Genomic DNA, 57,671 nt, shown 5'->3' on the forward strand with positions numbered 1-57,671 from the left:
CGGCATGCTCGGTCTAAACCCTGGCCTGGACTTGGACGAACCGACGCTGCATAAAATCGCCGACATGACCGGCGGCCAGTACTTCCGCGCTCGCGATAGCGACGAACTGACCCTGATCGAAGCCAGCCTCGACAAACTCGAACCCGTGGCCCAGCAACCCACCATCGCCCGCCCTGCCCTTGAGCTGTACGCCTGGCCGCTGGCGGCGGCGTTCTTGTTGAGCCTGGTGCTGGTGGTCAACGCGCTGTGGCCGCACTTGTTGCAAAGCCGTTTGCAGCGCGCATTGCCGGCCCGACCGAAATGGCGCCCGCGCATGAGGAAACGCTCATGATCGCGCTATGGCCCCATTGGCTGCGGCCGTTCTGGCTGCTGTTGCTGCCGCTGCTGCTGTGGTTGCTCTGGCAACTCTGGCACCGCCAACGCCGCGCCGGGCGGTGGCAAATGCTGCTACCGCCGGCTTTCCACGCGGTGCTGCTGAGTGGCGGTAATCGGCGGGTCAGTCGTTTGCCATGGATTGCCCTTGGCGTCGCCTGGTTGCTGTGCTTGCTGGCGTTGTTGGGCCCGAGCTGGCAGCACGTGGAACAAAGCACGCAAAAGCGCGCCGACCCACTGGTGGTGCTGCTCGACATGACGCCTTCGATGCTGGCCGGCGATGTGCAGCCCAATCGCCTGGAACACGCCAAACACAAAGTGCTCGACCTGCTGGAAGCACGTCACGACGCGCAAACCGGCATCGTGCTCTACGCCGGCAGCGCCCACACTCTGGTGCCGCTCTCGGACGACCTGGCGACCACGCGCAATCTGTTGGAGTCGCTGAAACCGGCAATCATGCCCGAGGCCGGACGCCGCGCCGACCTGGCCGTGGCCAAAGCCATGACGCTGCTGGCGCAAGGCGCCCAGGGCAACGGTCGTTTGCTGCTAATCACCTCGGCCCTGGATGATCAGGAACGCCAAGGCATTCGCCAAGCGCTGGGCAAACAAGGCAGCCGCTTGCAGATTCTGGGCATCGGCTCGGCCCAGGGCGCACCGATTGCACAGGAAGGCGGCGGCTTTTTGAAGGACGCCCAAGGCAGCATTTTGCTGCCGCGCCTGGACAGCGCCGGCCTGCGCCGTTTCGCCAACGAACTAGGCGGCAACTACCTGCGCTCGCGTCTGGACGAAACCGACCTGCGCGACCTCGGCCTGCTCGCCGACACAGAAAGCCTGCGCGACAGCGAACCCACGCAATTAGAAACCTGGGCCGACCAAGGTTATTGGCTGCTGTTGCCGCTGCTGTTGCTGGCCGCCTGCGCTGGGCGCCGCGGTTGGCTGTTCTGCTTGCCGTTGCTGCTGATGATGGGGCCGCGTCCCAGCTACGCTTTCGAGTTCGCCGACCTCTGGCTGCGCGCCGACCAACAAGGCGAGCGGCTGTTGCAACAGCACAAAGCGGCGGAAGCGGCCGACACCTTTGCCGATCCCAAATGGCAGGGACAGGCGTTGTACCAGGCAGGCGACTATGCCGGCGCCGCCAACCGTTTCGCCACCGGCGGCAGCGCCGCCGATCACTACAATCGTGGCAATGCCCTGGCCCGCAGCGGTGAGCTGGAAGCGGCGCTGGATGCCTATGACCAAGCCCTGGAGGTGCAACCCGAGTTGCCCCAGGCGCTAAAAAACAAAGCCTTGATCGAAGAACTGTTGCGCCAACAGAAGCAGCAGGAAAAAGAGCAGAAGCAGAAAGAACAACAGCAAAAGCAAAAACAAAAAGGCAAGAACCAGCAGCAAAAGCCGTCTGAGCAAAACCAGGGCGGGCCCGATTCCAACAGCAACACCGACAAGAACCAGCCGCCGCCGTCTACCCCGAACAAAACGGACGAAAAAGACGCCACGCAAAAGCCGCCACCCGATGGCCAGCAAAGCGCCCAGCAAGACCCCAACGCCAGCAAAGCCGGCCAGCAGGCCGGTGGCGACAAAGACGGTAAAGACGGCAAAAACGGAAACGCCGATAAGGCAGAGCAGCAACCAGGCGGCAAACCCCAGGCCGACGAGGGCCAACAGCAACACCTTGGTGCCGAGCAGCGCCAAGCCATGGAGCAATGGCTGCGGCAGATTCCCGACGACCCCGGCGAGCTGCTGCGACGCAAATTCTGGTACGAACAGCAACAGCGCCAAGAGCCTAGGAATTAGTTGATGACCCGTCTGTTTTGCGCCTTTTTGCTGTGCCTGCTGGCCATGCAGGCCAGCGCCGCGAACTTCACCGCCTCGGTGGACCGCACTCGCCTGAGCGAAGGTGAAACCCTGGAGCTGTCGCTCGAATCCGACGACGCCACGTTGTTCGGCAAGCCCGACCTGGCGCCGCTCGATGAAGCGTTCGACGTGCTCGGTACCCGGCAGATCAACCGCCTGACCACCATCGACGGTTCCGCCCGCGCCACCACGCGCTGGATCATCACCCTGCAACCGAAAACTGTCGGCAACGTGGTGATTCCGTCGCTCAGCCTGGGCGAGAACAAAAGCGAGCCGATCACCCTGCAAGTGATCAAAACCGAAGCCAACAGCGACGCCGAGTCTGTGGCGCCGGTGTTTATCGACGCCAGCCTCGACCAAGACACCGTGTACGTGCAGGCCCAGACCATCCTCACGTTGCGCATTTACCACTCGGTGTCGCTGTACGACGACAGCGCGCTCACGCCGCTGCAAATCCCCGACGCGCGCATCGAGTCGCTGGGTGACCCGCGCACCTATGAGAAAGAAATCAACGGCGTGCGCCACGGCGTCATCGAGCTGCGTTACGCCATCTACCCGCAGCACAGTGGCGAGCTCGATATCCCATCGCTGGTATTCAGCGCCACGGTGGCGGACCGCACTCAGAACAACAGCACTTACCAGCCATTCGGGCCGCGCCCGGGGCGGTTGATGCGGGTGAAGTCGCCGGTGATTCCCTTGCAGGTAAAAGCCAAGCCAGCTGAATACCCCGTCGACGCGCCGTGGCTGCCCGCGCGCGCCGTGGTACTGAGCGAAGCCTGGACGCCGGAGCCAGACAAAGCCCAGGTCGGCGACTCGCTGACCCGCAGCCTCACCTTAAAAGTCGACGGCCTTTCCAGCGCCCAGCTGCCGCCGTTGCCGGCCACGTCGGTGACCGGTTTGCGCCGTTACCCGGACCAGCCGCAACTGAGCAACAGCACCAATGAACGCGGCCTGATCGGCAGCCGCGAAGAACGCGAAGCCCTGGTGCCGAACCGCAGCGGGCGCATCGAGCTGCCAGCGGTGGATCTGGTGTGGTGGAACACCAAGGAAGATCGCTTGGAGCATACCAGCGTGCCGGCGCGTGCCCTGATGGTCGCCAACAACCCGACCATGGACGTGGAAGCACCGGTGAACACCGACGCCGTGTTGCCGCTGATGGAAGGCCCGGCCGTGTGGCCGTGGCAACTGGCGACGCTGATTCTGAGCCTCACCACCCTGCTCGGCTTTGGCCTGTGGTGGCGTGCGCGCCGCCAGCCAGCGGTGTCGCGCACCGCACAAACCGGCCCGAGCCCGCGCAGCTTGCTCGACGACCTCAAACGCGCGTGCCTGGCCAACGACTCCCAAGCCACTCGCCAGGCGCTCGACGCATGGGCCCGGCAACAGCCAGAAACCCTCGCCGACATGGCCGCGCGGTTTGTGCCATTGAGTGAAAGTCTGGATGGATTGAACGGCGCGTTGTACAGCGAGAGCGGCCAATATTGGCAAGGTGAACAGCTGTGGAAAGCCATCCGCGCCCTCCCCGCCGCCGAAGCTCCGGCTGCGGCGCAGGAAACGAGTCCGTTGCCGCCGTTGTATCCGCGGTGATTGGGGGTTGCAGGGATCGCGGCTGAAGCCGCTCCTACAGGTGTACCGATTTGGTTTGGATGGCTCGATCCGCTATGGGAGCGCGGTAGGCCTGGGAAAGAGCGGTTCGGAGTAAACCAGTCAATCACCGCGCCTGGATCCCGAATCGTCGGACCGCCGCGTGCGCGGGGATGACGGTGGTTTGGTTGGATCTGTCGTCTATCACGTGACCCGATAAAGACACCCGTCATTCCCGCGCAGGCGGCGGTCCGACGATTCGGAATCCAGAATTTCGAGGCGAACACCCATTTACGTCCCAAATGGGCCGGCCTTGCGTACAAAACTCCCCCACACCTTCAAATCCTAAACTGCTTAACCAACGTCCCCAACCGATCCCCCAATTCCGCCAAACTGCGCGCCGTCTGTGCACTCTGCTGGGTTTCATCGGCGACCTGATCCACCGCGCCGGCAATCTGGTGCACGCTGCGGTTGATCTCTTCGGCAACGGCCGTCTGCTCTTCCGCCGCGCTGGCGATTTGCGCGTTCATGGCGTTGATGGTGGCGATCAGTTCGGCAATGGCATCCAACGAGGCGCCGGCCTGGTTGGCTTGCTGGCTGGTGACGTCGCCCGCTTCGCTGGAGCGGCGCATGGCGGTTACGGCGTCTTCGGTGCCTTTTTGCAGGCGGTCGATCATGCCTTGAATTTCCTGGGTGCTCTGCTGCGTGCGGCTGGCCAGAGCGCGCACTTCATCGGCGACCACGGCGAACCCGCGTCCGGCTTCACCGGCACGGGCGGCTTCAATCGCAGCGTTGAGCGCCAGCAAGTTGGTCTGCTCGGCAATCGAGCGGATCACGCCGAGCACGCTGACAATCGATTGCACGTCTTGCTGCAAGCTGTCGAGCGAGGTGCCGCTGCTGCGGATATCGCCCACCAGCGCATGAATGCGGCTGATGCTGCCGTCGACAACTTTCTTCGCGGCCTGCCCTTCCTGGTCGGTTTGTTGCGCAGCCGATGCCGCGCCTTGCGCGCTCTGCGCCACTTGATGCGCCGCCGCCGACATCTCGTTAATGGCCGTGGCCACTTGATCGGTTTCGTGACGCTGGTTGGCCATGGCTTTATCGGCCCGCTGGGTTTGCGCGGACACCTCGCTCACCAGCGTGGTCAATTGCCCGGTCATTTCCACGATCTGCCGCACCAGGCCGTGAATCTTCGCAACAAAGGCGTTGAACGAGCCGGCCAGTTCGCCGAGTTCGTCTTTGCTGTTCGCCGGCAGGCGTTTGGTCAAGCCGCCATCGCCGGCGGCAATGTCGTCGAGGTTGTTTTTGATTTGCTGCAACGGGCGCAAGAAGGCATTGCCCAAGGCCAAACCGGCGATGCCGAAAATCACCAGCAGCACCAGGGCAATGACCACGATGCTGGTGACGATGGTGCTGATGCGCGCCGAAATCGAGGCCTGCACTTTAGCGACATCCGCTTCCACGCCGTCCAGGTTAATGGCGGTACCGAGGGCCATGTCCCACTTGGGCAAGTAGATGTTGTAGGCCAACTTGGGCACTAACACTTTGTCGTTGGTGGGCAGCGGCGAAGCGTAACGCAGGTAATTCGTGCCGTTCTTGCCGACGTTGTACAGCTCGCGGTTTACGTAAACGCCGTTGGGGTCTTTGCGGTCAGCCAGCACTTTGCCGACGTCCAGCGGGTTGTCGCCTCGGAACAGCCGCACAATGTTGGCGTCATGGCCGAAGAAGTAGCCATCTTTGCCGTATTTGATTTTCGAGAGGATTTTGATCGCCTCCGCCCGGCTGTCCATGTCGCCCTGGGCAGCGCCGTCGTAAAGGTTTTGCACCGAGCCAAGGGCAATTTGCATGTAGCTCTGCAGTTCTTGTTGGCGCTCGGCAATCAGGCGTTCACGGGTTTCTTTGACTTCGCCATCGGCCAGGCTTAGCAACACTTGCGTGGCCGCACCGCTGAGCACCAATGCAAACAGCAGCACCGGCACCAGGGCCAACAGCATCACTTTTGTCTTTAAACGCATGATTACTCCTTTAACTGCGCACCGTCAGGAAACGGCAATAACGAGTTATCGGCGATTCTGATTACGGCTGTAGGTGGTTTCTTAAATTCATTTCAGACTAAGTCGGCACTTTCCTCCGACTTTTTTCCATCAATCCCCTCAAACATTTCGTGCAGTGCCGATAAAAAGCGTCGGACGCGTCACAAATATCCGTTCAATATTTCAATCGGCCATGTGCATAATTCCCGCCGCCCGGCCATAACGGCTATTCGTGCGCTGTCTGTAATCACCGTTTGTCCTAAGCCTTACACGAGAATTACCCCATGCTCAGTCGCCTCTCCATCCAGTGGAAGATCACCTCTCTCGCCGGTCTATGTCTGTTGGTGATCGTTACTCTTTTGGTCGGCACGTCGCTGTATCAGTCGAAAAACACGGCGAACGTGGTCAAGGCGTCGAGCACGGCCATGCTCGAAGAGGCGGCGCAAAAGCGCATGGCGGCGCGGGGGGAAACGCAGTCGCTGCGGATTCAGCGTTATTTCATGGACGCCTATCAGTACGGCAATGGCTTTACCCGTCAGGTGAAAATGCTCTTGGCCCAGGCCAAGGCGCACAGCATTGAAGCCGGCGCCGTGCGTACCGATCTGTCTGAGCAGATGCACACCGCGTTGCAAGGCAACAGCAATTTGTTGGGCCTGTACGTGGTGTTTCTGCCCAACGCGCTGGACGGCCAGGACGCTCAGTTTGTCGACCAGGAAGCTCAAGGCAGCAACGATATCGGCCGCTTCGCGCAGTACTGGTCGCAGTCTAAAAGTGGTGAGTTGTCGCCCGAGGCGATGAAGGAAGAATTGCTCAACGACACCAGCGTAATGAGCAATGGCACGCCCTATAACTCCTGGCTGACCTGCCCGCTGCAAGGCAAAAAAGCCTGCGTGCTCGACCCGTATATCGACGAGGTCGACAAGGTTAAAACCCTGATGACCAGCATCGCCTTTCCGGTAGAAGTCGACGGCAAGGTGATTGGCGTCGTCGGGCTCGACATCAGCCTGGCGAGCCTGCAAGACATCAGCGTGAAGGCCAATAACGAGCTGTACAACGGCGAGGGCCACGTCAGCATCATCAGCCCGCTGGGACTGTTCGCCGGCCACAGCCGCGACGCTGCCATGTTGGGCAAACCCTTGAATGCCGCGTTCGGCGAGCACGGCAATGAACTCAGCCGCCTGACTGCCAGCGCCCAATCGCAGGTGCTGCACGAAGGCGACATGCTGCAAGTGCTCGAACCGCTGCAACCGATTCCCGAATCCAAACCGTGGAGCGTGTTGATCGAAGTGCCGCAGCAGGTGCTGACTGTGCCGGCGAAAAAGCTTGAGGCCGAGCTGGATCAGCGCGGCAAAACCGACAGCAGCGTGTCTCTGGGCATTGGTCTGCTGGCGGTAATTCTCGGCTTGCTGCTGATGTGGCTGACGGCGCGCGGCGTGACTCGGCCGATCCTCAATGTGGCCGCCATGCTGCAAAACATCGCCACCGGCGAAGGCGATCTGACCCGCCGCCTCGACTACGCCAAGCGCGACGAATTGGGCGAACTGGCCGGCTGGTTCAATCGCTTCCTCGACAAGTTGCAGCCCATTATCGCTGACGTGAAAAGCTCGGTGCAGGACGCGCGCGGCACGGCGGATCAATCCTCGTCCATTGCCCGTCAGACCAGTGCCGGCATGCAACAGCAGTTCCGTGAGGTGGACCAAGTGGCCACCGCCTTCCAGGAAATGAGCGCCACCGCGCAAGACGTCGCCCACAACGCCGCCCAGGCTGCCGAGGCCGCACGCAGCGCCGACGACGCCACCCGCGAAGGGCTGGGCGTGATCGACCAGACCACCAGTGCAATCGAGTTGCTGGCCAATGAAATGAACGTGGCCATGGAAGAAGTCGAAGGCCTGGCCAGCAGCAGCCAGCAAATTGGCTCCGTGCTGGAGGTGATTCGCTCGATTGCCGAACAGACCAACCTGCTCGCCCTCAACGCCGCCATTGAGGCGGCGCGCGCGGTGAATCCGGTCGAGGTTTTGCCGTGGTGGCGGATGAAGTGCGCAGCCTGGCCAAGCGCACGCAAGACTCGGTTGAAGAAATTCGCAAAGTCATCGAAGGCCTGCAAAACGGCACCCGCGAAGTGGTCAGCAGCATGGGCAGCAGCCATCGCCAGGCGCAGACCAGCGTGCAGCAAGTGGAACGCGCTGTTAGCGCCTTGCAGCGCATCAGTCAGGCGGTGGGCGTGATTACCGACATGAACCTGCAAATCGCCAGCGCCGCCGAAGAACAAAGCTCGGTGGCCGAAGAGATCAACCGCAACGTGGCTTCGATTCGCGACGTGACCGAATCGATTTCGGCGCAGGCGGATGAGTCGGCGCAGGTGAGTCAGGCGTTGAATCGCTTGGCCAACCATCAGCAGGCGTTGATGGATCAGTTCCGCGTGTAAGGGCTTTTTGTAGGAGCCAGCTCGCTGGCGAACCCTGGAAACTTAGATCTGAAATCACCTGTTCCAGGGTTCGCCAGCAAGCTGGCTCCTACAGGGCTGCGCTTTATGGCGCGATCCAATCCCCGCGAGGGCGCCTTGGCCCTTGCCGCTCTGACTGCGCCCCGCTAGCCTGCGCTCTCTCTTTCGCCAAGGATTTGCAGATGCTTAATTACGCCATCGTCGCCGGCTCCAGCCGCAACAACAGCCAGTCCGCCAAGGTGGCGCATTTCGTTCAGCAGCGTTTGATCGAGCTGAACCTGACCAGCGCCGAAAACAGTTCGGTGATCGACCTGGGCACCGGTGCCCTGCCCCTCTGGCCTGCCGAAGATACCGGCCCCTGGGCGCAATACGCCGAGCAGCTGACAGCGGCCGACGCGGTGATTGTGGTGGTGCCGGAGTGGAACGGCATGGCCTGCCCGGCGATCAAGAATTTCTTTATCTACACCAGCAAGGCCGAACTGGCGCACAAGCCGGGGCTGTTGGTGGGCGTTTCGGCGGCCGTGGGCGGGCCTTATGTCATCAGCGAAATGCGCGCGTCGAGCTACAAGAACTGCCGCGTGAATTACCTGCCGGAACACATTTTGGTTCGCCATTGCGGCGGCGTGCTGAATGGGCCAGAAGCGGCTGGCGAAGATGATCAACGCCTGCGGGCCCGCATTGATTATGCGTTGGATATTTTGGCTAAGTATGGCGAGGCGCTGAAGCCGGTGCGGGCGGCGATTGATATGAGCAATCCGGGGTTTGCGAACGGGATGTGATGGGCCTGGAAGCGCATCGCGGCTGACCGGAGCGCGGAACCGGGCGTGGCTTCAGGTTCGTGCCCGCCGCAACATTCTGGATCCCCGCGTGCGCGAGGATGACGCGCATTCAAAACCTCCGTCATCCTCGCGCGGGGACGGCGGGCATCTTGGGCAAACCTCCGTCATCCGCGCGCAGGGACGGCGGGGATTTTGGGAAAAAACCTCCGTCATCCTCGCGCACGCGGGGATCCAGAGTTTTGGATGAGACGAGTATTTGTGCACGCCACAAAATTCTGGATCCCGAATCGTCGGACCGCCGCCTTCGCGAGGATGACGGGGGTCTTGGGCAAAACCTCCGTCACCCTCGCGCGGGGACGGCGGGCATCTTGGGAAAAACCTCCGTCATCCTCGCGCACGCGGGGATCCGACGGTTCGGGATCCAGAGTTTTGGATGAGACGAGTATTTGCGCTTGCCACAACATTCTGGACCGCCGCATTCGCGGGGATGACGGGAGGCTTGGGCGAAACCTTCGTCATCCTGGCGCGGGGACGGCGGGTGCTTGCGCACTATCATCGAAAAGCATCGCGGCTAAAGCCGCTCCCACAGACAGCGAACAACCTGCTCCGGTAAGCCGCGGTTCCTGAAAAGGCATCACGCCCCTGGCAGAAAAACACCCACCCGCAGCCCACCCAGCGGGCTGTCCAGCATCTCGATGCGCCCACCCCACGCTTCGACAATATCGCGCACGATGCCCAATCCCAGCCCGTGCCCTTGCACCTGTTCATCCAGCCGGGTGCCCCGTTCCAGTACTTCCACGCGGCGCACGTGTTCAATGCCCGGTCCGTCATCGTCGACCCACAGGTGGTACCCGCCCGCCTCTTCTTGAACGGTCAGGCTTACGGCCGAGTCGGCCCATTTGCAGGCGTTGTCGAGTAGGTTGCCGAGCACTTCGAGCAGGTCTTCACGGTCCAGCGGCAAACGTAAACCCGGTGCGGCGTTCCAGGTCAGTTCGAGACCTCGGTTGTGAATCATGCCAAGGGTGCTGAACAGCCCCGGCAGCTCTTCGTCGCACACGAACTGCGCGCCGGGCAACGCTTCGCCGGCCAATCGCGCCCGGCCCAGTTCGCGGCTCAGGCGTTGTTCGATCTGTTGCAGCTGTTCGCGCAGGGTGGCCTGAATGGCGGGATAGGCTTTTAATTCGTCGCGCTCGGCCAGGCTGATCAGCACGGCCAGCGGGGTTTTCAAGGCGTGACCGAGATTGCCCAGGGCATTGCGCGAGCGCAGCAGGTGGTCTTCGGTGTGGGCTAGCAGGTGGTTGATTTGTGTCACCAGCGGTTCCAGTTCCAGCGGCACTTCGCTGTCCAGCGCAGTGCGTTGGCCCTGTTGCAGTTGCTGCAATTGCTGACGCACGCGTTCCAGTGGACGCAAGGCGTTGCGCACGGTCAGGCGTTGCAGCAGCAGAATAATCAGCAGCGCGCCGGCGCCGACCGCCAGGCCAACGTATTGCACGCGACGAAAGCTGGCGAGTACGGGGCTGTAGTCTTGCGCCACGGTGATGGACATCTGCTGCCCGTAGCGACGGTAGTCGGCGCGGTAGGTCAGCAACAGTTGCTCATTCGGGCCATCGGCCAGATCGGTTTGCAGACCGGGCTGCGTGGCCGGGGTCAGCTCAAAATCCCACAGCGAGCGGGAGCGCCACGGGGCCGGCGTTCCGTCGGCGAAGTCGATGCGGAAATAGCGCCCGGAAAACGGTTGCTGGTAGGTAGCCTGCACGCGCTGGTCGCTGAGCTGCAAACCGCTCGGCCCGCGCACAGTGGCGATCAGCAAACTCTCGGCCTGCTGGCGTAAGCCGTCTTCCAGATAACGCCGTAGGCCAAGGTCCAGCAACCAAATGCTGGTTTGCGCCAGCACCAGGCCAACCACCAGCAACACACTGACCAGGCCGACGCTCAGCCGGCGCTGAATCGACTTCACGCGCCCAACCCGGCGAAGCGATAGCCCTGGCCGCGTCGGGTTTCGATCACTTCACGGCCCAGCTTGCGGCGCAGGTGGTTGACGTGCACTTCCAGCACGTTGGAGTCGCGCTCGGTTTCGCCGTCGTACAGGTGTTCGGCCAGGTGGGTTTTGGACAGCAGTTGCTGCGGGTGCAGCATGAAGTAACGCAGCAGGCGGAATTCAGCGGCGGTCAGTTGAATATCGCCGCCGTTGAGGTTTACGCATTGGCGCGTTTCGTCCAGCTGCAAGCCGGCGGCTTCCAGGTGCGGCTGATTCGCCAACCCTTTAGAGCGGCGCAGCAAGGCCTGAATGCGCAGTTGCAGTTCTTCGGGGTGGAAAGGTTTGGTCAGGTAGTCATCGGCGCCGGCTTGAGACCGTCAATACGTTCGGCCCAGGAGCCGCGTGCGGTCAGAATCAGTACCGGCGTTGCCAGCCCACCGGCGCGCCATTCGCGCAGTACGTCGAGGCCCGGTTTGCCGGGTAGGCCGAGGTCGAGAATGATCAAATCGTACGGTTCGGTGGCGCCCTGGTGCGCGGCGTCGCGCCCGTCGGCCAGCCAATCCACGGCATAGCCTTGGGCACCCAGACTGACGAGCAATTCGTCCGCCAACGGCACGTGGTCTTCCACCAACAACAAACGCATCAGTCGTCTTCCTTGTCCTTGAGGATGCGCCCGTCGCGCACGTCGATTTCCAACTCGCGAACCACGCCGTCGGTGGTCAGTAGCTCAATTTCGTAGACCAACACGTCATCCTCTTCCTCTAGTTCAGCCTCTAACAACTTCGCCCCGGGGTGACGCTCCAGGGCGGGTTTTAGCAGCTGTTCCAAAGGCGGGATGCGGCCTTCCTGCCGCAGGCGCAGCACCTCGTCTTGGTCCAGGTCACGGGCGTGCACGGCGACGCTCAGGGTGAGCACGGCCAGGACCAGGGCGACGATGCCGCAGTAACGCATCAGCCATTTGCTAACGGGTTTGCTCATTACTTGTCTTGATGGTCTTTCAGGATCTGGCCGTTGGTAGCGTCAAGCTCCAGATCCCACTCCAGGCCCTGAGCGTCACGCAGTTCAACCTGGTAGATGTAGCGGCCGTGTTCTTCTTCCAACTCGGTGCCTTTCACAGTTGCGCCGGGGTGTTTGGCCAGGGCCGCTTCGTTAAGTTTCTCGAACGACTGAACGGTGCCGGCATCACGCAGTTTCATGGCTTCGTCCGGACCCAGGTCACGGGCTTGGGCCATACCGGCGGTGGCAGTCAGGGCAGCAACAGCAAACAGGGCAGTGAACTTATTCATGGGGTCAGTCCTTTTCTTCAGTTAGTCATGTGTTTCGACGGGATCACCTTATCGCCCGCCGCTTAACTGAAGCTTAAATTCCTTAAGGTTGAGAAAATCCAGCTGCTCAGGGCTTGGAGGCAATGGCTTTGGCTAGCGCGGCTTGCAGCTCGGGGTCGTCCGGCTTGGTCATGCTGGAAAAGCTCGCCACCACGTTGCCCTGGCGGTCGACCACGTATTTGTAGAAGTTCCAGCGCGGCGCACTGCTCTGCGCGGCCAGCTCTTTGAACAGGGGAATGGCTTGGTCGCCGCGCACGTGCTGCGGCTCGACCATGGCGAAGGTCACGCCGTAATTGACGTAGCAAACCTTGGCGGTTTCAGCGAGGTCGGCGTCTTCCTGATTGAAGTCGTCGGAGGGCACGCCGAGCACTTCCAGGCCCTGCTCTTTGTGGCTTTTGTACAGCGCCTCAAGGCCTTTGAATTGCGGCGCAAAACCGCAATGGCTGGCGGTGTTGACCACCAGCAGCGGCTTGCCGGCGAACTGGTCGCAGAGGTTGAGTTGTTCTTTGTTTTTGTCGCGCAGCTTGGGCAGTTCGCCTTGCAGCAATGGCGGGCAACTGGCCGCCAGCACCGGCAGCGAGAACAGCGACAAAACGAGGGCAGAGTAGAACGATGCGACGCAGGCTCATGGTGGTGGCGCTCAGGGTCGATGGCAGTGCAGCCACGCTACCCGTCAAGCGCCGGGCCGTCAAAGGCAACTGCCCATGCCCAGTTGCAGCAACGCCAGACCGCCACGTTGCCAGCCCCACCACACCAGGGCGAGCAACCCGGCCGCTGCGGCGACGCTTAACGCTACCGTGAACGAACGGCTCATGCCGCCGCCATACGCAGGCGTTCAACCGGCTGTTCGCGCACCGGCCAATTGAGCGCGGCGGCGACCAGGCTGAGGGCGATGGAAATTTGCCAAACCAGGTCGTAGCTGCCCGTGCGGTCGTACAGATAGCCGCCCATCCAGCCGCCAAGAAACGCGCCCAGTTGATGGAACAAGAAGACGATGCCGCCGAGCATCGACAGGTTGCGCACGCCAAACAACGTGGCCACGGTGCCGTTGGTAAGCGGCACGGTCGAGAGCCAGAAAATGCCCATCAGCACGCCAAAGGTGTACGCGGTAAACGTCGACACCGGCACGCTGATAAACCACACCAGCACCACCGCACGCGCCAGGTATAACCCCACCAGCAGGCGCGGCTTGGACATGCGCCCGCCCAGCCAGCCGGCGAAGTAGGTGCCGAAAATATTGAACAAGGCCCACCAGTGCCAACACCGTGGTGCCGACGGCGGCGGGCAAATGCTGATCCACCAGATACGCCGGCAAATGCACGCCGATAAACACCACCTGAAACCCGCAGACAAAAAAGCCCAACGCCAGCAGCCAGAAGCCTTTGTGCGCTGCGGCTTCACGCAACGCCGCGCCGAGGGTTTGGTCGTGGCCCGACACCGGCAGCGGTTTGTCTTTAAGCATGGCCACCAGCGGCACGATCAGCGCGGCCAGGGCACCGAGGGCGACCAGGGCCAGCGACCAGCCCAGCCAACTGAGCAAGCCAACGTGCCGGGCAACATGGCGAACTGACCGAACGAGCCGGCGGCCGCCGCGATGCCCATGGCCATGCTGCGTTTCTCCGCCGGCACCGCGCGGCCGACTACGCCGAGCACCACCGAGAACGTGGTGCCCGACAAGCCCAACCCGATCAGCAAACCGGCGCTCAGCGACAGCGACCACACCGAGTCCGCCGAGGCCATCAGCACCAAACCCAGGGCATAAAGAATGCCGCCAACCACCATCACCCGCGCCGCGCCGTAGCGGGTCAGCCAAGGCGCCGGCAAACGGCTGCGACAAACCCCACAGCAGGTTTTGCAGGGCGATGGCGAAGGCAAACACCTCGCGGACCCAGCCAAACTCGGCGCTCATCGGCGCCAGAAACAGGCCGAAGCCATGGCGAATGCCCATCGACAGCGCCAGGATCAGCGCCGCCCCCAAAAGCACCCATGTCGTTGCACGCCTCGCTGTCATCGCCCTGCTCCGCTGCACTGCATCAATCGATGGTTTCCAGGTCGTCCAGCAACAGCCAGAGCGCCTCACGTTTTTCTGCACCGAGGCGCAGCGCCACTTGCGCTTGCGCGTCTTTTCCAAGCCTGCGCGGCCTGTTCAAAGCGGCTGGTGCCTTGCGCTGACAATTGCACCTTGCGGCTACGCAAATCACTGCCCTCGCCCATCTGCACCAAGCCTTCGCCCTCCAATACCTTGAGATTGCGACCCAAGGTGCTGCGGTCCAGGCCCATGGCTTCCGCCAATTCGGAGATGCTCGGTTGCTCGAGCCGCTGGAGGTGGCTGAGCAGCGAATATTGCGCCACGTTTAAGCCGAGCGGCTGCAGGGCGTCGTCATAGAGACGGCTGACACTGCGGGCGGCTCGGCGGAGTTTGGTGCAGAGGCAATGGGTGGTTAGCATGGATGCGTGTATATACCCGTGTTTGCGTGGGCGTCAAATGGAAAAAGCGATTTTTGGGGTGGTTGTTTCGAGTGGGCATGGGGGAAACGTGGACGGGGTTTACGATAGGTGCCTGACGAAAGACTCTGGATTCCCGCCTTCGCGGGAATGACGGATGTTTTTGTCGCGAACATCGTCATTCCCGCGAAGGCGGCGGTCCGACGATTCGGAATCCAGAGTGCTGGATGTGTCGGGGTTATCCGTACCGGAACTCCGAGTCGGAGGACGGCCGCCGGCGCGAGGATGACGGTGGTTGTAATCAAGACACCCCGTCATCCTCGCGAACGCGGCGGTCCGACGATTCGGGATCCAAAATCTCGGATGTGTCGACGTTATCTGTACGACGCAAAAGCCTGGATCCCGCGCATGCGCGAGGATGACGGTGGTTTTTGCAAAGACATCCGTCATTCCCGCGCAGGCGGCGGTCCGACGATTCGGAATCCAGAATCTCGGATGTGTCGACGTTATGTGCACGACGCAATAGCCTGGATCCCCGCGTGCGCGAGGATGACGGTGTTTTTGTATAGACGGTCGTATTTTCCGCGAAAGCGGCATTTCGACGATGCGCGCACTCAGGCTAGCGCCCTAAACCGCCAACACCACCAACACCACCAACACCAAACACCTCCACCAACTCCACCATCGCCCCCGCCGTATCCCCTGTCGTGCCGCCCAACCGCGCCACCATCCGCCCCGCAACCAGGCGAACAGCAGCAGCCCGCTCACCAACGCCAACAACCCGGCCCAGCCAAACATAAGCATGGCCAGCGCATGTGCGCCCAGCAACCACGGCAACGCCGAGCGCGGCAGGTGCTCCGCCAGCGCCTGCCCCAAGCCACCACTTCGCACATACGGCGTGGTCATAAACAGCAGCGGCAACAAACCGCGCGCCAGCCACGGGGCCAGCAGCAACGCGCTCCACTGGAAATGTTCTAGCAAGGCCACCAGCGCCGCAAATTTCAGCAGCAACACCACCACCAGCGTGACCACGGCAATCGGCCCGCTGCGCGGGTCTTTCATGATGGTCAGGGTGCGTTCGCGGTCGCCGAAGCCGCCGAGCCAGCCGTCGGCGCTATCGGCGAGGCCGTCCAGGTGCAAGGCGCCGCTCAGCGCCACCCAGGCGGCCAGCAGCAGCGCGGCGCGAAGCAGGGTTGGCGTGTCGGCCAACAGCGCGTTCAGGCCGAACAGCAGCAGGCCAATGAGCAGACCGACCACGGGGTACCACAGCAGCGAACGCCCCATCTCCTGCGCGCTCGGCATGCCCGCCAAGCGCACGGGCAAGCTGGTCAGAAATTGCACGGCAATCAGCAGCGGCAGCATCAGACCTCCGACAGCACGCAGGGCGATTGCACGATCAACTGGTGCAGCCCACCGTGCAAAACTTCTACTTGCAGCAATTGCTCGCGCGGCAGACCGCGGGCCTGGGCGAGCAGCAAGCGCATCACCCCGCCGTGGCTGATTAACAGCACGCGCTTCCCGCCTTGTTCGGCCGCGATGCGCTCGATAGCGCCGAGCACCCGAGTGGCGAACTCAAGCACCGGCTCGCCGTCGGGCGGCGTAAAGGCATAGGGATCCGTCCAGAATTGGCCCAGTTCGGCCTCATGCTCGGCCATCAGCGCCAGCGCCGTTTGCCCTTCCCAGGCGCCGAAATGCAGCTCGCGGATGTCGCGTTCCAACTGCAGCGGCACGCCACGCTCAGCGGCAAGCTGGTGGGCGAATGCTGCGCAACGTTGCAGCGGCGAGCTAATGATCAGGTCCCACAGGCCCGCTTCGGCCACGGCGGCGTGCATTTGCGTCCAGCCTTCATCGGTGAGCGCATCGTCGATGCTGCCGCGAAAGCCACCGGCCAGCTCGGTGGCGCCATGGCGCAACAGACTCAGGTGCAGGGTCATGCCGGGCGATCTGTCACGGCGGCTTCGGCAAACGTGGCCATGTCGCCGTGCAGGCAGCAGGCCATTTGCAGCAGCGGCACGGCCAGCGCCGCGCCACTGCCCTCGCCCAGGCGCAGGCCCAGTTGCAGCAGGGGTTGCGCCTCCAGGGCTGCCAACACGGCGTGATGACCAGGCTCGGCGCCCTCGTGAGCGAACAACAACCACTGCCGGCAATCGGCGTTCAAGCGCACGGCGATCAGGGCCGCGACGGTGCAAATAAACCCGTCCACCAATACCGTCACGCCCTCTTGCGCGCAGGCGACATACGCACCCACCAGCGCGGCAATCTCGAAACCGCCCAGGTGTTGCAGCACGGCGAGCGGGTCGTTGAGGTGGGCGCGGTGCAGGGCCAAGGCGGTTTCGATCACGTTCACTTTATGGGCGACACCGGCCGGGTCCAGGCCCGTGCCAGGACCGACCATCAACCGCACCGGGCAGTCGAGCAGCGCACTGGCCATGGCGCTGGCAGCGGTGGTGTTGCCAATGCCCATTTCGCCGCCGATGTACAGTTGCGCGCCGCCGGCCTTGGCTCGGCGAACACTGTCACGCCCGGCTTCGAGGGCGATGTACAGCTGAGTGGGCGTCATCGCCGGGCCTTGGGCGAAGTTGAACGTGCCGGCGCCCAGGTTGAGGTGGCGCACGTTCGGGATGGCCTCCAGCGGCGTGGCGGTGCCCAGGTCGATCACTTCCAGCGCAGCGTCCAGATAACGCGCCAACACGCTAATGGCTGCGCCGCCGCCGGTAAAGTTGCGCAGCATCTGACCCGTCACGGCTTGCGGGTAGGCCGACACACCTTCGGCGACCACGCCATGGTCGCCGGCAAAAACGGCAATCCATAGGCTATCGATCACCGGCCGCTCGCAGCCTTGCATGGCCGCCAGGTCAATTGCCGTCTGCTCCAGCACCGCCAGCGAGCCGGCCGGTTTCGTCAGCACTTGCTGGCGTGCCGTGGCTTTGCTTTTGGCCACGGTATCCAATGGCTGACACGGTGCAGCCCACCACGACAAGCTCATAACGGCACTCCTTTAAGAATCATGGGTAGGCCCGCGACGGTGAAAATCACCCGCTGGCAGCGTTCAGCCAGGGCTTGATGCAGCCAGCCCGCTTCGTCGACATAGCGGCGTGTCAGCTCGCCCATCGGCACCACGCCCAGGCCGGTTTCGTTGCTCACCAGTAGCAGGCGCCCCGGCAGCGCCGGTAGGCACTGGAGTAACGCGTCGCGCTCGGCCGCCAGGCGCTGGGGATCGTCGAGCATCAACAGGTTGGTGAGCCAGAGCGTCAGGCAGTCCACCAGCAGACAGCGATCCGGCGCCAGCATGGCTTTGCAACACGTGCGCCAGGCGCAGCGGCTCTTCGACCAAGCCCCACGCGGCCGGACGGCGCTCGCGGTGTTGGCGGATGCGCGCGCTCATTTCGCCGTCGCCGGCCTGGGAGGTGGCGATATAGGTGACGGGCCAGGTGCTTTCGCTGGCCAGGCGTTCGGCGAGTCGGCTCTTGCCGGAGCGGGCGCCGCCGAGGATGAGTTCATGCATGGTCAGTGTCCAAAGTTGTCACCGCCCCTGTAGGAGCGGCTTTAGCCGCGATGTTTTTGATCGCAAGAGCATCGCGGCTAAAGCCGCTCCCACAGAGTGCGTGGAATACCGCGCGAGTTGCTTGGTTTCCGGTGCTCGCCAAACATCGAGTGCAAATCGCGGACCTGTAGGAGCGGCTTTAGCCGCGATGCTTTTTGGTCGCAAGAGCATCGCGGCTAAAGCCGCTCCCACAGAGTGGTTTATAGCCCGCATAAGTGGCGCAATTTTTCGGTATCCAGATGCTGTTCAACCAAGTCCGCCAGGCGCTCCAGATCGCGCTCGCGCAGGGCGTGGTAGTCGACGGTCTGCACGTCTTGCAGTCCGGCCCAGCGCAGCAACGCTGTGCAGGCAGCGGGGCTCTCGAACAGCCCATGCAGATAGGTGCCGAGAATCTGTCCATCGTCGCTGCAGGCGCCGTCGCAGCGGCCGTCGTCGAGCTGCACGGCGAACCGTTCCAAGGCCGGCCCGGTGCTGATGCCGGCGTGAATTTCATAGCCGCTGATGGCCGCGCCGTCGAGGCATAGAATGGCCGTTCACGTTGCGCAGTTGTTTGTGCTCGACCAACACCGTGTCGAAGTCGAGCAGCCCCAGTCCGGCGCTCGATCCGGCGGCACCTTCGATACCTGCCGGGTCGTGGATCTGTTGGCCGAGCATCTGGAAACCGCCGCAAATGCCCAGCACCTTGCCGCCGTAGCGCAGGTGTTTGTGCAAGGCGCTTTCCCAGCCGTTCGCACGCAGCACGGCGAGGTCGCCACGGGTGCTTTTCGAGCCCGGCAGAATAATCAGGTCGGCAGGCGGTATCGGCTGGCCGGGGGCGATGAATTGCAGGTCTACCTGCGGGTGCAGGCGCAGCGGGTCGAAGTCGGTGTGGTTGCTGATGCGCGGCAGCACCGGCACCACGACCTTGAGCACCTGCTCGGCTTTGGCGGTTTGCCGGGTGTCGATAGCGTCTTCAGCTTCCAGGTGCAGGTCGGTGAGGTACGGCAATACGCCCAGCACCGGTTTGCCCGTGCGTTGTTCCAGCCAGTCCAGGCCCGGTTGCAACAGGCTGAGGGCGCCGCGAAAGCGGTTGATGACGAAGCCTTTCACCCGCGCCTGCTCGCTTTCGGAGAGCAATTCCAGGGTGCCGACCAGATGGGCAAACACGCCGCCGCGGTCGATGTCGGCAATCAGAATCACCGGGCAATCCACCGCTTCGGCGAAGCCCATGTTGGCAATGTCACCGGCACGCAAATTGATTTCCGCCGGCGAGCCCGCGCCCTCGACCATCACCACCGTATAGGCGCTGCTCAAGCGTTGGTGCGACTGCAACACGGCCTGCATGGCGACCTTTTTGTAGTCGTGGTACTGGGCCGCTTCCATGCTGGTGACGGCGCGGCCGTGAATGATGACTTGCGCGCCGGTGTCGCTGTTTGGTTTGAGCAGCACCGGGTTCATGTCGGTGTGTGCCGGCAAACCACAGGCTTGCGCTTGCACCGCCTGGGCGCGGCCAATTTCGCCGCCGTCGACGGTCACGGCGCTGTTGAGCGCCATGTTCTGGGTTTGAAAAGCACCACGTTCACGCCTTGGCGATGCAGCCAACGGCACAGGGCCGCCACCAGCGTGCTTTTGCCGGCGTCCGATGTGGTGCCTTGCACCATCAAGGTGGTGCCGGTTGCGTTAGTCATTGGTGCGCCACGCGTGGAAAACCTCGGTCAGTGTTAGCCAGTCAGCCTCTTCAGCCGGCAGGCCGATGCGCAGGCTGCTATGAGCCGGAAACAACCGCAGCAGCACGCCGCGCCGGGCGAAAAAATCGTGAACGGCAGCGGCTTGTTCGCCTTGCCACCATTGAAAAAGCCCAGTGCCGCCGCTGGGTTGCAGGCCGTTAACCGTCATCAGCTCGGAAAGCCGCTCGCTGGCGTACAGCGCACGTTCACGTTGCTGCTTCTGACTGGCGAGGTCGGCGAAACACTGGCGGGCCACGGCGCGGGTTTGGCCCGTTAACGGTCCAGGGGCCGAGGCGATCGGCCAGGGCTTGCAGCAGCGCTGGCGCCGCCAGCACGCAGCCCAGTCGAGCGCCGGCCAGGCCGAAGAATTTGCCGAATGAGCGCAGCACGATCAGACCGTCACGCGGACAGTCGGCCGCCAGGCTGTGCTGCGGCGTGATGTCGATAAAGGCTTCGTCCACCAGCAACCACCCGCCCCGCTCCGCCAGGTTCGCGTGCCAGGTCAAAAGCTGGTCGCGCGGGCACAGGCGGCCGGTGGGGTTGTTGGGGTTGACCACCACGAGCACGTCCAGCTCATGGAGCTGCGCGGCGACGTCGGCCTCGGTCAGTTCGCGAACGTCGTGCCCGGGTTCGCGCCAGGCGTGGGCATGTTCGGCGTAGCACGGCGACAGCACGCCCACACGGCTGCGCCCACGCAAACGCGGCAATAGCTGAATGGCTGCTTGTGAACCGGCCACCGGCAGCAACTGCTCAACGCCGTAATAAGCGCAGGCAGCGGCGGTTAAGCCGTCGTCATCTTCGGGCAGCCGCGCCGCAGGCGCTGACGGGAATCTCGGCCAGGGGAAACGGCCACGGCGCGATGCCGGTGGACAGGTCCAGCCAGTCTTCGACGGCAATGTCGTAGTCACGCGCGGCCTGTTGCAGTCGGCCGCCATGGAGCAGGCCGGCGCTGATTGGCTTAGGCAAACAGGCGCCCTCCGAGCAGCAACACCAGCAGCCACAGCAGCACGCCACGACGCACCAACCGCACGGCGCGCTCAATGGTGTCGGCGTCCGGCGGCGGGCCTTCGCCCAAGGGTGGGCGTTCACGCAGGGCGCCGTGGTACATGGCCGGTCGCCCCCAGCGCTACGCCCAGCGCACCAGCGCCCGCCGCCATTACCGGGCCGGCGTTTGGGCTGTACCAGGTGAAGCCCTGCCGGCACCAGCAGCGCAAGGCCAGACGGGTGTTGCCGAGCAGCGCGTAGGTGAGCGCCACCAGCCGCGCCGGGATCAGGTTGAGCACATCGTCGATGCGCGCCGCTGCCCAGCCAAAGCGTTCGAAACGCGGGTTGCGGTAGCCCCACATGGCGTCCAGCGTGTTGCTCAGGCGGTACAGCACCGCGCCGGGCGCGCCCAGCAGCACAAACCAGAACAAGGCGGCGAACACCGCGTCACTGCCGTTTTCCAGTACCGATTCGGTGGCGGCCAGGGCCACGCCGTGCTCATCGAGAGCCGAGGTGTCGCGGCTGACGATATAGCCCACCCGCTCGCGGGCTTTGGCCAAATCACCGTCGCGCAGCGCCTGCACAATCGGTTGCGCATGTTCGGTCAAACTTTGCATGCCCAGCGCCAGGTACAGCGCGGCTATGTCCACCAGCCAGCCGATGTAGGGCAGCAGGCTCAGCAGCCAGGCGGCGACGGTCAGCGGCAGCACGGCGAGCACCCAGGCGGTGACGCCATGGCTGCGCCAGCCGCGTCCGACCTCTTCGGCGTTGTCGCTGAAGGCGCGGTTGAAGCGCTGTTCGAGGGCATTGGCCAGGCGCCCAAAGCCCACCAGCGGATGCCAGCGTTTGGGTTCGCCGAAACACGCGTCCAGCGCCACCCCGGCGACGCTGAGCAAGGCGATGCTCATTGCGCCTCCGGCCAGGTGTCGGTGAATAGCAGTTCGCTGAGCGGTCGCGGCGTCGCCCGGCCTTCCTGTTGCAGCATCGGCGCTTCGTAGAATTCGGGCACCGGGCCCACGCACAACACTGCAACCGGCTTGGCGCCAGCGGGCAGGTGCAGCAATTCGGCTAACGCGTGCGGCTCGAACATCGACACCCAACCCACGCCCAGCCCTTCGGCGCGAGCGGCCAGCCAGAAATTCTGGATCGCGCAGGACACCGAGGCCAGGTCCATTTCTGGCAATGTGCGACGGCCAAACACATGGGCTTCGCGGCCATCACCCAGGGCGACCACAAGCAGCTCGGCGCAGTCGCGAATGCCCTCGACCTTCAGCCGCATAAATTCATCGGCGCGCTGTTCCAGCGCCTCGGCAGTACGCACCCGTTCTTCTTCCACTAGCGCGTGAATGGCATGGCGCAACGGTGTTTGCGTAATGCGGATAAACCGCCACGGCTGCATCAGGCCGACGCTCGGCGCGTGGTGAGCCGCTTCGAGCAAGCGCGCCAGCACCTCGGGCGCCACTTCGCCGCCGCTGAAATGGCGCATGTCACGGCGTTCGCCAATGGCGCGGTAAATGGCCGCGCGCTCGGCCGCGCTGTAGGCGTGGTCGCTCATGCCAGTTGCTCGTCGCTCTGCTGAACGTGGCTAAGAGCGGGCGCTGCGCCAGGCAGAAACAGTGCTGCGGCGGCCGCCGGGTTGGACGGCATATACAGGTGAATGTACGAAGCCGTCAGCCGGCCGATGCGGTACACCGCCTCGCTGGTGCGTTTGTAGGTCGGGCACACGCCACGGGCCAGCGGCTCCAGGGCGCAGTGCAGTTCGGAGTAGTGATAGGTGTGGCCCCGCACGCGGCCTTCGGGCAAGTCGATTTCCTGCAACGCCAGGGCTTTGAGCTTTTTATGCATGAGCGCATTGCCCGGCAGCAGGCCCAACAGTTCGCCGCTGGCGCCGTCTTTGTCAGTTAGCGCGTCGAGCAGGTACAACATGCCGCCGCATTCGGCGTGCAGCGGTTTGCCCGCCGCGTGATGGGCGTGAATGGCGGCGCGCATGGCCTGGTTGGCTTGCAGCGGTTGCAGGTGCAATTCCGGATAACCGCCGGGCAAATACAGGCTGTCGACCTCGGGCAACGCGCTGTCGCGCAACGGCGAGAATTCGATCAGCTCGGCGCCCAGCTCGCGCAGCAGGTCGAGGTTGGCCTGATAGAGAAAGGCGAACGAGGTGTCGCGCGCCACGCCAATGCGCACGCCCTTGAGCGACGGCAATATCTGCCGAACCATTGGTGGCGGCGCGAAGTGCACGGGCGCCGGCAACGTGGTGTCGGCGCTGGCGGCCAGGGCGTCGGCGGCGGCGTCCAGACGGGCGTCCAGGTCTTCCAGCTCTTCGGCTTGCACCAGGCCCAGGTGCCGGCTCGGCAGTTCAATCGCGGCGCTGCGCGGCAAGGCGCCGTACCATTTGATGGCAGGCGGCAGGCAGTCGCGCAGAATTTCGCCATGCCGGGCGCTGCCGGTGCGGTTGGCGAGCACGCCGGAGAACGGCAGGTCGGCCTGGTACGTGGCCATGCCGTGAGCCATGGCGCCGAAGGTTTGCGCCATGCCTGAACCGTCGATCAGCGCCAACACCGGCACGCCGAAGTGACGGGCCAAATCGGCGGCCGATGGCGTGCCGTCGAACAGGCCCATGACGCCTTCAATCAGAATCAGGTCGGCCTCGGCGGCGGCTTCCCAGAGCAGGCGACGGCTTTCCGCTTCGCCGACCATCCACAAATCCAGCTGGTACACCGGCGCACCGCTGGCGCGGGCGAGAATCATGGGGTCGAGAAAGTCCGGCCCGCATTTGAATACCCGAACCCGTTTGCCTTGGCGTGTGTGCAAGCGCGCCAGGGCGGCGGTGACGGTGGTTTTGCCCTGGCCGGACGCCGGTGCGGCGATCAACAGCGCCGGGCATGCGTGGCTTTGCATTAGAACTCCACCCCGGCCTGGGCTTTCACGCCGGATTTGAACGCGTGCTTGACCATGGCCATTTCGGTCACGGTGTCGGCGGCTTCAATCAGCGCAGGCGGTGCGCCACGGCCGGTGGCGACCACGTGCTGAAATTCCGGACGGCCGCCGATATCGGCAAGCACGGTGTCGAGGTCGAGGTAGTTGTGTTTGAGGGCGATGTTCAGCTCATCCAGCACCACCAGGCCGATGGCCGGGTCGTTGAGCATGTCTTTGGCAACGGCCCAGGCGGCGACTGCTTTGTCGATATCGCGCTGGCGGTCCTGGGTGTCCCAGGTGTAGCCCTCGCCCATCACGTGGTAGCTGACTTCTTCGGGGAAGCGGCGGAAGAAGCGTTCTTCGCCCGTGCTGGCCGCGCCTTTGATGAACTGCACCACGCCCACTTTCATGCCATGGCCCAAGGCCCGCGCCACCATGCCAAAGGCTGAGCTGCTTTTGCCTTTGCCATTGCCGGTGTGCACCAGCAGCAGGCCGTATTCGTTCTGGGCCTGGGCGATTTTCTCGTCGATAAGGGCTTTTTTGCGGGCCATGCGCGCTTTGTGGCGGGCGTCGCGTTCTGCGGATTCGCTCATTGCGGTCTCAGCTCTTCAACATCAATTGTCCAGGCCATGAAACCCAGCGCGCGGCAGTGGCTTTTCATTGGCGTGGTTGAGGCTAGCGGAGAACGGCAGACGCAGGGATTGCAGGCAATCACCCGACGCCAGACAAAGCCCTCCGCAATGCCGTGGTACTGCGACAGGCCGGTCTCCGGGCTAATGAGCGCGGCCAGTGATGGCCAACAGAACAGCGCGCCTTCCCGTGTTCTACACAGTGGCTAGTGCGGTGTTCAGCTCAATTACCGTTGCGGGGGCAGCGTCGGCTTGTGCCGTTTCTTTTGTACGCGCAACACGTGCAAAACAAGCGGGACCGACTTCCCTGTTTCACCGCCAAATGGCGGCACCTGAAGCGAGGGTGGCAGGTTAGAGGGTTGCAGGTTGAGCGTCAATTCGGCGGGGGGCGCCAACTCGGCGCACTTCTGTATAGGGGGAAACCCCTACAAAGCCTGTAGGGGGTGCCCCGATTTTTCGCTTGTGCGCGGCTGCCTATAGTTCGCCCACCTTGAACCTGGTCGGGAATTTGCCGTGTTGGCCTATTGCGCGCTTTACCTTGGAGTTGTCATCAGCCTGGTTGGCCTGGGCGTGTCCATGCCGTGGTTGGCCGGCTCCGGTCTGGCCGTTACCGCCTTGGCCGGCGTGTTTGTTAGACCGCGCAAGGCGGCAGCAGCCGAGCCGGTTTACGTTGAAGAAACCGCGCCGACCCTGGACAACCAACCGCTGCTCACCGCGCTGTTGCCCACCTGGAACGACAACCTTGGCCAGGTGCGCCAATTGCTGGGCAGCAACGTCAGCGCCCTCTTCGACCGCTTCGCCAGCCTGGTCGACCGCCTGCAACAAACCCTCAACCGTTCCGAAAGCGTGCTCGGCAACAACGGCATCGGCGACAGCCTGCGCACCGCCAACGCGCGCCTCGACGAAGTGACCAGCGCCTTTCACGCCGCCAGCGACAACCGCAAGCAATTGCTCGCCACCGTCGGCCACCTGAACAGCGATGCCAGCGAATTGCAGAGCATGTCCAAGCATGTGCAAGACATCGCCAGCCAAACCAACCTGCTCGCCCTCAACGCCGCCATCGAAGCAGCGCGTGCCGGCGAATACGGCCGGGGCTTCTCGGTGGTCGCCGATGAGGTGCGCAAGCTGTCCAGCCTGTCGGCCGAAACCGGGCAGCGCATGGTGGAAAAAGTCGGCGAGATCAACAAAGCCATCCAGTCCACCGTCGGCGCTGCGGATCAGCTGTCGGCCAGCGAGGAAAGCAACCTGCGTTACCTCGATCAGGTAGCGGGCGAAATCATGCAAGGCCTGTCGGCCAACCTCGACGAGCTGACCCACAGCTCGCTCGAACTGCAACAAGACACCCGCGTCACCCAGGGCGACATTCAGGAAATCGTCGTCAGCCTGCAGTTCCAGGACCGCTCCGACCAGATGCTTGACCACCTGCAAAGCGACATCCAGCGCCTGCAAAGCGCCCTGCAAAGCCAAGACCCGATCATCAGCGACCCGCAGCGCTGGCTGCGCGAACTGCGCAGCCAATTCACCACCGATGAAGAACGCGGCGGCCGCCGTGCAGCCGGCAAAAGCCGCGCTGCGCAAGACGACATCACCTTTTCTAACGCTTTTCCTTGCCCTGACGGAGCCCTGCCCCATGGCCAAAACCATTCTGATCGTCGATGACTCATCGTCCATGCGCCAACTGGTGAAAATGACCCTCACCGGGGCCGGCCACCAAGTGATCGAGGCCGTCGACGGCCGCGATGCGCTGGCCAAGCTGACCGGGCAGAAGGTCAACCTGATCATCAGCGACGTGAACATGCCTAACCTCGACGGCATCGGACTGGTCAAGGCGCTTAAAGCGCGGCCGGAATACAAGTTCACACCCATCGTCATGCTGACCACCGAAAGCGAGCAAAACAAAAAGGCCGAAGGCCAAGCCGCCGGTGCGCGCGCCTGGATCGTCAAACCGTTTCAGCCGGCGCAGTTGTTGTCGGCCGTCGACAAGTTGGCCAGCTGACATGTTCCAGCTCAGCCACCCTGCCCCGGGCCAGTTGGCCATCGCCGGCAGCCTGACCATTTATGAAGTCAGCCAGGCGCACACTGAATTGGCCGCCGTGCTCGCCAGCGACACGCACCTGCCCGCCTGGCGCCTGGACCTGAGCGAGGTGGAAGAGCTCGACACCGCCGGCGTGCAACTGCTGCTGGCCTTGCACAAGTCGCTGCAACAGCTGGGCATCGTGCTGGAAACCTGCAACCCGGCCGCCGCCGTACACGAGCTGCTTGCCCTGTTGCGCCTCTCCCATTTGCTGCCGTTGTCGGCAGCCCAGGCCTGAGGGCCACCCCATGCTGAACGGCGAACAGTGGACACAACTGCTGCTGGGCTTTATCGAAGAAGCCAGCGAGCTGACCAAGCAGGCCGAAGAATACTTGCTGCAACTGGACCAATCGCCCACCGACGAAGAGGCGTTGAGCGGCTTGTTTCGCGCCATGCACACCATCAAAGGCTCGGCGGGTTTGTTCTCGCTGACGCCGCTGGTGAGCTTTACCCATCACCTGGAAAACCTGTTGATGGCCGTGCGCGACGGAGCCGGCACGCTGACCCCGGCGCTGATTTCCGTACTGCTGCGTTGCCTCGATGAAATCGCATCCATGGTGGCGCTGATCGACGCGCAAACGGGCGAACTTCCGGTGGATGAAGAGCATCAGGCGCAACTGCTTGCAACCCTGGCTGAACATGCTCAGGCCGTACCCGGCGCCATGCCGGTGATGGCTGCCCACGAACCTGAAACCAGTGCGCCGGTCGTGGCCTCGCTCGGTAAATCGGCGGCTTGGCACATTTCCCTGCGCTTTCACGCCGACCTGCTGCGCAACGGTTTCGACCCGGCCTCGTTTGTGCGTTACCTGGCGCGTCTGGGCGACATCAATCACTTGGCGTTGATCGATGACACCCTGCCCGCCCTCGCCGATCTGGACCCGGAAAGCTGCTACCTGGGTTTGGAAATTGACCTGCAAAGCGAGGCCAGCAAAACCGAAATTGAAGAGGTGTTCGAGTTCATCCGCGACTTCTGCACCTTGCACATTTTGCCGCCCGACAGCGTCCTGGACGACTACCTCAAGCTCATTCAGCAACTGCCGGAAAGCGACGCGCGCATTGGCCAGATTCTGGTCACGGCCGGCCTGCTCACCGAACACGAACTGCAAACCGGGCTGCACCTGCAAGCCAGCGCCACCGATGAAAAACCGGCGCTGGGCGAAGTGCTAGTGAGCCAGGGCATGGTCGCGCCGAAAGCCGTAGACGCGGCATTGGCCAAGCAAAAAGCCTCCCGCGATAAGCGTGTGAACGACAGCCCGATTCGCGTGGCCGCGCACAAGCTCGACGAGCTGATCAACCTGGTCGGCGAGCTGGTTATCAGCGCAGCCGGCGCGCAGTTGCACGCGCAAAAGCACGGCAACGCCCAGTGCATTGAAAGCGCGCAAACGGTGAATCAGCACGTTGAGCAAATTCGTGAAGCGGCGCTGAAAATGCGCATGATCGAAATCGGCGACACCTTCAACCGCTTTCACCGCGTGGTGCGCGACGTCAGCCAGCAACTGGGCAAAGACATCCGCCTGGACATTCGCGGCGCCGACACCGAGCTGGATAAATCGGTGATCGACCAACTGGCCGACCCGCTCACGCACTTGGTGCGCAATGCCATCGACCACGGCATTGAAAACGCCGAGCAACGCGCGGCGGCCGGGAAGGCGGCGCAGGGCTTGCTGCGCCTGAACGCCTACCACGAGTCGGGCATGATCGTGATTGAAGTGAGCGACGACGGCCATGGCCTGAACACCGCGCGCATCCGTGAAAAAGCTATCGCCCGCGGTTTGATCGACGCCCAGGCCAACCTTTCGGAACACGACATTCAACGGCTGATTTTCGCCGCCGGTTTTTCCACCGCCGATGCGGTGTCCGACCTTTCCGGCCGTGGCGTTGGCATGGACGTTGTGCGCAGCGCCATCGACGCATTGCGCGGCAGTATCGACATCGATTCCGTGCTCGGCCAAGGCACCACCTTTCGCATTCGGTTGCCGCTGACGCTGGCAATCATCGATGGCTTTCTGGTCAGCCTGGGCGACGAGCATCTGGTGGTGCCGCTCGACTTGGTCACCGAATGCATCGAGCTGGATGCCACCCAACTGGCGCGCTGCACCTACGGCTACATCGAGCTGCGCGGCAAACCGCTGCCGTGCATCGACCTGGCCGCGCACTTTGGCTTGCCCGCCAGCCACACCAGCCGCCGCAATATTGTGGTGGTCAACTTCGGCCGCCAGCAGGCCGGGTTGATCGTCGACCACCTGCACGGCGAGCTGCAAACCGTTATCAAACCGCTGGGCCTGCTGTTTCAGCACCTGCAAGGCATCAGCGGCTCCACCATTCTCGGCTCCGGGCAGATCGCCCTGATCCTGGATATCGCCAGTCTGTTCAACACCCTGCAACACAGCGTCGAGGCCGACTCGCGCGCTAACCAACCGCGACCGGACCTCACCGGCTCCTAGGAGACCTTTTATGCACGCTATCCGTAACTTGAAGATCGGCATTCGCCTGATCGCCGGCTTCACCCTGGTGGTGATTCTCACCGCCGTGGTGGGCGCCCTGGGCATCATTAATTTGAGCAAGGTCAACGACCTGTCAGACCAGATGTACCAGCGCGAAATGATCGGCCTGAGCTATATGCAAACCGCCAACCTCAACCTCGCCTACGTGGGCCGTCACCTGCGCAGCAGCTTGCTGAGCACCAACGCCGAAGAACGCGAGCGCACCATGGCGCAAGTGCACGAGGCGCTTAAAGCCATGCACGAAAACCTCGACAAGGCGCGCCCCAGCTTTAGCAGCCCTGAGTCGCTGGCGCAGTTGGCCACCCTGACCAAAGAGCTGAATACCTACGAGCAAACCGCGCTGCGTATTCTCGACATCAACAAAGCCAGCGGCCGCTTCGCCGAGGCCAGCGATGTGATCGCCCTGCTGCCTGAGCTGCGCGCCCAGAGCAACGCCGCCGACGAAACGATTGCCGCACTCGTTGAGCAGAAAAAACACCGCGCCGGGGAAGCTAACGACACCATCACCACGATTTACGAAGGCTCTCGTACGCAAATGATCGTGCTGATTCTGATCGCCGCCGCCCTGGGCTTCGCCATTGGCATTTTGGTCACCCGCAGCATCACCCGCCCGCTGAACCGTGCGGTCGACGTGGCCAACAGCCTGGCCGAGGGCGACTTGAGCGTAAGCATCACCTCGGACAGCAAAGACGAAACCGGCAAGTTGCTAGCCTCCATGCAGCACATGACCGAACGCCTGCGCACCGTGATGGGCGATGTGCGCAGCGCCGCCGATTCGTTGTCGTCGGCTTCGGAAGAAGTCAGCGCCACCTCCATGTCGCTGAGCCAGGCCGCCACCGAACAAGCGGCCAGCGTGGAAGAAACCACTGCGTCGGTTGAACAGATGTCTGCCTCGATTGCACAGAACACCGAAAGCGCACAAATCACCGACGGCATTGCCGGCAAGGCGGCGAACGACGCCGTACAAGGTGGTCAGGCTGTGCGCGAGATGGTGCAGGCGATGAAACAGATCGCGGCCAAAATCGGCATCATCGATGACATCGCCTACCAGACCAACCTGCTGGCGCTGAACGCCGCCATCGAGGCTGCCCGTGCTGGCGACCATGGCAAAGGCTTCGCCGTCGTCGCTGCCGAGGTGCGCAAACTGGCAGAGCGCAGCCAGGTGGCCGCGCAGGAAATCGGCGGCGTGGCGAGCAACAGCGTCAGCCTCGCCGAACAGGCCGGCAAACTGCTCGACGAAATTGTGCCGAACATTCAAAAAACCTCGGACCTGGTGCAAGAGATCACCGCCGCGTCGCAGGAGCAATCCAGCGGCGCCGGGCAGATCAATATCGCCATGGGCCAGATGAACCAGATCACCCAGCAAAACGCCTCCGCCTCGGAAGAGCTGGCGGCCACCGCCGAGGAAATGAACGCCCAGGCCAGCCAGCTGCAGGAATTGATCGGCTACTTCCGTCTCGACAACTTCGCCGCTGCCGCCAGCCATAAACCGAGCCAACCGCGCGGGCCGAGCAACGTGCGCGAGCTGCGTCGCCAAGAGCCGCGCAAGCCCGGCCAAGGACTGGTGGATGAAGGCCAGTTCGTGAATTTCAACTAAGCCCCGGGACGCCACGCCATGCCTCACTTACAAGCCAGTGTTGCCGCCACGCCCGATAGCGTGCAGCACCTGTCGTTCCGGGTTCGTGACGCGCGCTATGCGCTGCCGATCGAGCTGGTGCGCGAGATTATCGAATACGGGCAGATCACTACGGTGCCGATGATGCCGAGCTTTATTCACGGTGTGATCAACCTGCGCGGCAACGTGGTGCCGGTGCTCGACCTGGCGGCGCGCTTTGGCATGCCACTGAGCGTGGCCAACAAGCGCACCTGCATTGTCATCATCGAACTGCACTTGGACGACCAAGAGCAGCGCATCGGTTTGGTGGTAGACGCCGTGGACGCCGTGCTGGATATCGACGGCACCACCGTTGAACCGCCACCGCCATTTGGCGCGGGTATCAACACCGACTTCATTGCCGGCATGGCCCGCGACGAGCGTGGTTTCACCATTGTGCTGGACGTGCGACGGGTGTTGTCGCTCGACGACATCCGCCAGTTGAGCCTCGCTCGCCAGGCCAGTTGATGCCCACCTCTAACCTGCCGAAACTCAGTGACAGCGACTTCCGCAGCCTGCAGCAGATGATGCTGCAGGCTTCCGGCATCCGTATGGCCGAACAGAAGCGCACGCTGATGGCAGGCCGTCTGATGAGCCGGCTGCGCGAACGCGGGGTGCCGAATTACGGCGCCTATATGCAGCTGATCAACGACCCCAACGAACAGGAAGAACGGCGTCTGGTGATCGACCTGTTGACCACCAACGAAACCTACTTTTTCCGCGAGCCGCAGCACTTTGAGGTACTGGGCGAGTGGCTGGGCCGGCAGCGCAAGCCGGTGCATATGTGGAGTGCGGCCAGCTCATCGGGCCAGGAAGCCTTCACCATGGCCATGGTCGCCGCCGAGCACTCGCGCAGCCGCGACTGGTCGATTTTCGCCAGCGACCTCAGCCGCCGCGTTCTGGAAACCGCTCGCCGGGGCACCTACCCGCTCGACCAGGCCGACAACTTTCCCGCAGGCTGGCTGAAACGCCACTGTTTGCGCGGTGTGGAAGACAGCGAGGGTCTGTTTCGCATGAACCAGGAACTGCGCCACCGGGTGAACTTCGCCGAGGTCAACCTGATGCGCCCGATTCCCGCCGGTGTCGGCCCGTTCGACGTGATTTTCCTGCGCAACGTGTTGATCTACTTCGCCCAGGACGAAAAGCGCGCCATTACGCAACGCTTGGTCGAGCGCCTGCACCCTGGCGGCTTGCTGTTTATCGGCCACGCCGAAAGCCTGCACGGTTTCGACTTGCCGCTGCGAACCCTGCGCCCTTCGGTGTTTGAACGCCTTTAAGAAACGGAACCAGCCGATGCCCCATAACGCGCGGATCAAAGTATTTATCGTCGATGACTCGGCGCTGGTGCGTCAGGTGCTCACCGCCTGCTTGCACAGTCACCCCACCATCGACGTGATTGGCCAGGCCGCCGACCCGCTGTTTGCACTGGAAAAAATGCAGAAACAGTGGCCCGACGTTCTGGTGCTGGACGTGGAAATGCCGCGCATGGACGGCATCACGTTCCTGCGCAAAATCATGGCAGAGCGGCCGACGCCATCAATTATCTGCTCGACACTCACCGAAGCCGGCGCCGCCATCACCCTCGACGCCCTGGCGGCAGGCGCTGTAGGCGTGTTCACCAAAGCCAGGCTCGGGCTTAAAGACAGCTTGCAGCAGATATCCGGCGATCTGATCCGTCAGATTGAAATGGCCGCCCGCAGCAGCCCACGCGCCATGCCAAAGGCAACACCAGCGGCGTCTGTCGCAAAAACGGTGAGCGCTGCTGCCCAGCCGGAGCCGCATGCAGAAAAGCCGTCGCTGACCACCACCGATCGTGTGGTAGCACTCGGCACATCCACAGGCGGCACCCAGGCCCTGGAAGTGGTGCTGCGACAATTGCCGGCCGGCTGCCCCGGCATCGTCATCGTTCAGCACATGCCCGAGAAATTCACCGCCGCCTTTGCCCAGCGCCTCGACAGCCTCTGCGCCATCGACGTGCGCGAAGCCAAACACATGGACCGCGTGCGCCCCGGCCTGGCCCTCGTGGCGCCGGGTGGCAAACACATGCAGCTCAAACGCAGCGGCGCGCAGTACTTTGTGGAAGTGATTGATGGGCCACCGGTGAACCGGCACAAACCGTCAGTCGACGTGTTGTTTCGCTCGGTAGCCAAACACGCCGGCCACAACGCCCTGGGCATCATCATGACCGGCATGGGCGACGACGGCGCCCGTGGCCTGCTTGACCATGCGCGAGGCCGGCGCGCGCACCGTGGCGCAGGACGAAGCCAGCTGTGGTATTCGGCATGCCCAAAGAAGCCTTGCGCATGGACGCGGCGCAAAGCACTGAATCACTCGGCAATTTGCCTAAGGTCATCATCCAATACGCGCGCACGGGGGCCTTAGCGCTTAATCCGACGAACGCTGCGGTGCCCAACGCAGACGGCTTGCAGGCACTTTGCCGTGCACAATGATGGCCACTTGCCCATCAAATTGGCCGAACCTTCGCTACACTCCTTACTCATTGCTTATAAGCGCGGCCGTGTCGAGCCTCGCCTTGCGCCCGTGCGGCGCAGTTTGAGACAGGAGTCCAAGCAATGCGTAATCGCCGTTTCAACTCCCTTTATCTCTGGCAACACGGTTGCCACCATCGCCGCTGCCGCAGCGTGCCGCTATGACGTGTCGTCTGTTGCTGGCCGACGATCACGCGCTGATCCGCGTTGGCGTGCGGGCCATGATCGAAACCCTGCCAGGCTACGAGGTGGTCGGCGAAGCGCAGGACGGACGACAAACCGTCGACATGGCCCGTGCGTTGCACCCGGACATCATCTTGCTCGACGTCTCGATGCAGGGCGTCAGCGGCCTGGAAGCCCTGCGAGAGCTAGCCACCGCCGCACCCGACTCGCGCGTGCTAATGCTGTCGATGCACGCCGACGCCGAGGTGGTGGTGTCTGCCCTGGAAAAAGGCGCACGCGGTTACCTGCTAAAAGACGCCGCGATTGATGAGCTGCACGAGGCGCTGAACGCCGTTGGGCGGGGTCAGCGTTACCTGAGTTCATCCATTGCCGAGCCCGTTCTGGAACGCGCCTTGGCACGCTCACAACGCCCGCTACCGGTCACGCAAAGCCTGACTGAGCGGCAGATCGAAATTCTGCGTTTGATTAGCCGGGGCGTGAGCACGCGCCTGATTGCCGAAGGGTTGGGGTTGAGCGTTAAGACCGTGGAGGCGCACCGGGCGCAGATTATGAAGCGGCTGCATATTCATGATGTCGCGGGGTTGGTGCTGTATGCCGTGCGCGAAGGGATTGTTGATCCGGATGATTGATGAGCGCATCCGCGTTCCGACTTCCGACATTCCCGTGCAGGGTCGCGGTCCGACTATTCGGGATCCAAAGCATTTCGCCGGGTAAGCGACCGAGGCATTCACTCCATTGCGACGTGGCGAACCCGCTACCGCACATCGCCTCGAAACTCTGGATTCCCGCCTGCGCGGGAATGACGGAGGTTATTCATACACCACCGTCATTCCCGCGTAGGCGGGAATCCAGAATCTCAAGCCGGTGCAGAGGATTCATTACCGCGTGCGCTGAACCTTTTGTTTCGCGCCTACCCGCGCGCTCGCCTGCGCGACGACTCCACTCGGCCTGCGAACAATGGGGCAGGTAGATCAGAAGGGCAGATCCACAGCAGATCAAAACATCGCGGCTGAAGCCGCTCCTACAAACTGCGCCTTCTGGCTCAATGCTTGGGCACAAACCTGGCGGCTTGGTCGCCAGCCAGCTCACAAACGTCTGCAAACGCTCATCGCTGAGCAGCGCATCGCGCGCTGTTATAGGCCAGCGCCAATTCCTTCTCGCTAAACAATCGATGAATCTGGTTATGGCACGCCCGGCATACCCATAGCGTGGCGGTGATGCGTTCGCTTTTGGCGAATTGCTTTTGCACGTAGGGCTTGTTGTGCAGCGCTTTGGGTATCAGGTGATGCCGGGTGAGCGGCACGGGGCGTTGGCACAGTTCGCACTGGTCGGGCTGGGGCGGAAGGCGGATCGGTTCGGGCATCGCGGGGCTGATTAGCGCTTGCGGCAGAGCGTCAGACCGTCGCCGATGGGCAGAAGCGAGAGGTCGACACGGGCGTCGGTTTTCAGGCGGCGGTTCAGTGCTTGAATGGCGCGGGTGTCTGGGCTGTCGGGCGATTCTTCGAGCACGCGGCCGCTCCACAGGGTGTTGTCGAACAGAATGACGCCACCGGTGCGCACCAGGGCCAGGGCGTGTTCCAGATAAACCGGGTAGTTGGCTTTGTCGGCGTCGATAAAGATCAGGTCGTAACTCTCGCCGCGCCCTTCCCGCTCCAGTTGCCCCAAGGTTTCCAGCGCCGGCGCCAGGCGCAGTTCGATGCGGTCTTGCAGTTCGGCTTGAAACCAGTAGCGACGGGCGATGTGGTTGTAGTCGCCGGGCAGGTCGCAGCACAGCAGATGGCCGTCTTCGGGCAAGGCGCTGGCCATGCTCAGGGCGCTGTAGCCGGTGAAGGTGCCGATTTCCAACAGACGCTTGGCGCCGATGAGTTTCACCAGCAGCGCGAGGAACTGGCCCTGCTCCGGCGCCACTTGCCAGCGCGCCATGGGCAGCGCCTGCGTTTCTTCTCGTAGGCGTTTGAGCAGTGGCGTTTCACGCAGGGAAACGTCGAGCAGGTAGTGGTAGAGCGCGTCGTCGAGGGCGAGTGTTCGAGCGGTCATGCGGTGCGTCCTTGGCAGGGGTCACTAAAAAACAAAGCGGCGCCGGTGGCTCAAGGAGTGCGCGCCAGGCGGGCTGGGCTCAAAACGCGCTTGGCGTCGACGTAGCTTTTCAGCCAATAGGCGGTGGACAGGCTGTCCAGGCGCACGGTTCCGCCGCTGGATGGCGCGTGGACGAAGCGCCCTTCCCCAACGTAGATACCCGCGTGGCTGACTTTGCCGCCGCCAGCTGTGGCGAAGAACACCAGATCGCCGGCCTGCAAGGCTTCACGCTTTACGCTGGGGGCGCCCATGCTCACCATTTCGCGGGTGGAGCGCGGCAGCGAGATGCCCGCGGCGTCGCGGTACACATAGCCGATCAGGCCGCTGCAATCGAAGCCGCTGTCCGGCGTGTTGCCACCGTAACGATACGGCGTGCCGACCAGGCCCAGCGCGCGAAACAGCACGTCGTCCGCCGCATCGCTCTGCGTGGCGCTGGGTGGTGCGTACACGATGGGTTTTGAAGGAGGTGGCGAACTGGCGCAGGCAGACAGCAGCGCAGCGAGTACAACGAGCAGGACACGGGCCGGAGCAGGCATAAGCGGGGCGGCTCAGAGATGGTTCGGCGTACTCTGCCTTTGAGAAGGCCGTGGCGCAAGGGCTGGGTGCGTTTTTGCAGGCGCCGCTCTCCCCTACAAACCACTGCCAACCCCAAAAACACAAAACCCCCGATTAACGGGGGTTTTGCTTAACAACCGGCGCTTACGGATGCAGCGGGGTTGCGGCTGACTTGAGCGGTGTTCACCGAGGCCATCGCCAGCGCGCGTTTGGCTTCGATAAAGGTGCGGCTCCAGTATTTGTCGTCAAGGCTGTCGACGCGGACGCCGCCGCTCTTGCTGCTGCTGGAGTGAATGAACTGATCATCACCCAGGTAGATACCGGCGTGGCTGACACGACCGCGACCGTGGGTGCTGAAGAACAGCAGGTCGCCCGGCTGCAGATCACCGCGAGCAACCAGCGGCGCGTCGAGGTTGATCATTTCGCGGGTGGAGCGCGGCAGGCTCATGCCGGCTTCTTCTTTGAACAGGTAGCCGATGAAGCCACTGCAATCGAAACCGGTGTTGGCCGAGGTGCCGCCGAAGCGATAACGGGTGCCTACCAGCGACAGGCCGTGGGCCAGGATGCTGTCGGCGAAAGACGGGAGTTGATAAGGCTGGTCCTGAGCAAAGTCGGGTAACGGGTCGAGGCCGTCATCGGATTCTTCATCAGCAATGGATTGCTGGCTGATGGTTTGCTGAGGAATTTCAGTTACTTGGGGCTGGCTGCATGCCAGCACAGGCCACGAGGAACACTGAAAGTGCGAGGGGCACGAGGGGTGCAGAGCGTTTGAGCATGGGCACGACCGTGGACTAAAAATTTATGAAGGCGCGAATATGCCTTCCATAACGGTTATATGCAAATTTAATTGGCCAGAGTGTGACTCAGTAGTATCGGCAACACATCTAAAGCTTTCCCGCGAATATGGACGTCCACATACGGGCTCAAAGCCCCGTCCTGCGGGTTTATCTCCACCGTAAAGCCCCCGCCTGACGCGTGCGCAAAACAGGTTCGGCGATGTAGGGAAAGCTGGCCGTCGTGCCCACCGCCACAACCAGGTCAAAACCCTTGCGAAGCTCGTGGTAGAGCGTCTCGATGGCTTTTTCCGGCAGCATCTCCTCGAATAAAACGACCGGCGGTCGGAGAATGCCCACACATTGTTCGCACCTTGGCGGCAACGGCCTGTCCAAGTGCGCCGCCAACTCCTGGCTCACCGCTCCGCACGACTGGCAATACAGTGGCGCCAGTTCGCCATGAATTTCGATCAAACGCTCTGGATCGCAGCCGGCCTGGCGGTGATAGCCGTCGATGTTCTGCGTCAGCACCCAGCACCCCGGAAAACGCCTCTGCATCTCGGCGATGGTGTAGTGACCGGCGTTGGGTTTGGCATTCAGGCAGGCGCGACCGAGTTCGGCGAGGTATTTCCAACATAGCGCTGGATCACGTTGCAGCATGGAACCGGATAACGCGGCTTCGATGGGAATGCCTTCCGCCGTCTCCCCGTTGTACAGGCCGCCCAGGCCGCGATAGGTGGGCAAGCCCGAATCGGCCGACAACCCGGCGCCAGTGATGAACAACACGCGCTGGGCGCGCTGTAACGCTTCGATCACCCGTGCATCCATCTCGCAGCCCTTCCCGTTGTCGATCATCGCGATCCACTCAATGATTCACGGTGTGCGCCAGCATCCACGACAGCTGCGCCATCGACCGGCCGCTCTGCTCATGCCAGGTATTGAACGCGGTCTGCACGGTGGCGAGGTCTTTGAGGCTGGTGGGCACCTTGTCGATGATGTCCTGCGCACGCAGCGCGGCGACCATGTCGTTGGTGGGAATAAACGTGTCTTTGCCCGCCATGCGCAGAAAACGCGGCGCCGACAGCCCGCCCATTTGGCTGCCGTGCTTGGCCAGGTATTTCCACAGCCCAACGATATCGGTCACCGGCCACTCGGCAATCAGCGCACCGAAGCTGCCGCGCTCCTCGGCGACGTCGAGAATGAACTGCGCGTTACGCGGCACGCTTTTCAGCTTGCCTAGGTGCCGGATGATGCGGGCGTCTTGCATCAGCCGTTCAAGGTGGTCAGCGCCCATCAGCACGACCTTCTCCGGGTCGAAACTGAAGAACACTTGCTCGAACGCCGGCCATTTGGCGTCGACCAGGCTGTGCTTGAGCCCGGCGCGAAAAACCCTGTAACGCAATCAAGGACAAATAACGGTCATCACTGATTTTGCGCAGTTGCGCTGGGGTTTTGACGCTCGGCAGTTGAGCCTCGAGTTTGGCCTGCGAACCGAAGCGATTCAGACAGTACTCGTTGAGCCATTTGTAGTCGCGCATCCGGCTTCCTATATATAGAGGCGAAGTCTGGTGAAGCCCGGCGCTTTTACAGGTTCATCACATTGAGAAAGCGCGACGGGGGCGCTCTCGTCGATACGCAGGTTCTCAAAGTCGAACAGCTTGCGGTCCGCCAATTGCGACGGCATCACGTTCTGTAAGGCGCGGAACATGATCTCGGTACGCCCCGGCGTCTTGCGCTCCCACTCCAACAGCATCTCCTTGACCACCTTGCGCTGCAGATTTTCCTGCGAGCCGCACAGGTTGCACGGAATGATCGGGAAGCCTTGCAGCTCGGAGTACGCCTCGATGTCTTTCTCGCTGCAATACGCCAGCGGGCGAATCACCACGTTCCGGCCGTCGTCAGCGCGCAGCTTGGGCGGCATGGCTTTGAGCGTGCCGCCGTAGAACATATTAAGGAAGAAGGTTTCCAGAATGTCGTCGCGGTGGTGACCGAGCGCCATCTTGGTGGCACCGATCTCGTCGGCGAAGGTATACAGCGTGCCGCGACGCAGGCGCGAACACAGCGAGCAGGTGGTTTTGCCTTCCGGCACTTTGTCCATCACCACCGAGTAGGTGTCTTTCTCGACGATGTGGTACGGCACGCCGATGCTTTCCAGGTACTGCGGCAGCACGTGCTCGGGAAAGCCCGGCTGCTTCTGGTCCATGTTCACCGCGACGATTTCAAACTTGATGGGCGCGACCTTCTGCAGGTGCAGCAGCACATCAAGCATGGTGTAGCTGTCCTTGCCGCCCGACAGACAGACCATCACCTTGTCGCCGTCTTCGATCATGTTGAAGTCGGTGACCGCCTCGCCGGCTTGGCGACGGAGGCGTTTCTGCAGTTTGCTTTGATTTACCGAAAGGGTGCCCATGGTGCGAAGGTCCGGAAGTGCTGAACGCGAAGGCGCGCATTTTACGCAGAAAGGAACGTTTGCCCTACCCCCAAACGACGCGACGCGGTGGTCACTGTTTGTTCAAATCCCAGTCAAAGCGGTAGCGCACTTCGCCGTCAAAGGCCTCAAGCTTCTGCGCCAAAGCCGGCTCGGCATACTGAAGTGCAGGTGCTTGCGCACGCCTTTCTCGCCGCCGAAGTCGTCGGCATACCAGTCGTAGATACGCGAGAAGTCGAAGCTCTTTGTCTTTGAACGACACACCACGCGGACTGTTGATGTAGGCGCGTGCGCCGTCGCTGAGTTGCTGCTCGGTATTTTTTGCACTGAGGGTGAACGACGGCATGTTCGGCGAACCCAGGCTGGCGGAGCTGAGTACGTAAAACAGCCGAGGATCACGCCAGAACGGTCGCAGGATGCGGTGCTGAATATCGCTGAGACTGAGCTTGTAGCCGTCCACTTCCACCACTTTCTTGTCCCACGGGCCGAACTGGTACCAGGCGCCGAGGCTGGTGATGGAATCCACCGGGTATTTCTTCAGCACCAGTTTGGTCACCAGCGCGTTGTACAGATTGACCCAATAGGCGAACTGCTCGGCGCGGGTGAATTGACGCGGGTCGAGGTCGCTTAGCTGGTCGATATACACATCAAGCAGGCGCCGATGCACCTTGTCGACGCCGGCGTAATCGAAGCGCGCGATGCCATCGGTTGGGCTGGTTTTCAGGTAGCGGGTCAGCAGTTCGCTGCCAGGCGCTGTGGTCAATATGGGCGGCGCGGCTTTCATCGCTGGCGTTCCAGATTTCCCACGGGTCGGCGGATGGCGCAGCGCAGGCCAGACCGGGAAGCAAGGCGCCAGAAAACAGCAAGGAAGCGACAGCAAACAGGGTGCGCAATCGGCGCATACGGCAACTCTCCATCACGGCTTCACGGGCCGCAGTCTGCTGCGTGGGACAGGCCTGAACCTTGCGAGTTCCGCCACACAAGCCCGTGCTTTCGCTGTGCTAGGCTGCGGCCATGACCCTAGACCCCGCCTCCACCCTGCCCCGTGAACTCGATAACAGCCTGGACCTGGCCGATCAGGTGTTGCTGCTGTTGCGCGAGTCGCCCAATGGCTGCAGTGAATACCAGCTGATTCAGCAACTGAAAAAACGCCACTCCACACACATTCCCAACCTGAACCTGGCGGACAAACTGGTGCTGTTTCGTACGCATTTTTTGTTATTCAACGCCCTGTACCGCCTGCGCGATCAGCTGTGGCAAGCGCAGACGGATCATTTATTGATCAATCCGCTGTCCGTGCAGTTGCTGCCATATACGCCCGGCGAAGCGCAGCTCAGTGATGCCGATCCACTTCGCGCCTATTACCTCGACCTCAGCCATTTACGCGAGACCAGCGAAGCCGATGTGGAGAAACTTCTCACCAGCTTCTGGAAACGCATGCAAGGCGGTGACGAAAAGCGGGCGGCGCTCGAGTTGTTCGAGCTCGACAGCAGCACCGAGGCGCTCAATCTCGCCACTGTCAAACAGCGTTACCGCCAGCTCGTCAGCCAGCACCATCCCGACCGTGGCGGTAGCACCGCGCGGCTGCAATCGATCAACTTGGCGATGGAAATTCTTGCTCGCTATTACCGCTGACCTTTAGAGACTGATTTGCTCTAAAACCACGCCGCACGCGGCCTCCAGCCCCTGCCTATACTGCGACATACGGTCGCATTGGTTCGGCCCTGCACCCGGTAGCGCTACTCACGCGCCTCGGGCGCTACGCTGGGGGGCGACCGTTATAACAAGAGGAGGTATCTCGCATGATCCATCACGTTTGGGGGCTATTCGCGCATCCTGATCAAGAGTGGCAAGAGATCCGCGGCGAAGAAGAAAGCATCAGTCACATGTATCTCACCCATGTGCTTATCCTTGCCGCGATTCCCGCAGTGTCTGCCTATATCGGAACCACGCAGGTCGGCTGGACGGTGGGTAACGGCACGCCCGTTATGCTCACCGAAGCAAGCGCGCTGTGGATGACGGCCATGACCTACCTGGCAATGCTGGGCGGTGTGGCGGTCATGGGCGCGTTTATCAATTGGATGGCGCGCACCTACGACGCCAGCCCGGACATGGGCCGCTGTATCGTGTTTGCCGCTTACACCGCCACGCCACTGTTTATAGGCGGCCTCGCCGCGCTGTATCCCAACCTCTGGCTCGCCATGGCCGTTGGCACGGCGGCGATTTGTTATACGGTTTACCTGCTTTATGTCGGCATACCGACGTTTATGAACATTCATCAGGACGAAGGCTTCCTGTTTTCCAGCTCGGTGCTGGCAGTGGGGCTCGTCGTGTTGGTAGCGATGATCGCCATGTCGGTGATCTTCTGGGAAATGGGCGTGGGCCCGGTCTACACCAGCTAAAAATCGGAGCCACTGATACAACGAAACCGCCGTTTGGCGGTTTCGTCGTTTTAGGCAAGTGGCAAGCGGCGCGCTTGGGCATAATCGCGCCTGTTATCCGGAGGAACTCGATGCCCGAACTGCTTAATGCTCGTGTCGAGGCTTGTTACCAGCAAGCCGAAGCGTTTTTCAGACGCCGCTTTACCCGCCCCCAAGTCAGCCTCAAATTACGTGGCCAGAAAGCCGGGGTGGCTCACCTTGATGAAAACCTGCTGCGCTTCAACCCTCAGCTGTACCGCGAAAACCAGGAACACTTTTTAAAGCAAACCGTGGCGCATGAAGTCGCGCACATGATCGCCCGCGAAATGTTCGGCCGGCACATTCAGCCCCATGGCGAGGAATGGCAGTTGATCATGCAGGGCGTTTACGAATTGCCGGCCGACCGCTGCCACACCTACGAGATTCAGCGCCGCAGCGTGACCCGCTACGTTTACAGCTGCGCGTGCGCAGACCGTGATTTCCCCTTCTCGGCGCAGCGCCACACCCTGGTGCGCAAGGGCCGGCGTTATTACTGCCGAAGCTGCAAAGCGACCTTGGTTTACAGCGGCGAGCAGCGCGAAGAATAACGCCAGCATTCCCGGAGCCGAGTCGGTGATGGCGGCGTGGTTTCAGACGTAACGTCCTGACGCAGGGTATTTTTCCGCCTCGCCGACTCGCGTAACAACACCTCATCGGCAAACAAACGAAACAGCTCGAACTACTTCGCAGCACGGCCAGTCGGTATTAAAGGCGCGGCAAAGATCACGCCAAATCCGATTAGCCTACGAGGTGAACCATGAACGCGATTGACCTGCTCAAAGCCGACCACAAGGTTGTGCTCGATCTGCTGGAACAACTCAGTGCCACCACCGAACGTGCGGTGAAAAAACGCGTTGAGCTGATTAACAAAATCGAGATGGAGCTGTTCGTCCATACCCATATCGAAGAAGAAATTTTCTACCCGGCCTACAAAAAAGCCGGCGAAAAAGAACAAGCGAAAATGTACTTCGAAGCCATCGAAGAACACCGCGCTGTGGATGCTCTGGTGCTCCCGCACTTGAAAGGCACAGCGCCGGACAGTGTCGAGTTTTCCGGCCGCGCCAAAGTGCTCAAAGAATTGCTTGAGCACCACATCGAGGAAGAGGAAGAGTCGATGTTCAAAGAAGCGAAAAAACTGCTGAGTGCAGCCCAGCTCAAAGAACTGGGTGCGGAAATGGAAGCACGTAAAACCTCGCTGAAGGGCGAGCTGCAGCAACAACGTAGCGCCGCGTAATCGTCACCACCTGGCCAAGCAGATACCACCCGGTTCTGCTTGGCCGCCCTCCCCGTTTAACGCGGCCGCGTTACCCGCAGCACCACGGCAGCGATGCGTTCTGCATTGGCATAGGCCGGCTCCAGCAGTTCTTCGCCGAACACATCCGGATCCATCTCCCAGTATTGCCAATCGAACCCGGCTGCGTGCAGCAATGGGCGGATGCTGGCGGCAAACGGATCGTCGCCCTCGACCATGGCCACGCCCGTGTACAACAACAACGTACCGCCAGGCGCCAAACGCTGGAGCGCCGTATCGACAATGGCGATCGACAGACCGGCGCCATGCTCACCACCGCCATCGCGGTAGGCGCGGCCTTCGGCGTCGGCCATGTACGGCGGGTTGGCGATGATGAGATCGAACTGCCCCTGCACCTGATCCAGTAGATTGCTATGGGCGACCTGCACGTTATCAGCGCCCGCCAGTTCAGCATTTATAGCGGTGTAACGCAGCGCCTGCGGGTTGATGTCCAGCGCCAACACCTCAGCATCCGGTCGTTCAACCGCGGCCACAATTGCGCCGACGCCTGCACCGCAGCCGATGTCCGCGATGCGCAGCGTCGGCCGCGTGTCGTCGTGGAGATGGGCGAGTAAGGCCTGAACAAACCGGTAGCTATCGGGGCCGAAAAACACGGCGTCCTGTTCCTGCGTGGGGAAGCGCGAGTGTACGAACAGCTGACCATGCAGTGACGACCAACGCACCCGACTCTCCGAGCCTTCGGCGCGCTCATCGAGGCAGCCGGCGTCACGCAGCAGCGTCAGTAAGCGGGTATCGAGCACGTCGCCTCTGAACGGCCGGCTCCAGCCAAACACATCGCGAAGGTGGGCGGCGAATTCGTTGCCGGGTCGGGCATTGACGCGTTCGTGGGTCAGCGGGGTAACGGTAGTAAAGCGATAGCCAAGCGCCTTCAATGCCTGGCCCAACTGCACAAGCGCCCCATGGGATTCGGCGCTTGACGGGGTAATGCCTTGGCTCATGCAGCGCTCCTAGCGAACCAATGTGGACAGGATTCGGGTGGCCATCAAACCGGCCGGGGTGCAATGGGTGGCAGGTCCTGCCAGGCTGAGCAACCGGCGCTCGCGCTCCTCGGTGCTCAAGGTGGCGAGTTCCTGGGCAAGGGCGTATTGCTCGCGATCGATGTCGCTGCTCTCCACCAGGCCGCCAAGCGCTTGCGGTTCGACATAACGGTGAAGGCGCGCATACGGCGCGTCGCGTCTGCCTTGCTCGCCGGGCGGCGCTTGGCCGGCAGCGCTTCCTGGGTTTGCAGCCAGTCACCGGCAATCCAGTCGTGCAGCACTTGCAGCTCGTATGGACTGAACACGCCAAACATGGCCGCGCCCTCGCCCTGCACCAAATGCCAGAAGCGGCTGTTATCGGGTGCCTGGTTGCGGCAAATCCACCCGCGCGATTGCAGGGCGTCGAGAAAACCGCGAATCGGCTCAGGCCCGCTCAGCCATTCGTTCACGGTACGGCCTTCAATGCGGCAGTAATCCGAATGCACCTGGCCAGCCAGCGAGCGTTTGCTTTCCAGCAGCGTGAGCAGTTCGTGGTCCAGATCGAACGCCTGGACGACGGCAGTCGAGCCGAGGCCCAGGTCGTTGAGCAGGTAGCCGTGGCAGACGCGTCGGTAAAATTCCTCGCTGTCGCCAACTTGCGGCATGTTGTCCAGCACCGTGCGCACCGCTTTATGCGCGTGACCGGACGCGGCGTTATCGATCGTCACGTGTAGCTTAAAGTAGTACGGGTCGATGCCCAGTTCGTCTAACTCATAGGCGCTGATTAACAGGTGCAACGGCAACTGTTCGTAGCCCAGGTTGTAGCCGATCACTTCTGGCAAGTAATGCTCGGCCAACATCCCCAGCGACAACTGAACCGCACCCTGCAGATAGTTTTCATCACCCAGGGTCGCCAGCTCTTCGCAGCCCTGGGTGCTGAGCAGCTGTTGGTACATGAGCACATGGTTCATGGCCGGAACGCCGTCGCCGAGTTCTTCCAGATAGGTTTGCACCAGGAAATTCAAACGGCTGTCGCGCCAGTGCGGCATCACGCCGTAGAGCCAGGCGCCATCGACCAACTTGGTCGGCGCCACCGCCCGCAGAAAGTACAGCGCATGGGCACGGCAGCTAAAAAAGCGCCGTGGCTCGCCTAGTTTTCGACCGTGTAAATACTGGTTGTAGTCGGCGGTAGTGCGCGCTGTGCTGGCACGCATCCAGTGCAACAACTGCTGCGGATTTTCCGGCAGGTCGCACGGCAAGTTGGCCGCGTGCTGCAGCTGCGCATCCAGAAAACGCCGCGCGCTATCCAGATGCTCGTCTGGCTCACTCAATAATTTTACGTAGAGCTCCTGGGCCGGCCCGCGATGGGGGTGAGCGTCGCGAAGTCGAGATGTTCCGTATCGACCAGACTCAAGATGGACATTGCATACTCCTGGCAGGCACCTCAACTGAGGCATAGAAGTGGGAGCCAAGGGCGCGCGTAAAGATTCCACCTATTCGCTGAACGGTCGAGGCCATGGGCGCGGCAGCGTAAACAAAAGGTGGAACCGGCCACCCGGCGCGACCGTCTTTTTGCTGTAGCAACCGGTGAATCATTTTGCCCGTAAGGACACCGCCCCCATGGCCGCCATCAAACCCCTGAATTTCGGCATCGAAGAGGAATACTTTCTCTCGGACCTAACCACCCGCGAACTAGTCCGCCAGCCCGCCGCGGCCTACTTTCCAGCCTGCCGCGAAGCACTGCCCGAGATGGTGACCGCGGAAATGTTCACCTCGCAGATAGAGGTGGTCACGCCCATTCTCAGTACCCAGCAGGAGGCGCGCGAATGCCTGAGCCATGCGCGCACCACGCTGTCATGGCTGGGCGAGGAGCATGGGCTGGGCATTATTGCGTCCGGCACCCACCCGCTGGCGCAATGGCAGGCGCAGCAGCCCACCGACCTGCCCCACTACGACGATTTGTTCACCGACATGCAAATGGTGGCGCAGCGCAGCATTTTGTGTGGCTTGCATGTGCATGTGGGCGTGCCTGGCGACCGTATCGTGGTGATGAACCGCGTGTTGCCCTGGTTGCCCCTGTTGTTAGCACTGAGTGCCTCGTCGCCGTTTTTCGGCGGCCGGCTGTCCGGCTTGCACAGCTACCGGCAAGCGGCCTGTGATGAATGGCCGCGCATGGGCTCACCCGAGCATTTTGACAGTCAGGCCGACTACGAACGCTATGTCGATGCCTTGGTGGAAAGCGGCAGCGTTCGCGGCCGCAGCGATGTGTGGTGGAACATTCGCCCGGCGCTGCGCTTCCCCACGCTGGAGCTGCGCGTGACCGATGCCTGCCCGCATTTGGAAGACGCGCTGTGCATCGCCGCCTTGTTTCGCGCGCTGGTGACTTACGCCCTGCACAACCCCAGCCCTGGCCCAAGCGACACGCCCTTGCAACGCCAACTGCTCAAGGAAAATCGCTGGCGCGCCAAGCGCTACGGCATCCAGGGCGAATTCATTGAGCCGGGCACGCAGCGCAGCATCAGCCTTGAACAGTGGCTCAGCAAAACCTGGGAAATGGTTGGCGACTACGCCCACGCGGGTGGCGATGACAACGCCTTTGCGCACGCTCAGCGCATGCTCAGCCGGGGCACTAGCGCCATCGAGCAGGCGCAGCACTACCACAGTGCGATGAGACGCGGCGCCTCGACACTCCAAGCCCTGAGCGGCGTGGTCGACCTGTTGCGCAATCAGACGCTCAGCGTTTAGCAGCACGTGCCTCTTGCTGGCCGCGCCGAAGGGCGAAACAATCCGGCACCTCACCGGTAGGCCATCAGGAGTCGAAATCATGAGCGACCGCATCGTGCGTTTGCTGGGCATCAAGCATCCCATCATTCAAGCGCCCATGGTCGGCGTATCAACACCCGAGCTGGCGGCCGCTGTATCGAACGCCGGAGCGCTGGGCTCCATCGGCCTGGGCGCGAGCAACGCCGACCAGGCGCGCGTGCTGATCGAAAATACCCGCGCGCTCACGGCTGCACCGTTCAACGTCAATCTTTTCTGCCATCGACCGGCCAAGCCCGACGCCACCTGCGAAGCTGCCTGGCTGAAACAGCTGACACCGTTGTTCAACGAATTGAACGCCGCCCCGCCCGAACAACTGAAGGAAAGCTACCGCAGCTTTCTGGCCAGCGAAGACGTGCTCCAAGTCCTGCTGAGTGAGCGGCCTGCGGTGGTCAGTTTTCACTTCGGCCTGCCGTCAAACGAATGGATTGCAGCGCTAAAGAAAGCCGGCATCGTCACCCTCGCCTGCGTCACCAGCCCGGCAGAGGCGCAACTGGCTGAAGCCGCTGGCGTTGATGCGTTGGTCGCCCAAGGGGTCGAAGCCGGCGGTCATCGGGGCGTGTTCGAGCCAGGCGAAGACCGTCTGCTCGGCACCTTTGCACTGGTTTCCCTGATCGTCCGCGCCAGCTCACTGCCAGTGATCGCCGCAGGGGGAATCATGGACGGCAACGGCATCGCCGCCGCCCTCGCACTTGGCGCCGAGGGCGTGCAGCTGGGCACCGCCTTTATTCTGTGCCCGGAATCGGCCGCGAACGCTGCCTACCGCGAAGCCCTGGTCGGCCCGCGCGCGCATCAGACACGCATCAGCGCCGCCATTTCCGGGCGCCCGGCGCGGGGCATGGTCAACCGCTTATTCACTGAACTGGACCGCGGCACGCCGCCGGACTACCCCATCGCTTACGACGCCGCGAAAGCGCTGGTAGCGGCTGCCGCCGCACAAGGAAATGGCGACTTCGCCGTGCAGTGGGCCGGTCAAGGTGCGCCGCTTGCCCGGGCATTACCAGCGGCAGAGTTGGTGGAAACCCTGGTCCGCGAATGGCGCGCCGATCATTGATTCGCTACGTTTCCGAACGCCCCGTGCCTTCCCGATCGCGCTCGTAGTGGTGCGCCAACTCGAACGCCGGAAGCCACGCTTCGCGACGCAGCGTCCAGCTTTCGTAGGTGGGCGTGAACTGATCCAGCGCGTCCAGCGCACCGAGGTTCACCTCCACCTCATCGCCGCTGCGGTTGAACACGGAAGAGCCACAACGCGGGCAGAAAAACCGTTCCCCATAGCTCGCCGTTTCGCCTTCAATCGTCACCGCCTCCTGAGCAAATATCGCCGAGGCATGGAACAATGCGCCGTGGTATTTGCGGCAGTCCAGGCAGTGGCACAATCCCACTCGATACGGCTGCCCGCTGGCCACAAACCGCACGTTGCCGCACACGCACCCGCCCGTGAAAGACGCCATGATTAACCCCCGTAAAGACTTGAGTGTGATGGGCTAGTGACAGCGCAGGTGCGCAGGAATTCTGGGTGGAAAACGGCTTCATTGCGAAGCACACAACGATTAAGGGGCAGCGCTGGCAAGCCCGAAGCGAAGGAATGCAGATGTTTGTGTTGATGGAATTCAAAGAAGAATCGATGGCTGAGTACATCAATTCGGCACTACGTAGATACGGCGTCGACTCTCAGGTTTTAAACGTTGGGGTGTTCCCTGACGGTTCAGCCGCGTTCGCCATCGTCTGTTTCCTCACTGGCGAAATGGATCAAGGACGGCATCTGCTCTACACCAGCCACGAATTTATGGCTGACATTCATCCTGAAGCGGCGATCGTATTGCAAAGGCTTCGCCAGGAACACAATCAGCGGCTCCTCAGTTGGCTTACCTCAAAGCCGGTGCTCATCGTGAGCCTTGTGGGGTTGGCAGTGGGTGGTCTTGCTTATCTGTTCGCCCGCTGAAAACGGCGGCAAATCTCTACAGCGACGTTCCCCGACCAACTGGTTTTCCACGCAATCCGTTTTCCTTCCTGGCGGCTGACTTCCTGCGCCTGCCCGTCGCGCTGCTTGCCTTGGCGCGCCTGGCCGATCAACTGAGGAATAAGTGGCCCTTCGGATAAATGTCGCCAGAATCGCCCCGGCATGTGCTGGGCCATAACGGTGGGGTTTATCCGGGCCGGGTTGAAAATGTGCCGGTAGTAGGTGCGCCACAACTCGGCATTGGGATCTTCAGCGTGTTGCGCCCATTGGCGCCACTGCTCGGGGCAGTGCTTGCGATAGTCCAGGGTGTGGCCGTCGTAACGAATGCCGTCTTCGGGCGTGGCGATCAACCAGCGTTCGCGCCCGAGGCGATCGGCAAAATGCCCGCTGGCACTTTCGAGAATGTCATGGGCCGGTTCATGGAAGGCTACCCAGTCCAATTGCAGGTGCTCAACGAGCGCAGGCGGCACCGGAATGAAGCGAAGGAATGCGTGCAAGTGGTGAGCTTCGCGGCTGACCTGCCGGATACGCCGCTGCAATTCGCTGCCTAAACGATCACCGGCCAGCATGGCGGTGCGATCACCATGGGCCACGCGCCACAGCACCTCATAAAGCAAGCTCCAGCGTTGGTCGCCACGATAGCGACCGGCCTGTTCCAGTTGCGTCAGCGAGCGCCGCCGGAATGCGCGGCCGAAACGGCCCGCGCTCGGCTGGCAGTGGCGTCGGTTGCGCCAGCAGATCGTGCATCAGACCTTGCGCCCAGACCACGTCCGCCGGATCCACGCTATGGCTGAGCAGCATGCGGGCCTGCTCGCGCCAGGTGTCGAAGTGGTTGTCGCAATCGAGCGCAATCATCCCCAGAGCCCCATTTGCAGTGGCGCTTGCGGCTCGCGTAACCGTTCGCGCAATAGCCCGCTGCGCACGCCAGCGTCTGCGGGCCGGTAATCGCTGGTTACGATGAAGGGCCGGGCTTTGTCTAGCACGCAACGCATTTGCACCAGGTCGTCGTAGCGAATCCGACGTTCGCGGCGAAGCGCCACCAGCCGCTGCACACTGCGCAGCCCAATGCCGGGAATGCGCGCCAACAGCGCCGGCTCAGCGCGGTTTACGTCCAGGGGAAACACCTCACGATTGGCCAGCGCCCAGGCCAATTTCGGGTCGATATCCAAGGCCAGATTGCCGCCTTCTTTAAGCAGTTCCCCGGCGTTGTAGCCGTAGCCGCGCATTAGAAAATCGGCCTGATACAGGCGATGTTCACGTAACAGCGGCGGCGCAGCGTGGGGCACGCTGGTCGGGCTGTCGGGAATCGGGCTAAAGGCCGAGTAATACACGCGCTTGAGGGCGAAGCCCTGATACAGCGATTCGGCGTTGTGCAGAATCGTGCGGTCATCGGTGGCATCGGCGCCGACAATCATCTGGGTACTCTGCCCCTGCCGGCGTGAATCGCGGCGCCCCGGCTTCGCCCGCGACCGCTTGTTGCCCCTTATAAATGGTGCCCATGGCATCACGAATGGTGCTGGCACGCTTTTCCGGCGCGAGCAATTCCAGGCTCGCATCAGTGGGCAATTCAATATTCACGCTCAAGCGATCAGCGAGCCGCCCCGCTTCCTCGATCAACAGCGGGTCAGCATCCGGAATGGTTTTGAGGTGAATGTAGCCGCGAAACTCATGCTCCTCGCGCAACAAGCGCGCCACACGAATCAGCTGCTCCATGGTGTAGTCAGCCGAGCGAATGATGCCCGAGCTCAGAAACAGCCCGCTGATGCAGTTGCGCCGGTAGAAATCCAGGGTCAGGCGCACCACTTCTTCCGGCGTAAACCGCGCTCTGGGCACGTTGCTGGAGCGACGGTTAACGCAGTACTGGCAGTCGTATAAACAGAAATTGGTGAGCAGTACCTTGAGCAACGAAACGCAGCGGCCGTCCGGCGTGAAGCTATGGCAAATGCCCATGCCATTGGTGGCGCCTAGCCCGTCGCGGTCTTTGGAGCTGCGCTTGGGCGCACCACTGCTGGCGCACGATGCGTCGTACTTGGCGGCATCCGCGAGAATGCCGAGCTTGGCAATGAGTTGCATGATTCACGCCCTAACACTGATTATTCATACAGTAGTTCAGGAGCGTTCTGGCATGCAAGCCTTGCGCTTGGGCTGCCGACCATTGGCCGCACTTAAACCGGGCTCTGCCCGTCATAGGCTGATGCCTAAAAGCCTGCCAGACGAATCGCTGCCGATGACGCTGAAGTGCTAAACCCACCCTCGCCCTAAACCCGCTGCAAAGCCTCTAGGTGTCTGGGCTGCAAGACTTCCAAGCCTGTCTTTCCGGGCCTCGACGCTGGCGCAGCGTCGGAGCGCGCGCCTGTAAGAGGCGCCAATAGAAGCGACTTTTCTCCGCACTATGGGCACCGGCGCCGAATGAGCGGCGTCACTCCGTAGCAAGTTGTCAGTTGACAACTTTACGCATTGATTAGAGACTGAGGTTCATTGGATGACCCGTGCAGCACATACGAAAAAGGAAGTTGAGAACGCCCTTAAATACGCCGAGTCCCAAGGCTGGCGAATAACGCAAGGCGGCAGTCATTGCTGGGGGAAGATGTATTGTCCTTCCAACGATAGCGACTGTAGATGCGGCGAATTCTGTATCACCAGTATTTGGAGCACTCCCAAGAACCCTGGCAATTTCGCCAATGCCATACGCCGGGTCGTTAATAACTGCACCACGCTTAGTGGGCAATCAGCGTCGAAGAAATCGGCCAATGCGGAGTAAAAACATGGACTACATCTTTACCCTCAGATACCTGCTGAACCCGAACGAGCACGACATGGACGAGCTGGTCGGCCGTCTTGCTGAAGCAGGTTGCGACGATGCCCTGATCGGCATCGGCCAACCCGGCCGCATTGCCCTGGCGTTTACCCGAGAAGCCGCTTGCGCCGAAGAAGCCATTCTCAGCGCAATGGACAACGTGCGCAGCGTTCTGCCAGACGCTACCCTCATTGAAGCGACGCCGGATATGGTTGGCCTCACCGACGTAGCCGCGCTGGTCGGCATGACTCGCCAGAACATGCGCAAGTTGATGATCACCAACGCCGACTCATTTCCTGCCCCCATCCATGAAGGCGCTGCGTCCATCTGGCACCTGTCCGACATCCTCACCTGGATGCAGTCCCGGGGTATTTACACCCTCGCGCAGAGCCTCATCGATATTTCCCAAACCGCGATGCGCGTTAATGTCAGCAAAGAGCAGCGGCGTCTGAACGCTGGCGCGCTGGCTAGCTAAGAACGGGCTTGGGTGTATGGCGAATTTGCTGGCGAATTGAGTCTGTCGTAGCTGACAACAGCCCCGTTAGGATCGCAGCACTCCTGCTAACGAGCGCTTTGGAGCACGCGATGGACGATATTCCCGGCAACATACACATCCCCCATTTTCGAGTAAGGCGCGTGGTGCCGGATGACCTCGCGCTTATCTGCAACCACCGTGAGCGCATGTTTCTTGAAGCCGATGGCAACGCCGAACAGCTCAGGGTAATGACTGAAAATTTCCGTCCATGGCTGAAAACCCGTTTGCGGGATGGTCGCTATTACGGCTTCGTGCTGATGGATAACGAAACGCCAGCCGCCGCCGTGGGCTTGATGACCATCGAATGGCCGCCGCACCCTGCTCACCCAACGCACGCGTCACGCGGTTACGTCCTAAACGTGTACGTCGAACAGCCCTATCGACGGCAAGGGCTCGCCTCTTCGTTGATGAAACTGGCGGAAGCAGAATTTGCCCGGCGCGGTGTCGGCTTCGCCGTGCTTCATGCCACGCGGGCCGGTAAGCCGGTGTATGAAAAGCTGGGCTGGGGAGCGACGTCGGAGATGGCCAAGCGCTTGCAGATTTGAGGCAGCAAACAAGCCTCTCGCAGGAGGTCTGCGGAGGCTTGTTGCAGGCGCGGTTAGAACGTCTGACCGTTCGCAGCTTTTTCCAGTAGCAGCGCAGGCGGCAGGAAGCGGTCGCCGTACTGTTCAGCCAAGTACTGAGCCCGCGCGACGAAATCTTGCAGCCCGTATTGGTTGATGAACTGCAAGGCACCGCCGGTCCAGGCCGCAAAACCTATGCCGAAGATGGAGCCGATGTTGGCATCCGCCGTCGACAGCAAAACGCCCTCTTCGACGCAGCGAACGGTTTCGATGGCCTGAATAAACAAAATGCGGTCGCGAACATCCTCTTGGGAAATTTGCGCGTCTGCCTTTTTCGAAACGGCCCTTGAGTTCCGGCCAGAGAAATTTCTTGCCGCCGGCAGGGTATTCGTAGAAACCACCGCCTGCTGCTTTGCCAGGACGTTTGTATTCGTTGAGCATCAGGTCCACCACCGCGAACGCAGGGTGCTCAGGAATCTGTTTGCCCTCAGTCGCCAGATCCTTAACGGTTTGTTGGCGAATATGGTTCATCAGGCTCATCGACACTTCATCGCTGATGGCCAACGGACCGACCGGCATACCGGCTTTACGCGCTTCGGTTTCGATCATCGCCGCGTTCACGCCTTCGCCCAGCATGGCGAGGCCTTCATTGGTGAAAGTGCCAAACACCCGCGAGGTAAAGAAGCCGCGGCTGTCGGTAACCACGATAGGCGTTTTGTTGATCTGCATAACGTAGTCGAAGCCGCGCGCCAGGGTTTCGTCGCTGGTATGCGCGCCTTTGATGATTTCCACCAACGGCATCTTGTCCACCGGGCTGAAGAAATGCAGGCCGATAAACTTGTCCTGTTTCTCCACCGCTTTCGCCAGGCCTGTGATCGGCAAGGTGGATGTGTTGGAAGCAATCACAGCATCCGCCAGGGCATGACGTTCAGCGGCGGCCGTCACTTTGGCTTTCAGGTCACGGTCTTCGAACACGGCTTCGATGATCAAATCGCAGCCACTGAAGTCCGCTTCGTCGGCAGACGCTGTGATGCGAGCCAGAATGGCGTCGCGTTTTTCTGCGGTCATTTGCCCCCGGCCGACCTTTTTATCCAACAAGGTGGCCGAGTAGCTTTTGCCTTTCTGGGCCGCTTCCAGCGATACATCTTTAAGCACCACCTCGATGCCCGCCACCGCCGACACATAGGCGATGCCAGCGCCCATCATGCCCGCGCCCAGCACACCGACTTTTTGCGTGACGTAGGCCGGTTGACCCTTGGGCCGCGAGCCACCGGCGTTGATTTCATTGAGCTGAAACCAGAACGTGCCGATCATGTTTTTCGCCACCTGGCCGGTGGTCAGTTCGGTGAAATAGCGCGCTTCAATGAGCTGCGCGGTGTCGAAATCGACCTGCGCGCCTTCCACCGCAGCACACATGATTTTTTCCGGTGCCGGGAAGCAGCCTTTGGTTTTGTCGCGCAGCACCGAGGGCGCGATGGCGAGCATTTGCGCCACGTTGGGGCTCGACGGCGTGCCGCCCGGAATTTTGTAGCCTTTCACATCCCAAGGCTGCACGGCGTTTGGATTGGCGGCGATCCAGGCGCGCGCCTTGGCGAGCATGTCGTCGCGGTCGCTGGCGAGGTCGTGAATCAACCCGGCTTTTAGCGCTTCGGCCGGCCGAACTTTTTTGCCTTCGGCCAAGTACGGCAGCGCTTTCTCCAGCCCGAGGATGCGCACCATACGCACCACCCCGCCGCCGCCCGGCAATAGGCCGAGCGTTACTTCCGGCAGGCCCAACTGCACGCTGCTGCTGTCCAGCGCGATGCGGTGATGACAGGCCAGGCAAATTTCCCAACCGCCGCCCAACGCGGCGCCGTTAATTGCCGCCACCACCGGTTTGCCCAGGTTTTCCAGGCGCCGCAGTTGGCCTTTGATGTTGAGGATCATCTGGTAGAACGATGCAGCGTCGGCCTTGGTGACTTTCACCAACTCATTTAGGTCGCCGCCCGCGAAGAAGGTTTTCTTCGCCGAGGTAACGATCACCCCGGCGATATCGGCCTTCTCGGCTTCTAGTCGGGCCACGGTGGCGGCCATGGCCTCACGGTAATCGGCGTTCATGGTGTTGGCACTTTGGCCGGGCATATCGATGGTCAGAACGACGATATTGTCCTGGCCTTTTTCATAACGGATGGCGTCAGTCATTTCTTTTCCTACCCCGAGAGTGGGGAAGCCGTTCAGAGGCGCAGCGAACTGAGCAGGCAAGTCGAAGGCCGGCTGAGAACGCGCAATAGCGTCTGAAAGCTCCTTAGATGCGTTCGATGATCGTGGCGATGCCCATGCCACCGCCGACACACAAGGTGGCGAGGCCGTAACGCAAATTGCGTTTTTCCAGCTCGTCCAGCAGTGTGCCGAGGATCGCGCAGCCGGTTGCGCCCAGCGGATGGCCCATGGCGATGGAGCCGCCGTTGACGTTGACCTTCTCTTCGCTGACGCCCATGTCTTTCATGAATTTCATCACCACCGAGGCGAACGCCTCGTTGACTTCAAACAGGTCGATGTCATCAACGCTCAGGCCGGCTTTGGCCAGCACTTTGCGCGTAGCCGGCGCTGGGCCGGTGAGCATGATGGTCGGATCGGTGCTGGTGACGGCGGTCGCCACGATGCGCGCCCGCGGCTTCAGGCCAAGCTCTTTGCCTTTGGCCTGCGAGCCAATCAACATCACCGCCGCGCCATCGACGATGCCCGAGCTATTGCCCGGTGTGTGCACGTGGTTGATGCGTTCAACATGGCTGTATTGGCGGATGGCCGTGGCGTCAAAGCCCATCTGGCCCATCATTTCGAAGCTCGGCTTGAGCGCGCCGAGGCCTTCCAGGGTGGAATCGCCGCGGATGAACTCGTCGTGGTCCAAAAGCACGATGCCGTTCTGGTCAGTGACCGGAATCAGCGACTTGTTAAACGAGCCATCAGCGCTGGCGCGTGCCGCTTTTTGCTGCGAGCGCAGGGCAAACGCGTCGACATCCGTGCGGCTGAAACCTTCTAAGGTGGCGATCAAATCGGCACCGATGCCCTGCGGTACGAAGCTGGTGCTGAGGTTGGTTTCCGGGTCCATGACCCAGGCGCCGCCATCCGAGCCCATGGGCACGCGCGACATCGATTCAACGCCGCCGACTACGACCAGGTCTTCAAAGCCCGAGCGCACTTTCATGGCGCCGAGGTTTACCGCTTCCAGACCCGAAGCGCAGAACCGGTTGATCTGCACGCCAGAAACGCTGACGTCCCACTTGGCCACCATCGGCGCGGTTTTAGCGATGTCTGCGCCTTGATCGCCCACAGGCGTTACGCAGCCCAGCACGATGTCATCCACCTGACTGGTATCGAGGTTGTTGCGCGTTTGCAGCGCAGTGAGCAACCCGGCGATGAGGTTGACGGGTTTGACGCTGTGCAACGCGCCGTCCTTCTTACCCTTGCCACGCGGCGTGCGCACCGCGTCGAAAATGAATGCTTCGGTCATGACATCCTCTGGCCTTCTGCTGAAGGGCTGGCTATCGGCATCGCGCACAGGGCGCAACGAGCCTGTTGTTGTATGCCGCTCCACCTTAACGCCACGGGCCCCAGGCTCAATGACCGAAATGCTCAGGGCCATTGACCGCACTGCTCAGACGAACGGTTGTTTGATTCAACGGTGCGCCAGGCACTCAGGGATGTGTCTGGAACAGGCATCGGTCACTGATATCAGGTGTGTACATAACCACAGGGCGCAAAGCCCACCCTTCTAAATACCAACTCTTCTAAGGCGCATGTGACCCGGCCCCTATTGTCTACAGAGCTACTGTTCACAGCGCTAGGGCGCCGCTGCCGGGTTTTGCCGGAGCGGTTTATCAACTCAGCCAAGGCAAGCGGGTGCGTTTTTCGGACCGCGCGACGCCAACAAGAACAAAGGCCGACCGCCATGTTGAAACAACCGAAAATCCGCCAAGCCGGATGGATCCTCTTTGCCACCGCTGTCGTTCTGATTCTTCCCAATCTAACGAGGCTAATCAGCTGACGGCCATTGCGCCGCGCATGCGGGTTGTTTCTGACTCGCTCTGCACGTTGCGCATCCAGCCACTACAATCGCCGCTTTAGGAACTGGAGCGGTGGCATGCGCGCGATACTCGTTGGCTTGTTGTTAATGCTCGGCCTGCCCGCGCTGGCGGCTGACCCTGACCTTCGCCCTGCCCGCCGGCGCCAAGACGCTGAGCACCGAGGCGTTGCTCAAGCTATCCGCAGGTGCAGGCCATCGAGATTCAAAACGACGTGGCGTACAAGCGCACCATGCGCTATCGCGCCGTCCCGCTCGCCGCGCTGCTAACCGGCGTGGGAAGCAGCGACCACCTGCAAGTGGTGGCGCTCGACGGTTTTGCCGCCGAAATCGCCGCCGCGCCGCTGCTGCAAAAAACCGGCAGCCGCGCGTGGCTGGCCATCGAGGATCCGGCAACGCCCTGGCCGCCGCTGGCCAGCGGCAAGCCAAGCGCCGGGCCGTTTTACCTGGTGTGGAGCCAGCCTGAAACCGACCACATCGGGCCGGAACAGTGGCCGTTTCAGATTGCCAAAATCAGCCGTTTACCTGCCCTGGCAGAACGCTTCCCAGCGCTTTTGCCGGCAAGCGATGCCAGCCCAGAAGTGCAAGCCGGGTTCGCCCAATTCCAGAAAAACTGCCTCGCCTGCCACCGCCTCAACGGCGCCGGCGACGCCCAGTTCGGCCCGGACCTGAACGTGCCGCACAACCCCACCGAATATTTCGCCGACGGCTTTCTCGCCCGCTACATCCGCGACCCACAAAGTATGCGGCGTTGGCCGCAGGGCAAAATGCCGGGCTTCGGCGCCGAGGTCATCAGCGACCAGGCGTTGCAGCAATTAATTGCGTACTTGCGGCATATGGCGGGGCGAAAGATATAAAAGCATCGCGGCTATAGCCGCTCCTACAGA

General features: G+C 62.0%; 40 protein-coding genes, 22 pseudogenes and 1 riboswitch (1 of these 63 only partly in view). Of the genes and pseudogenes, 26 read left to right on the forward strand and 36 right to left on the reverse strand.

Features of this window, described 5'->3' with window-relative positions; genetic code table 11:
• From ACZZZP_RS11100 to ACZZZP_RS11110, 3 genes and pseudogenes are all read left to right on the forward strand, one after another.
• Positions 1-331: pseudogene (locus ACZZZP_RS11100) on the forward strand (vWA domain-containing protein); it begins 718 nt to the left of the window's first position.
• Entirely contained in the window at positions 328-2,163 is a 1,836-nt protein-coding gene (locus tag ACZZZP_RS11105) for a VWA domain-containing protein (protein ID WP_463382744.1), read from the forward strand. The pseudogene ACZZZP_RS11100 and the gene ACZZZP_RS11105 overlap by 4 nt, the downstream one beginning before the upstream one ends.
• A 3-nt stretch (positions 2,164-2,166) precedes the next feature.
• Entirely contained in the window at positions 2,167-3,807 is a 1,641-nt protein-coding gene (locus ACZZZP_RS11110; protein ID WP_463382745.1) for a BatD family protein, read from the forward strand.
• Between the two features lie 335 nt (positions 3,808-4,142).
• On the opposite strand, the gene ACZZZP_RS11115 is transcribed toward ACZZZP_RS11110, so the two are convergent.
• Both ACZZZP_RS11115 and ACZZZP_RS11120 read right to left on the reverse strand, forming a co-directional pair.
• On the reverse strand, positions 4,143-4,964 hold the full coding sequence (locus tag ACZZZP_RS11115; RefSeq protein ID WP_463384697.1) for a methyl-accepting chemotaxis protein: 822 nt from the start codon (positions 4,962-4,964) through the stop codon (positions 4,143-4,145).
• A 36-nt stretch (positions 4,965-5,000) separates the two neighbouring features.
• A pseudogene (locus tag ACZZZP_RS11120) lies at positions 5,001-5,819 on the reverse strand (cache domain-containing protein); the annotation flags it as partial.
• A gap of 632 nt (positions 5,820-6,451) precedes the next feature.
• Between ACZZZP_RS11120 and ACZZZP_RS11125 the strand changes: the two are divergent.
• The 3 genes and pseudogenes from ACZZZP_RS11125 to ACZZZP_RS11135 all read left to right on the forward strand — a co-directional run.
• A pseudogene (locus ACZZZP_RS11125) lies at positions 6,452-7,357 on the forward strand (PDC sensor domain-containing protein); the annotation flags it as partial.
• Positions 7,358-7,750: 393 nt separating this feature from the next.
• A pseudogene (locus ACZZZP_RS11130) lies at positions 7,751-8,262 on the forward strand (methyl-accepting chemotaxis protein); the annotation flags it as partial.
• Between the two features lie 200 nt (positions 8,263-8,462).
• Positions 8,463-9,059 carry an NADPH-dependent FMN reductase gene (locus ACZZZP_RS11135; RefSeq protein WP_463382747.1) on the forward strand — a complete coding sequence of 199 codons (597 nt, stop codon included), beginning with the start codon at positions 8,463-8,465 and terminating at the stop codon, positions 9,057-9,059.
• 634 nt (positions 9,060-9,693) lie between these two features.
• On the opposite strand, the gene ACZZZP_RS11140 is transcribed toward ACZZZP_RS11135, so the two are convergent.
• From ACZZZP_RS11140 to cobO, 18 genes and pseudogenes are all read right to left on the reverse strand, one after another.
• A complete protein-coding gene (locus ACZZZP_RS11140) occupies positions 9,694-11,016 on the reverse strand; it encodes an ATP-binding protein (RefSeq protein ID WP_463382748.1) in 1,323 nt (440 codons plus the stop codon).
• Positions 11,013-11,680 (reverse strand): annotated as a pseudogene (locus tag ACZZZP_RS11145) (response regulator transcription factor). The gene ACZZZP_RS11140 and the pseudogene ACZZZP_RS11145 overlap by 4 nt, the downstream one beginning before the upstream one ends.
• Entirely contained in the window at positions 11,680-12,015 is a 336-nt protein-coding gene (locus tag ACZZZP_RS11150) for a PepSY domain-containing protein (protein ID WP_241000607.1), read from the reverse strand. Before ACZZZP_RS11150 ends, ACZZZP_RS11145 begins: the two are co-directional and overlap by 1 nt.
• Positions 12,015-12,323 (reverse strand): PepSY domain-containing protein, encoded by a 309-nt coding sequence (locus ACZZZP_RS11155; RefSeq protein ID WP_122496016.1) that lies wholly within the window; start codon positions 12,321-12,323, stop codon positions 12,015-12,017. Before ACZZZP_RS11155 ends, ACZZZP_RS11150 begins: the two co-directional genes overlap by 1 nt.
• 106 nt (positions 12,324-12,429) lie before the next feature.
• Positions 12,430-12,954 carry a glutathione peroxidase gene (locus ACZZZP_RS11160; RefSeq protein ID WP_463536521.1) on the reverse strand — a complete coding sequence of 175 codons (525 nt, stop codon included), beginning with the start codon at positions 12,952-12,954 and terminating at the stop codon, positions 12,430-12,432.
• Between the two features lie 96 nt (positions 12,955-13,050).
• Complete coding sequence (locus ACZZZP_RS11165) at positions 13,051-13,176, reverse strand: hypothetical protein (RefSeq protein WP_277342756.1); 126 nt, start codon at positions 13,174-13,176, stop codon at positions 13,051-13,053.
• A pseudogene (locus ACZZZP_RS11170) lies at positions 13,173-14,373 on the reverse strand (MFS transporter). Before ACZZZP_RS11170 ends, ACZZZP_RS11165 begins: the two are co-directional and overlap by 4 nt.
• Before the next feature lie 22 nt (positions 14,374-14,395).
• Positions 14,396-14,810 (reverse strand): annotated as a pseudogene (locus ACZZZP_RS11175) (MarR family winged helix-turn-helix transcriptional regulator).
• A gap of 616 nt (positions 14,811-15,426) precedes the next feature.
• Positions 15,427-16,169, reverse strand: a pseudogene (locus ACZZZP_RS11180) (adenosylcobinamide-GDP ribazoletransferase).
• Complete coding sequence (gene cobC / locus ACZZZP_RS11185; protein WP_463536522.1) at positions 16,169-16,741, reverse strand: alpha-ribazole phosphatase family protein; 573 nt, start codon at positions 16,739-16,741, stop codon at positions 16,169-16,171. The pseudogene ACZZZP_RS11180 and the gene cobC overlap by 1 nt, the downstream one beginning before the upstream one ends.
• On the reverse strand, positions 16,738-17,793 hold the full coding sequence (gene cobT, locus ACZZZP_RS11190) for a nicotinate-nucleotide--dimethylbenzimidazole phosphoribosyltransferase (protein ID WP_463382754.1): 1,056 nt from the start codon (positions 17,791-17,793) through the stop codon (positions 16,738-16,740). Before cobT ends, cobC begins: the two co-directional genes overlap by 4 nt.
• Positions 17,790-18,312, reverse strand: a pseudogene (gene cobU / locus ACZZZP_RS11195) (bifunctional adenosylcobinamide kinase/adenosylcobinamide-phosphate guanylyltransferase). The gene cobT and the pseudogene cobU overlap by 4 nt, the downstream one beginning before the upstream one ends.
• A gap of 239 nt (positions 18,313-18,551) precedes the next feature.
• Positions 18,552-20,018 (reverse strand): annotated as a pseudogene (locus ACZZZP_RS11200) (cobyric acid synthase).
• Positions 20,011-20,981 (reverse strand): annotated as a pseudogene (gene cobD, locus ACZZZP_RS11205) (threonine-phosphate decarboxylase CobD). The pseudogenes ACZZZP_RS11200 and cobD overlap by 8 nt, the downstream one beginning before the upstream one ends.
• A 34-nt stretch (positions 20,982-21,015) precedes the next feature.
• Positions 21,016-21,949: pseudogene (gene cbiB, locus ACZZZP_RS11210) on the reverse strand (adenosylcobinamide-phosphate synthase CbiB).
• Positions 21,946-22,596, reverse strand: a complete 651-nt coding sequence (gene bluB, locus ACZZZP_RS11215; protein WP_463536523.1) for a 5,6-dimethylbenzimidazole synthase — start codon at positions 22,594-22,596, stop codon at positions 21,946-21,948. Before bluB ends, cbiB begins: the two are co-directional and overlap by 4 nt.
• Positions 22,593-23,939, reverse strand: a complete 1,347-nt coding sequence (locus ACZZZP_RS11220; protein WP_463382759.1) for a cobyrinate a,c-diamide synthase — start codon at positions 23,937-23,939, stop codon at positions 22,593-22,595. The genes bluB and ACZZZP_RS11220 overlap by 4 nt, the downstream gene beginning before the upstream one ends.
• Entirely contained in the window at positions 23,939-24,550 is a 612-nt protein-coding gene (gene cobO, locus ACZZZP_RS11225) for a cob(I)yrinic acid a,c-diamide adenosyltransferase (RefSeq protein WP_122450863.1), read from the reverse strand. Before cobO ends, ACZZZP_RS11220 begins: the two co-directional genes overlap by 1 nt.
• Positions 24,551-24,699: 149 nt before the next feature.
• Positions 24,700-24,937: riboswitch (cobalamin riboswitch) on the reverse strand.
• Positions 24,938-25,162: 225 nt separating this feature from the next.
• Between cobO and ACZZZP_RS11230 the strand changes: the two genes are divergently transcribed.
• The 9 genes and pseudogenes from ACZZZP_RS11230 (at position 25,163) to ACZZZP_RS11270 (ending at position 34,119) form a co-directional block, all read left to right on the forward strand.
• On the forward strand, positions 25,163-26,245 hold the full coding sequence (locus ACZZZP_RS11230; protein ID WP_463536947.1) for a methyl-accepting chemotaxis protein: 1,083 nt from the start codon (positions 25,163-25,165) through the stop codon (positions 26,243-26,245).
• On the forward strand, positions 26,217-26,582 hold the full coding sequence (locus tag ACZZZP_RS11235; RefSeq protein ID WP_122495991.1) for a response regulator: 366 nt from the start codon (positions 26,217-26,219) through the stop codon (positions 26,580-26,582). The genes ACZZZP_RS11230 and ACZZZP_RS11235 overlap by 29 nt, the downstream gene beginning before the upstream one ends.
• A 1-nt stretch (position 26,583) precedes the next feature.
• Entirely contained in the window at positions 26,584-26,898 is a 315-nt protein-coding gene (locus ACZZZP_RS11240) for an STAS domain-containing protein (protein ID WP_463382760.1), read from the forward strand.
• Between the two features lie 10 nt (positions 26,899-26,908).
• Entirely contained in the window at positions 26,909-29,104 is a 2,196-nt protein-coding gene (locus tag ACZZZP_RS11245; RefSeq protein WP_463382761.1) for a chemotaxis protein CheA, read from the forward strand.
• Positions 29,105-29,114: 10 nt separating this feature from the next.
• The gene (locus tag ACZZZP_RS11250; RefSeq protein ID WP_463536524.1) at positions 29,115-30,761 is read left to right on the forward strand and encodes a methyl-accepting chemotaxis protein; all 1,647 of its coding nucleotides are present in this window, start codon (positions 29,115-29,117) and stop codon (positions 30,759-30,761) included.
• 18 nt (positions 30,762-30,779) lie between these two features.
• Entirely contained in the window at positions 30,780-31,286 is a 507-nt protein-coding gene (locus ACZZZP_RS11255; RefSeq protein WP_463382763.1) for a chemotaxis protein CheW, read from the forward strand.
• Entirely contained in the window at positions 31,286-32,095 is an 810-nt protein-coding gene (locus ACZZZP_RS11260) for a CheR family methyltransferase (protein WP_463382764.1), read from the forward strand. Before ACZZZP_RS11255 ends, ACZZZP_RS11260 begins: the two co-directional genes overlap by 1 nt.
• 16 nt (positions 32,096-32,111) lie before the next feature.
• Positions 32,112-33,187, forward strand: a pseudogene (locus ACZZZP_RS11265) (protein-glutamate methylesterase/protein-glutamine glutaminase); the annotation flags it as partial.
• A 281-nt stretch (positions 33,188-33,468) separates the two neighbouring features.
• Positions 33,469-34,119, forward strand: a complete 651-nt coding sequence (locus ACZZZP_RS11270; RefSeq protein ID WP_122495978.1) for a response regulator transcription factor — start codon at positions 33,469-33,471, stop codon at positions 34,117-34,119.
• A gap of 421 nt (positions 34,120-34,540) precedes the next feature.
• Here the strand turns inward: ACZZZP_RS11270 and ACZZZP_RS11275 are convergent.
• The 9 genes and pseudogenes from ACZZZP_RS11275 to ACZZZP_RS11315 all read right to left on the reverse strand — a co-directional run.
• Positions 34,541-34,853: pseudogene (locus tag ACZZZP_RS11275) on the reverse strand (hypothetical protein); the annotation flags it as partial.
• 11 nt (positions 34,854-34,864) lie between these two features.
• A complete protein-coding gene (locus ACZZZP_RS11280) occupies positions 34,865-35,527 on the reverse strand; it encodes an O-methyltransferase (RefSeq protein ID WP_463382767.1) in 663 nt (220 codons plus the stop codon).
• A 50-nt stretch (positions 35,528-35,577) separates the two neighbouring features.
• Positions 35,578-36,102, reverse strand: coding sequence for a C40 family peptidase (locus ACZZZP_RS11285; RefSeq protein WP_463382768.1), 525 nt, complete (start codon positions 36,100-36,102; stop codon positions 35,578-35,580).
• 149 nt (positions 36,103-36,251) lie between these two features.
• Entirely contained in the window at positions 36,252-36,806 is a 555-nt protein-coding gene (locus tag ACZZZP_RS11290) for a C40 family peptidase (protein WP_463536948.1), read from the reverse strand.
• 9 nt (positions 36,807-36,815) lie between these two features.
• A pseudogene (locus ACZZZP_RS11295) lies at positions 36,816-36,897 on the reverse strand (peptidoglycan endopeptidase); the annotation flags it as partial.
• 67 nt (positions 36,898-36,964) lie between these two features.
• Positions 36,965-37,722: pseudogene (locus ACZZZP_RS11300) on the reverse strand (NAD-dependent deacylase).
• A gap of 37 nt (positions 37,723-37,759) precedes the next feature.
• Positions 37,760-38,432, reverse strand: a pseudogene (locus tag ACZZZP_RS11305) (DNA-3-methyladenine glycosylase I).
• A 46-nt stretch (positions 38,433-38,478) separates the two neighbouring features.
• A pseudogene (gene ttcA, locus ACZZZP_RS11310) lies at positions 38,479-39,304 on the reverse strand (tRNA 2-thiocytidine(32) synthetase TtcA).
• Positions 39,305-39,395: 91 nt separating this feature from the next.
• On the reverse strand, positions 39,396-40,106 hold the full coding sequence (locus ACZZZP_RS11315; RefSeq protein WP_463536525.1) for a DUF547 domain-containing protein: 711 nt from the start codon (positions 40,104-40,106) through the stop codon (positions 39,396-39,398).
• A gap of 230 nt (positions 40,107-40,336) precedes the next feature.
• Here ACZZZP_RS11315 and ACZZZP_RS11320 point away from each other — a divergent pair, with 230 nt between their 5' ends.
• The 4 genes from ACZZZP_RS11320 (at position 40,337) to ACZZZP_RS11335 (ending at position 43,015) form a co-directional block, all read left to right on the forward strand.
• Positions 40,337-40,957: a DNA-J related domain-containing protein gene (locus ACZZZP_RS11320; protein WP_463382771.1), complete on the forward strand. Its 621-nt coding sequence runs from the start codon at positions 40,337-40,339 to the stop codon at positions 40,955-40,957.
• 167 nt (positions 40,958-41,124) lie between these two features.
• The gene (locus ACZZZP_RS11325; protein WP_122495962.1) at positions 41,125-41,724 is read left to right on the forward strand and encodes a Yip1 family protein; all 600 of its coding nucleotides are present in this window, start codon (positions 41,125-41,127) and stop codon (positions 41,722-41,724) included.
• 110 nt (positions 41,725-41,834) lie between these two features.
• Positions 41,835-42,329 (forward strand): SprT family zinc-dependent metalloprotease, encoded by a 495-nt coding sequence (locus ACZZZP_RS11330; RefSeq protein ID WP_122495960.1) that lies wholly within the window; start codon positions 41,835-41,837, stop codon positions 42,327-42,329.
• Between the two features lie 209 nt (positions 42,330-42,538).
• Positions 42,539-43,015, forward strand: a complete 477-nt coding sequence (locus ACZZZP_RS11335) for a hemerythrin domain-containing protein (protein WP_463382772.1) — start codon at positions 42,539-42,541, stop codon at positions 43,013-43,015.
• A 56-nt stretch (positions 43,016-43,071) separates the two neighbouring features.
• Here ACZZZP_RS11335 and ACZZZP_RS11340 read toward each other — a convergent pair whose 3' ends face one another.
• Positions 43,072-44,031, reverse strand: coding sequence for a methyltransferase (locus tag ACZZZP_RS11340; RefSeq protein WP_463382773.1), 960 nt, complete (start codon positions 44,029-44,031; stop codon positions 43,072-43,074).
• 116 nt (positions 44,032-44,147) lie between these two features.
• Positions 44,148-45,380, reverse strand: coding sequence for an iron-containing redox enzyme family protein (locus tag ACZZZP_RS11345; protein WP_463536526.1), 1,233 nt, complete (start codon positions 45,378-45,380; stop codon positions 44,148-44,150).
• A 289-nt stretch (positions 45,381-45,669) separates the two neighbouring features.
• Here ACZZZP_RS11345 and ACZZZP_RS11350 point away from each other — a divergent pair, with 289 nt between their 5' ends.
• A complete protein-coding gene (locus ACZZZP_RS11350; RefSeq protein ID WP_463382775.1) occupies positions 45,670-46,794 on the forward strand; it encodes a carboxylate-amine ligase in 1,125 nt (374 codons plus the stop codon).
• Between the two features lie 79 nt (positions 46,795-46,873).
• Positions 46,874-47,923 (forward strand): NAD(P)H-dependent flavin oxidoreductase, encoded by a 1,050-nt coding sequence (locus tag ACZZZP_RS11355; protein WP_463382776.1) that lies wholly within the window; start codon positions 46,874-46,876, stop codon positions 47,921-47,923.
• 4 nt (positions 47,924-47,927) lie between these two features.
• On the opposite strand, the gene ACZZZP_RS11360 is transcribed toward ACZZZP_RS11355, so the two are convergent.
• Complete coding sequence (locus ACZZZP_RS11360; RefSeq protein WP_463536527.1) at positions 47,928-48,320, reverse strand: GFA family protein; 393 nt, start codon at positions 48,318-48,320, stop codon at positions 47,928-47,930.
• Between the two features lie 65 nt (positions 48,321-48,385).
• On the opposite strand from ACZZZP_RS11360, the gene ACZZZP_RS11365 reads away from it, so the two are divergent.
• Positions 48,386-48,811 carry a hypothetical protein gene (locus ACZZZP_RS11365; RefSeq protein WP_463382778.1) on the forward strand — a complete coding sequence of 142 codons (426 nt, stop codon included), beginning with the start codon at positions 48,386-48,388 and terminating at the stop codon, positions 48,809-48,811.
• Here ACZZZP_RS11365 and ACZZZP_RS11370 read toward each other — a convergent pair.
• Positions 48,793-49,684 (reverse strand): annotated as a pseudogene (locus tag ACZZZP_RS11370) (TIGR03915 family putative DNA repair protein). The gene ACZZZP_RS11365 and the pseudogene ACZZZP_RS11370 overlap by 19 nt on opposite strands.
• Positions 49,681-50,902, reverse strand: a pseudogene (locus ACZZZP_RS11375) (putative DNA modification/repair radical SAM protein). Before ACZZZP_RS11375 ends, ACZZZP_RS11370 begins: the two co-directional pseudogenes overlap by 4 nt.
• 409 nt (positions 50,903-51,311) lie before the next feature.
• Here ACZZZP_RS11375 and ACZZZP_RS11380 point away from each other — a divergent pair.
• The 3 genes from ACZZZP_RS11380 (at position 51,312) to ACZZZP_RS11390 (ending at position 52,706) form a co-directional block, all read left to right on the forward strand.
• Complete coding sequence (locus ACZZZP_RS11380) at positions 51,312-51,590, forward strand: hypothetical protein (RefSeq protein ID WP_463382781.1); 279 nt, start codon at positions 51,312-51,314, stop codon at positions 51,588-51,590.
• A 4-nt stretch (positions 51,591-51,594) separates the two neighbouring features.
• On the forward strand, positions 51,595-52,101 hold the full coding sequence (locus ACZZZP_RS11385) for a DNA-binding protein (RefSeq protein WP_122495938.1): 507 nt from the start codon (positions 51,595-51,597) through the stop codon (positions 52,099-52,101).
• Positions 52,102-52,211: 110 nt separating this feature from the next.
• Entirely contained in the window at positions 52,212-52,706 is a 495-nt protein-coding gene (locus tag ACZZZP_RS11390; protein WP_463382782.1) for a GNAT family N-acetyltransferase, read from the forward strand.
• Positions 52,707-52,759: 53 nt separating this feature from the next.
• Here ACZZZP_RS11390 and ACZZZP_RS11395 read toward each other — a convergent pair.
• Both ACZZZP_RS11395 and ACZZZP_RS11400 read right to left on the reverse strand, forming a co-directional pair.
• Positions 52,760-54,905: pseudogene (locus ACZZZP_RS11395) on the reverse strand (3-hydroxyacyl-CoA dehydrogenase NAD-binding domain-containing protein).
• Between the two features lie 103 nt (positions 54,906-55,008).
• Positions 55,009-56,214 (reverse strand): acetyl-CoA C-acetyltransferase, encoded by a 1,206-nt coding sequence (locus ACZZZP_RS11400; RefSeq protein WP_122495932.1) that lies wholly within the window; start codon positions 56,212-56,214, stop codon positions 55,009-55,011.
• Positions 56,215-56,874: 660 nt separating this feature from the next.
• Between ACZZZP_RS11400 and ACZZZP_RS11405 the strand changes: the two are divergent.
• Positions 56,875-57,641, forward strand: a pseudogene (locus tag ACZZZP_RS11405) (cytochrome c).
• The last annotated feature ends 30 nt before the right edge of the window (positions 57,642-57,671 follow it).

It is taken from the genome of Pseudomonas sp. AC211, from assembly GCF_979258055.1.

Coding starts and splice junctions, on each gene's coding strand:
- ACZZZP_RS11105 (WP_463382744.1), top strand. CDS start 328: ATGATCGCGCTATGGCCCCATTGGCTGCGGCCGTTCTGGCTGCTGTTG.
- ACZZZP_RS11110 (WP_463382745.1), top strand. CDS start 2,167: ATGACCCGTCTGTTTTGCGCCTTTTTGCTGTGCCTGCTGGCCATGCAG.
- ACZZZP_RS11115 (WP_463384697.1), bottom strand. CDS start 4,964: ATGACCGGGCAATTGACCACGCTGGTGAGCGAGGTGTCCGCGCAAACC.
- ACZZZP_RS11135 (WP_463382747.1), top strand. CDS start 8,463: ATGCTTAATTACGCCATCGTCGCCGGCTCCAGCCGCAACAACAGCCAG.
- ACZZZP_RS11150 (WP_241000607.1), bottom strand. CDS start 12,015: ATGAGCAAACCCGTTAGCAAATGGCTGATGCGTTACTGCGGCATCGTC.
- ACZZZP_RS11155 (WP_122496016.1), bottom strand. CDS start 12,323: ATGAATAAGTTCACTGCCCTGTTTGCTGTTGCTGCCCTGACTGCCACC.
- ACZZZP_RS11165 (WP_277342756.1), bottom strand. CDS start 13,176: ATGAGCCGTTCGTTCACGGTAGCGTTAAGCGTCGCCGCAGCGGCCGGG.
- cobC (WP_463536522.1), bottom strand. CDS start 16,741: ATGACCCTGCACCTGAGTCTGTTGCGCCATGGCGCCACCGAGCTGGCC.
- cobT (WP_463382754.1), bottom strand. CDS start 17,793: ATGAGCTTGTCGTGGTGGGCTGCACCGTGTCAGCCATTGGATACCGTG.
- bluB (WP_463536523.1), bottom strand. CDS start 22,596: ATGAGCGACCACGCCTACAGCGCGGCCGAGCGCGCGGCCATTTACCGC.
- ACZZZP_RS11220 (WP_463382759.1), bottom strand. CDS start 23,939: ATGCAAAGCCACGCATGCCCGGCGCTGTTGATCGCCGCACCGGCGTCC.
- cobO (WP_122450863.1), bottom strand. CDS start 24,550: ATGAGCGAATCCGCAGAACGCGACGCCCGCCACAAAGCGCGCATGGCC.
- ACZZZP_RS11230 (WP_463536947.1), top strand. CDS start 25,163: ATGCCGTGGTTGGCCGGCTCCGGTCTGGCCGTTACCGCCTTGGCCGGC.
- ACZZZP_RS11235 (WP_122495991.1), top strand. CDS start 26,217: ATGGCCAAAACCATTCTGATCGTCGATGACTCATCGTCCATGCGCCAA.
- ACZZZP_RS11240 (WP_463382760.1), top strand. CDS start 26,584: ATGTTCCAGCTCAGCCACCCTGCCCCGGGCCAGTTGGCCATCGCCGGC.
- ACZZZP_RS11245 (WP_463382761.1), top strand. CDS start 26,909: ATGCTGAACGGCGAACAGTGGACACAACTGCTGCTGGGCTTTATCGAA.
- ACZZZP_RS11250 (WP_463536524.1), top strand. CDS start 29,115: ATGCACGCTATCCGTAACTTGAAGATCGGCATTCGCCTGATCGCCGGC.
- ACZZZP_RS11255 (WP_463382763.1), top strand. CDS start 30,780: ATGCCTCACTTACAAGCCAGTGTTGCCGCCACGCCCGATAGCGTGCAG.
- ACZZZP_RS11260 (WP_463382764.1), top strand. CDS start 31,286: ATGCCCACCTCTAACCTGCCGAAACTCAGTGACAGCGACTTCCGCAGC.
- ACZZZP_RS11270 (WP_122495978.1), top strand. CDS start 33,469: ATGACGTGTCGTCTGTTGCTGGCCGACGATCACGCGCTGATCCGCGTT.
- ACZZZP_RS11280 (WP_463382767.1), bottom strand. CDS start 35,527: ATGACCGCTCGAACACTCGCCCTCGACGACGCGCTCTACCACTACCTG.
- ACZZZP_RS11285 (WP_463382768.1), bottom strand. CDS start 36,102: ATGCCTGCTCCGGCCCGTGTCCTGCTCGTTGTACTCGCTGCGCTGCTG.
- ACZZZP_RS11315 (WP_463536525.1), bottom strand. CDS start 40,106: ATGAAAGCCGCGCCGCCCATATTGACCACAGCGCCTGGCAGCGAACTG.
- ACZZZP_RS11320 (WP_463382771.1), top strand. CDS start 40,337: ATGACCCTAGACCCCGCCTCCACCCTGCCCCGTGAACTCGATAACAGC.
- ACZZZP_RS11325 (WP_122495962.1), top strand. CDS start 41,125: ATGATCCATCACGTTTGGGGGCTATTCGCGCATCCTGATCAAGAGTGG.
- ACZZZP_RS11330 (WP_122495960.1), top strand. CDS start 41,835: ATGCCCGAACTGCTTAATGCTCGTGTCGAGGCTTGTTACCAGCAAGCC.
- ACZZZP_RS11335 (WP_463382772.1), top strand. CDS start 42,539: ATGAACGCGATTGACCTGCTCAAAGCCGACCACAAGGTTGTGCTCGAT.
- ACZZZP_RS11340 (WP_463382773.1), bottom strand. CDS start 44,031: ATGAGCCAAGGCATTACCCCGTCAAGCGCCGAATCCCATGGGGCGCTT.
- ACZZZP_RS11350 (WP_463382775.1), top strand. CDS start 45,670: ATGGCCGCCATCAAACCCCTGAATTTCGGCATCGAAGAGGAATACTTT.
- ACZZZP_RS11355 (WP_463382776.1), top strand. CDS start 46,874: ATGAGCGACCGCATCGTGCGTTTGCTGGGCATCAAGCATCCCATCATT.
- ACZZZP_RS11360 (WP_463536527.1), bottom strand. CDS start 48,320: ATGGCGTCTTTCACGGGCGGGTGCGTGTGCGGCAACGTGCGGTTTGTG.
- ACZZZP_RS11380 (WP_463382781.1), top strand. CDS start 51,312: ATGACCCGTGCAGCACATACGAAAAAGGAAGTTGAGAACGCCCTTAAA.
- ACZZZP_RS11385 (WP_122495938.1), top strand. CDS start 51,595: ATGGACTACATCTTTACCCTCAGATACCTGCTGAACCCGAACGAGCAC.
- ACZZZP_RS11390 (WP_463382782.1), top strand. CDS start 52,212: ATGGACGATATTCCCGGCAACATACACATCCCCCATTTTCGAGTAAGG.
- ACZZZP_RS11400 (WP_122495932.1), bottom strand. CDS start 56,214: ATGACCGAAGCATTCATTTTCGACGCGGTGCGCACGCCGCGTGGCAAG.